Raw genomic sequence first — 54,649 nt, forward strand, 5'->3', positions numbered from 1 at the left:
GATGAGCTTGTCGACCACGCTTGGATCGGCCAAGGTGGAGGTGTCGCCGAGGTTGCTGGTGTCTCCGGTGGCGATCTTGCGCAGAATGCGGCGCATGATTTTGCCCGAGCGGGTTTTCGGTAGCGAATCGGTCCAGTGTAGTACATCTGGGGTGGCAATTGGGCCTATCTCTTTTCTTACCCAATCTTTGACCTCTTTGTGCAGCTCGGCAGAAGGGAACTCGCCGTCGATGAGCGTCACGTAAGCGTAGATGGCTTGGCCTTTAATATCGTGCGGAATGCCAACAATCGCTGCTTCGGCAATTTTCTCGTGCGCAACGAGCGCTGATTCAATTTCAGCGGTACCCATACGGTGACCGGAGACATTGAGCACATCATCGACACGGCCGGTGATCCAGTAGTAGCCATCTTCATCACGACGGGCGCCGTCGCCGGTAAAGTACATGCCTTTGAAGGTGGAGAAATAGGTTTGCTCAAAACGCTCGTGATCGCCATACACGGTGCGCATCTGCCCTGGCCAAGAGTCGAGGATCACCAAGTTACCCTCAGCGGCTTGTTCTTCAATTACGTTGCCCATGTTATCGACCAGCGCAGGTTGAACGCCAAAGAAAGGACGGGTCGCCGAGCCGGGTTTGAGGTCCGTTGCGCCCGGTAGCGGCGTGATCAAAATGCCGCCGGTTTCGGTTTGCCACCAGGTATCGACAATCGGAGATTGCTCATTACCTATGGTTTTGTAGTACCACTCCCACGCTTCTGGGTTGATGGGTTCCCCGACCGAGCCCATGATGCGTAAGCTGTCGCGTGAGGTGCCTTCGATGGCTTCATTGCCTTTCGCCATCAAGGCGCGAATCGCGGTGGGCGCGGTGTAGAGAATGTTGACTTGGTGCTTGTCGACCACTTCACTCATGCGACTGGTGTTGGGATAGTTCGGCACACCCTCAAACAAAATGGTTTTAGCGCCATTGGCGAGCGGGCCATAAATCAGATAGGTGTGACCGGTAATCCACCCCACATCGGCGGTACACCAGAAGGTTTCGCCCGGTTGATAGTCGAACACATATTTGAACGTCATGGTGGCGTAGACTAGGTAGCCACCCGTGGTGTGCAGCACGCCTTTGGGTTTGCCCGTTGAGCCTGAGGTGTAGAGAATAAACAGCGGGTCTTCGGCTTTCATCTCTTCCGGTGGGCAGTGATCAGAGGCTGCGGCGGTGGCTTTGTGCCACCACACATCGCGGTGATCGTGCCAATCAATGTCGCCACCTGTGCGTTTGAGCACCACGACTTTTTCAATCGTTTTCACTTCTGGGTTGGTGAGCGCTTCATCGACGTTTTTCTTCAAAGGCACCGCACGACCGCCGCGCACACCTTCATCGGCGGTGATCACCACTTTGGCGTCGGAGTCAATAATACGGCCAGAGAGCGCTTCCGGTGAAAAGCCACCAAACACGACGGTGTGCACCGCGCCAATGCGGGTACAGGCCAGCATGGCGATCGCCGCTTCCGGTACCATCGGCATGTACAGACAGACCACATCGCCTTTGTGTACGCCTTGCTCTTTCAGTGCGTTAGAGAAACGGCACACCTCTTGGTGCAACTCGTTAAACGTGAGCGTTTTGTCGTCTGCCGGGTCATCCCCTTCCCAGATGATGGCGATGTCATCGCCGCGCTCGGCGAGGTGGCGGTCAATACAGTTGGCGGAGACGTTCAGTGTGCCATCTTCAAACCAGCGAATATCGACGTGGCCGGTATCGAACGAGGTGCTTTTGACTTTAGTGAAGGGTTTGATCCAATCCACCACTTTGCCGTGCTCGCTCCAAAACGCGGTTGGGTCCGTGACTGATTGCTGGTACATGGCAAGGTAGGTGTCATTGTCCGCGTGGGTTGTGGCTTTGATGTTCTCTTTGACTGGATACACGTGGGCTTCACTCATGGCTAATCTCCTTATGCTCTGCTTGGGCTTGCCAAGCAAAGGTGTCCTGTTTGTTGTCGTTTTAAACGGTGAGCGTTTGAATTACTGTTCACTTTCGGCCACCGCCCCCGATTCGACAATTAGACTTTAGGATGAATGGGCGAGATATCGGTCGCTGAGGTCGGCGTAATGGCGAACTTTGCGATCTCGCGCACTCTCCTTGTGTACGTTCGCCTTGCGTACGTTCAGCGTGAGACGTAGGGCAAGTTAAGGCTCGGTAGGTCGCCGTGGGTTAAACGCACAAACACCATCGCCGCCGCGATGGCGTCTTGCAGCGCGTCATGGCGGCTTTGCAGCGGCAGGTCGAGATGTTTGCAGATGGCATCGAGGCTCAAATCGAAATAGGCGTTGGGTAGGTGTTTTTCCAGCTTGTCGTGGTAGATCTGGCTCACTTCGATGAGTGGGTTGGGCAGAGGAAACCCCAATTGCTTACGACACGCTAAGTCGAGGATTTTCTTGTCGTAGCGGATGTGATAGCCGACTAAAGGCCGATTGCCGATAAAATCGAGCAGTTTGATCAGAGCGCGCTTTTCATCGATGCCATCGAGCAAGTCTTGGTGGCGAATGTGGTGAATTTTCACTGAGCCCGAGTCGAGCGATTGCGGCGCGCGCAGGCGCACTTCAAAGGGCGCACTGGTGAGGATGCGATTGTCGATGATTTTGGTCGCTGCAATTGTGACCAGCTCGGCGCGGTTGGGGTCGAGGCTGGTGGTCTCACAATCGAGTGACACGTACTCCCCTTTTTGCAACGCGCCAAATAACGATTGGTAGGGGCTGCCTTTGAGTTTGTAGTACCAGTAACGACGCATCAATAGGTTCATGGATGACCTCAATCTCGGATCTGGTAGTGATAGCTGAGAAACTGCTTAAATTTCTTCACCACGTGCAAACTGTGGCGCAGCAGATCGCGCTCGGTGCGATCGAGCTGTTTGAGCTCAATTCGGTTGTGGGTGTGTTGGTTGCCAAGCTGCTGATGAAGGCGCAGTTTAAAAAACAGTTTCAGCGCTTCACTGAGGTTGTCAGCGGTATCAGGCTCGAGGATTTTTTTGCGCGCAAGACTTTCGATGCGTTCAAAGGTGTTGTGCTCCTCAATGCCGTATTCCAGCGCCAAGGTACGAATACCATGCACGATGGGGAAGATGCCGCCACTTTTCAGATCGACTCCCTTTTTGTCGGTTTTGACGTTGCCAAACAGCGTCAATGGCAAAGAGAATTGCAGCGCCGGACGACAAAAGTCCTGCAGCGCCAACATGTTGTTGAACATCAAGCGATGCAGGTGTTCCATGATGGGGTCGAGGAGCGCGAGATTGCCCGCCACCGCATGCGCATCACTGAAAATTGCCAAGTTCATAATCTGATCGGCGCTGCTCGCTTTGGCCCAGCGGCTCAAGGTGGCGCTCCATTGCGTCTGGCTTTTGACCCACTGCGGATTGTTGACCATCACATTGCCCGGGCAGAGCGGATAACCCAGCTGCTGCAAGGTATGGGTCAGCTGCTGCATGACGGCATCACACTGCGGCCATTCGAGGTCGGGGGCGAGAATCAGCGCGTTGTCTTGGTCGGTTTTTAAGATCTGCTCCCCACGCCCTTCTGAGCCTAAAACGATCAAACAGCAGTGATCGTGAAGGGCGGGAGGAACAATCAGTTCAAAGGCTTTCTCAATAATTTGTTCATTAACGGCAGAAATCAGCTCCATGATAAAGCGGGTGCGAATACCATTGCCAAGCAGGCTCTCGACCAAGTGGCGCTGGCGGTTCGACGCGAGCGCGAGCTCTTCGACACTGCTCGCTCTGGCAATACTCAAACTCAACACGTGTGAGTGAGTGGAAAAGGCGCTGAGGATTTGCGTCATATCCAGCATACCGACCGCTTCTTTGCCATCGGCGACCATCACGCGCTTCATGCGTTGACGCGTCATTTTGATCATCGCATTAAACAGAAACTCGCCATCGTCGACATGGATGACAGGAAAGGTTGCGATCTCGCCCACTGGGGTGTCGAGCGGGTGGTCATCCAACATGACCGCATGGAGCATATTGGTGCGTGTGACAATGCCAAAGGGCAGCTCATGAGGATGGTCGGCAAGCCTTGGATCATCCTCTTCTAATCGTACCAGCGCGGCATCAATAGCGTTCTCTTTGAGTGTGCGAGTCACCTCATTGAGCGGCATATTGGGGGCGATCACCATCGGTGGATGATAGATGGCTTTATCGACTTTGGTCAGAATGAACTCGGCTAGGTTTTGCTGCTGCTGCGCGGCTTCAATCAATTCCTGACGGCGCGCGAGGTTAGTATCAAAATAGGCGGCAAACTGGCCATTCTCGTTGTAGAGCGCCATAAAGGTCGCTTTGGGCAGCAGGTAAGCGAGAGTATCTTCTAGCGCCACGTAATGGTGCTTAGATTGGCCATCAAACAGGCCACGCACATCAAACAAGTCATCATTGGCGTAGTGAGCAAAAATTTCGTTGCCATCCTGCGAGCGCTCTTCCACCGCGCCTTTAATCAAAATATGCAGGTGCTCCACACGCGCGCCGGGCTTAATCAAGCTCTCTTTAGTGCGGAAATAGGCGACATCCAGCGCCGAGCGCAACTCGGTTTGCTGCGCTTCACTCAGCCTATCAAACGGCGGTGACTGCATATTGAATTTATCAGGCATAGCGGCTCTACACTCTCGTTCTACAGGTCGGGGGAGGTGAATAAATAAAGTGTGCGCGATCAGCGTATAAATGCCAGACGACTTTGGTCTTATAGGGGGGGGGAGTGCCTAGTGGCTAGTTCCTAGTTCCTAGTTCCGAGTTCCTAGAGGTCTGATTCTAAGAACTCGGCTCGTGCTTCTAGCAACCCACTTCTAGGAACTAGTCACTCGCCTCTAGGCACTGTCTTCTAGGAACTAGGAACTCCACTCTAGGAACTTCTTCCCTTTTTATTCCATGCAAACGCGGTCATAATGCCGCCGTTGTCTACTCCCTTATCCTGACTGAGGTTTGCATGTTCACTCCTTCTCCCTATGGTTGGATCTCACAATATTTTGCGGGGTTCTTTTTTGCTTATGGCGTCTATTTGCCTTTTTGGGCGCTGTGGTTTGAAAACCAAGGAGTGACGCCGACCGACATTGGTGTCTTGGTCGGGATTGGCTTTGCGACGCGCTGCGTGGCGAACTTGGTGTTAACGCCGCGCATTCATAAGGTGGAGCATTTAATGCCGGCGCTGCGTTGGTTCAGTTTGGCGGGGCTGCTGTTTGTCGGTTTCCACTTTTTTACCGGTGGAAGTTTTTGGTTAATGGCGCTGGTGACGGTGCTGTTTAACCTTTGCTGCGGGCCGATTGTGCCGCTCTCTGATGCGATGGCCAACTACTACGCGCGGCTCAATAAGCTCGATTATGGTCGCACGCGCTTGTGGGGCTCGATTGCCTTTATTGCCGGCTCGACTGTGGTCGGGTTTATGGTTGCCCATTTTGGCAGCGATATGATTGTGTTGACGGCGATGGCGGGCATGCTTGCGGCTTGGCTAATGAGTTTAAGGCGCATCCAGCCTATGCCGGTGACCAGTGATGTCAGCGCAGGCGTGAGACCGAAATTGATGGAGCTGCTGCGTGAAGGGCCAGTGGTGAAGTTTCTCCTGCTGGTGGCACTGATTCAGGGCAGTCATGCGGCTTACTACAGCTTTAGTGCGATTCATTGGAAAGCGGCGGGGTACTCCGAAGACATCATCGGCTATTTGTGGAGCTTAGGGGTGGTGGCGGAAGTGGCGGTGTTTGCCCTGAGCAAGCGACTGTTTTCTGGTTGGTCACTGCGCGCTATGTTTGCGCTCGCCTCAATCGGCGTGATGGTGCGTTGGGGCATGACGGCATCGACGACGCTACTGCTCGCTTTGGTGCTGATTCAACTGCTGCACGGCGTGACCTTTGCGGTGGCGCACATTGCCGCGATTCAGTACATACAACACTCTGAGCAGAGAAAAATGGTGGCGCTGCAAGCCTTGTACAATGCCATTCCGCTTGGCGCTGTGATTGCTTTGATGACGACCTTAAGCGGCTGGGGTTTTGAGCACTGGGGCGCAAACGTCTTCTGGGCGATGGCCTTGATGGGCGCTGTGTCTCTGTTTATTAAAGTGGCGCCACAAGATAATCCCGTGACCTCTGAGCAATTTGTCAATGAAGAGCAAGCCGCCAAAGAAGCAGAGCCGAAAGAGGGAGAAAAAGCCACGGAAAGCGGCGCGTAAAGCACAGAATTTACTCAAGTCGATTGAGTTGCCGCCAGCAAATTCGTTTAATAAGTTAACCCTTATCGCTCACTTCACTGGCGCGGCGATGGGGAGTACCGATAAACGACGATAAGGATATCGAATGCAAGGTTGGTTGGTGATCGCGGTTTCGCTTCTCTATCTTGGGCTGCTTTTTTTGATCGCATGGTATGGCGATAATCGCGTCAAGTGGTTGTCGCGCTGGCGGCCTTGGGTCTACAGCCTTTCGATTGCGGTCTACTGCACCTCATGGACGTTTTATGGCACCGTCGGTCAGGCGAGCAGCAATCCTTGGTCCTTTCTGCCTATCTATGTGGCGCCGATTCTGGTCTTTACCCTCGGTTGGCGCGTCCTCGCTCGCTTGGTGATCACCGCCAAGCGTGAGCATATTACTTCCATCGCCGATTTTATCGCGGCTCGTTATGGCAAATCTCAAGGGCTAGCAGTGGCGATCACCTTTATTGCTGTGATTGGCATTTTGCCCTACATCGCGCTGCAACTGCGTGGCATTACCATGGGGCTAGAGATCATCGCGCCGAGTGTGAGTGAGGATTTCGCCCGCTTTGGTTTTGATGTGTCCTGGTTTGTGGTCGGGGCGCTGGCGGTGTTTACCATGCTGTTTGGTACGCGTCATATTGATAATACCGAGCACCACCGCGGCATGATGATGGCGATTGCGTTTGAGTCGCTGGTCAAGCTGGTGGCGTTTTTGGTGGTCGGCTGTTTTATTCTCTACCTCGCCTTTCGTCGCAGTGACATTCAGTTGATGGCGATTGCCGCCGAGACGTATCAATCCCCCAATATCCCGACCTTGCTGATCCACACCGCCTTGACCATGATGGCGATCGTCTGTTTGCCGCGTCAGTTTCATACCATGGTGGTGGAGAACGAACGCGCGCAAGATTTACATACCGCGCGCTGGCTCTTCCCGCTCTATCTGGTGTTGATGGGGCTGTTTGTGCTGCCGATTGCGTGGGTTGGCCAAGGCATCTTAAGCGGCGAAAGCCCAGATACCTATGTGATCAGCTTGCCGATGGCGGTGGGCGCGCAAGATTTCGCTCTGCTGGCGTTTTTGGGCGGCACCTCGGCGGCCAGTGGCATGGTGATTGTCTCGACCATCGCGCTGGCGATCATGGTGTCGAATGATATGGTGATGCCATTGCTGCTGCGCCGTATGCGCCTCTCGCATCGTAACCATCGTCACTTTTCCGGCTTGCTGTTGATCATTCGTCGCGGCTTGATTTTGCTGCTACTGCTTGGCGCTTGGGGCTTTTATCAGGCGCTGGGCAGCATTCATTCGCTCTCTGCAATTGGCTTTCTCTCGTTTGCGGCGATCACCCAGTTTGCCCCGGCGCTGATTGGCGGCATGTACTGGCGTCAAGGCAATCGCAAAGGCGTGTATGTCGGGCTAGGTTTTGGTTTTACCTTGTGGCTGATCACCTTGATGAGCCAAACCGGCATCTTAGCGGGGGATGCACAAAGCAACTTCCTGTTGTGGATCATCACGCCGCCAGAAGGGTTGGCATCACTGGGCATTGCGCGCTCTGATTGGGGGATGCTGCTGAGCATCAGCGCTAACCTGTTCTTCTATTTGCTGGTGTCGAGCGTGACGCGCTCGAGCCTCAGTGAGCGGTTACAGTCAGCCTCGTTTATCGGTACGCCGCTGCCAGAGAGTGAGAACATGAGCCTCTACCAGAGCCGAGTGACGGTCGGTGAGTTGGAAATGCTCGCGTCGCGCTTTGTCGGCAGGCAGCGGGTGCGCAGCGCGTTTCGTCAATATTGGCAGCAGCAACGTGAGACACTGATGCCTAATCAGCAAGCGCCCTCGACTTTGATTCGCCATACTGAGCGCGTGTTGGCCGGCGTGTTTGGTGCCTCATCGGCGAAGTTGGTGCTCACCTCTGCGCTGCAAGGGCGCAACATGCAGCTTGAAGAGGTGGCGACCATTGTCGATGAGGCATCCGAGCTGTATGACTTTAGTCGCGGCTTGCTGCAAGGGGCGATTGAGCATATTGGCCAAGGCATTGCCGTGGTGGACAAGCAATTGCGTTTGGTGGCGTGGAATCAGCGTTATCTTGAGTTGTTTGAGTTTCCGCCCGGCTTGATTCAAGTGGGTAGGCCAATTGCCGATGTGATTCGCCACAACGCCGAGCAGGGGCTGTGTGGCCCCGGTGACCCAGAAGATCACGTTCGCAGGCGGGTGTATCATTTAGAACAAGGCACGCGCCACACCTCTTCACGTGTCAGGCCCGATGGACGCGTGATTGAGGTGCAAGGCAACCCGATGCCCGGCGGCGGCTTTGTGATGAGTTTTACCGACATTACCGTGTTCCGCGACGCCGAGCAGGCGCTTATTGACGCCAATGAAACCCTAGAAGAGCGCGTTCGAGAGCGCACCTTTGAGCTGGAAAAACTCAACAAAAAATTGGTCAGTGCGACCCAGCGTTCCGAGCGCGAATCGCAGTCCAAATCACGCTTTTTGGCCGCGGTGAGCCACGATTTGATGCAGCCGCTTAATGCCGCGCGCTTGTTTGCCTCCTCCTTATCTGAAGTGACGAAAGCTGACTCGGTCTCTATTTCTTCTTCGACTGCTATGGAGGAGGGGAAAGAGTCCGAAGCGCAGCGCCTTGCTCACCATATCGAAAGTGCCCTTGGCGCGGCAGAAGATTTGATTGGCGATCTGCTCGATATTTCGCGTTTGGAGTCTGGCAAGCTGGAAGTGCACATTCACCCCTTTGCGCTCAATGATGTGCTCTCCAACCTCAACGCCGAGTTTAGCGCTCTAGCGAAAAAGCAAGGCATCGACTTTCGCATGATGCCAAGTGACTTGGTGGTTGAGTCGGACCCTAAACTGCTGCGCCGCGTGGTTCAAAACTTCCTCACCAATGCGTTTCGTTATAATCCACAAGGCAAAGTGGTGCTCGGCGTGCGCCGCATCCAAGGTGAGGCGCGCATTGAGGTGTGGGATAACGGCGTGGGGATTGATGAAGACAAGCAGCAAGAGATCTTTGAGGAGTTTAATCGCGGCAGTCATGCCCAAGATGGCCAAGGGCTACGCGATCAAGGGTTGGGTCTGGGGCTCGCCATTTCCAAAGGCATCGCGCATGTACTCAATCATGAAATAGGGATGCGTTCATGGCCTGGGCGTGGCAGCGTGTTCTCGATTCGTCTGCCGCGCGCGGTGCATGCCAGCCCAGCTCCTGCGCCTGCCGCGGCGCCAAGTGTCGGCGATCTCAGCCACTTGCGCGTGCTGTGTGTCGATAACGAAACGGATATTTTGGTGGGGATGGAGACACTGCTTGGCCGCTGGGGATGTGAGGTGCGCAGCGCCACCGATCTGGTCAGCGCGCTGGCGGCGATGGACGAGCAGTGGCAGCCGGATGTGATTTTGTCCGATTACCGTCTCGATCACGGCCGAACGGGTTTAGAAGTGTTGCAGCAATGTCGCTTGCGACTGGGCGCGCGATTTAAAGGGGTGATCATCAGCGCCGATCGCACCCAAGAGATGATGCAAGGCATCGAGTCGAGCGGATTTGCGTTTATCGCCAAGCCGGTCAAACCGTTGAAATTGAGAGCCATGCTGAATGGGCTTTAGCCTGACGGAAAATTCATCGGTGTAAACGAAAAGGGAAAGCGAACATCGCTTTCCCTTTTCGTTCATGGTTCCTTTGCGGCCCATCATTCATTGCCAGTAAACAAGGTCTCATAGGTCACAAACGCTGTTTGGGTGTCACCGTAGTAGAGGGTGCCATCGGATTGCGCCGCGACGCGCAGCCAACTCTCTTGGGAGGCGGGGCTGGGTAGGGTGATGAACCACTGTTTGCCCTCACTGTCGGCGCGCTGCATGTCGACGGGGGTCGTGGTGGTGTCGATGTCATTCACTAGCGACAGTTTGACCCCTTGCAGTGGGTGCAGTGAGCTCATTGAGAGTTCTAACGTCTCTTCGGTCAACTTTTCAGAGCGAAACTTAATTTTGAACTCACCATTTTCCATGTCACACAGACCACTGGTATAACGGCAGTTGGATTTGCTGACCAACTTATACGCTTGGCCCTCTTTGGCGGCGTGCGGCTTTTCACTCACGGCCAAATCGGTACCGAAATAGGCGATGATGGAAAGAATCGGGGCAATCAATAGAGCAATGATAAAGTGTTTATTTTTGAACATCTTGGCTTCCTTGCAACCGCTCAAAGTTTTTTCGTTACCACTGTTTTTAGTGATAAGCGCTTTTCGTTACAAACGTAAGTTAACCCAATTTGAAGAATAAAAAAGCCCCAAACGGGGCTTTTGTGGTAGAGGTTAAGGATTAATGGTCAACTGCTTCGCCAGCACCTGCTGGAACACGCACGTGCTCGACCAAATCTTTCACTTCTTGTGGTGTTTCAGCGGTCACTTTCGACACCGCGAAGGCGACGATGAAGTTGACGACAGCACCGATGGCACCAAAGGCGTTAGGCTCAATGCCTAGGAACCAGTTGCTGCCCCAGCTTTCTAGGTATTTCCAATCGGCAATGAATAAGATGCCTTTATGTTGGAATACGTAGAACAGCGTGACGGTGATACCAGCGATCATGCCTGCAATCGCGCCCTCTTTGTTGATGTTCTTGCTGAAGATACCCATCATCAATGCTGGGAAGATCGAGGAGGCGGCAAGACCAAAGGCCAAGGCGACCGTACCTGCGGCAAAGCCGGGAGGATTGAGACCAAGATAGCCCGCCACCGCAATGGCGACGGCCATGGATATCCGGCTCGCCATCAGCTCTTTCTTCTCGGAGATGTTCGGGTTGATGACACCTTTGATTAAGTCATGGGAGATGGCAGAGGAGATCGCCAATAGCAAGCCCGCAGCGGTTGACAATGCAGCCGCGAGGCCACCAGCAGCAACTAACGCAATCACCCAGTTAGGCAGTTTCGCAATCTCAGGGTTAGCCAATACCATGATGTCACGGTCTACTTTCAGTTCATTAGTCTCTGCACTCGAGGTGTACTGAATGTAGCCATCATTGTTTTTGTCTTCGAAACCTAGCAGTCCTGTTTTTTCCCAGTTCTTAAACCAGTCTGGGCGCTCATCGTAAGCCAGGTGTTGGCCCGGCGCTGGGTTCACGGTATCCATCAGGTTCAAGCGAGCCATCGCCGATACGGCTGGCGCTGTGGTGTAAAGAATTGCGATGAACACCAATGCCCAACCGGCAGAGGTACGCGCATCACGCACTTTTGGCACCGTGAAGAAACGGATGATAACGTGCGGAAGACCTGCCGTACCAATCATCAGTGACATGGTGTAGACGAACATGTTGAGCGTATCGCCCCGCACTTGGGTGGTGTACTCGGTAAAGCCGAGTTCGGTCACCACTTGATCGAGCCGGTCGAGCAGATAGACATCCGTCCCGGAAAGGGTACTACCTAGGCCAATTTGTGGCAGAGGGTGCCCGGTCAGTTGCAGAGAGATAAAGATTGCAGGAATAGTGTAAGCAAGAATGAGGACGCAATACTGAGCAATCTGCGTGTAGGTGATGCCTTTCATGCCGCCCATAACCGCGTAGACAAACACGATACACATACCGATCAACAGGCCAGTCGAGTAGTCCACTTCCAAGAAGCGACCAAACGCCACGCCCACGCCTTTCATCTGACCGATAACATAGGTCACCGATGCGATGATAAGACAGACAACCGCCACCACGCGCGCGGTGTTGGAGTAGAAACGCTCACCGACAAACTCAGGTACGGTGAACTTACCAAACTTACGTAGATAAGGGGCAAGCAGCAGCGCGAGAAGCACGTAGCCGCCAGTCCAACCCATTAGGAAGACGGAGCCGCCGTAGCCCATAAAGGCAATCAGACCCGCCATCGAGATGAACGACGCCGCTGACATCCAGTCCGCTGCGGTCGCCATACCATTGGCAATCGGGTTAACCCCGCCGCCTGCGACATAAAACTCTTTGGTTGACCCAGCGCGTGCCCAAATCGCAATCCCGATATAGAGAATGAAAGTGGCACCCACAACAAGGTACGTGATTGTTTTCAAATCCATCTGAGTGACTCCTTACTCATCCACGCCGAATTCACGGTCCAGTTGGCGCATCTTCCACGCGTAGTAGAAAATAATGCCAAGAAACGTATAGATGGAGCCTTGCTGGGCAAACCAGAAGCCGAGTTTGTATCCACCGATTTGAATTTCATTCAGTACGTCGACAAATAATATGCCGCAGCCAAAAGATACGACAAACCAGATGACCATTAAGGTGATCATCAGTTTTACGTTTTTATCCCAGTAGGCTTTGGCTCTTTCCTGACTTTCGAATGCCATTGCCGCCTCCTTACGATTTCGCTAGTTAAATGGGGTGTTCGGTTAACCTGCTAGTGAGGTCAGTGCTTGTTAAAAAAATGTTTCACCATGTACATTAGCAAGGCAATGGGCGAAAAACCTTTCAACTTTAGTCGGGGCGATAAGGATAAAAAGGGCCCTAAAATGGGCGCTTAGCGAGGTTTACTGATAAATTTGTGATGTTAATAACTTGTTAAGTTAGCCAAAGGTCTAATGTCTTGAGAAGGGAACCGCTCAATTAGTGTTGATATGTTGACCGACAATTTGCATAGGTTGACCATTTCCCGCTACTGCCAAGAGAAAACTATGGGTAGAATAACTCATTGACTCCAATTGTATTTAAGGGGGTAAAGCTTGACGGTAGATATGATCAATGGACTGTTTCTTACTGGGACGCTTCTTCTTGTTATCAGTGTGTTATTCAGCCAGCTCTCCTCGCGCCTCGGTGTACCTATCCTCGTTTTGTTTCTCTGCGTCGGTATGCTGGCCGGGCAAGACGGCCCGGGAGGCATCAAGTTTGACAGCTATTCCACGACCTATTTGGTCAGTAACTTAGCGCTGGCGATCATCTTGCTCGATGGTGGGCTACGCACTCGTATCAGCAGCTTTCGTTTGGCGTTCTGGCCGGCGTTTTCTTTGGCCACCTTTGGCGTATTTTGCACCACGTTTCTCACCGGTTTGCTCGCCACCTGGCTCTTCAATCTCACTTTGCTACAAGGCTTGCTGCTTGGCGCGATAGTCGGTTCCACTGATGCTGCGGCGGTCTTTTCACTCCTTAAAGGGCGCAGCATCAATGAACGGGTGGGCGCGACGTTGGAGATTGAATCAGGCACCAATGATCCGATGGCAGTGTTTCTCACCATTACTTTGATTGCGGTACTGGCGGATCCAACCGCGGTGCTCAGCGTTGGGTTCGTGTCACTGAGTTTTGTGATGCAGTTTGGCATCGGCATCGCCCTTGGGCTTGGTGGCGGCTGGTTGTCTTTGCAAATCATCAATCGCATCCAATTACCAGAAGGCATGTACCCGATTCTGGTCTCAGGGCTTGGCGTTGGGCTGTTTGCATTGTCGAACACCTTGGGCGGCAGCGGCATTCTCACCATCTATCTGTTTGGTTTGCTGCTGGGTAATTTGCCGACGCGCTCAAAACACTCGATTTTGAATGTCATGGATGGACTGACATGGTTTAGCCAGATCATCATGTTTGTTGTGCTTGGCCTGCTGGTCAATCCGAAAGATTTACTCGATATCGCACTGCCGGCACTGGCGCTCGCGTTCGGCATGATTGTATTTGCTCGCCCTATTGCGGTGTGGCTCAGTTTGCTACCGTTTGGCAAGTTTCGCCCCAGAGAGAAGTGGTTTTTAAGTTGGGTCGGATTGCGCGGCGCTGTGCCGATCATTTTGGCGGTATTCCCTTTGATGGCTGGGCTGCCCAATGCGCAGATGTATTTCAATATCGCCTTTTTCGTCGTTATGGTCTCGCTGATCGTGCAAGGCGTGAGCTTAACTAAGGCGGCCAAGCTCGCCAAAGTCGAGCTGCCACCCCAGCCCGCGCCGGTGGCGCGTGCAGGGATCGAGATTTTCCCAACCAGCAATTGGGAGCTCTATGTCTATCGCTTGGAAGCGGAGAAGTGGTGTATTGGTGAGCCATTGAGTAAGTTGGCGATGCCGGATGGAACGCGGATTGCGGCGCTGTTTCGTCAGCGAACCTTGCTCCACCCATCGGGCAGCACTGTGCTGCAAGCGGGCGACACTTTATGCGTGCTGGGCCGAGAAGAGAACCTTGAGCCGTTAAGCCAACTGTTTAGCACCGCGCCTTTGGCGGAAACTCAAACCCGTTTCTTTGGTGACTTCTTTTTTGCCGCCGAGGTTTCGCTTAGCGATGTGTGTCAGCACTACGGCATTGATGTGCCTGTTGAATACGCGACGTTCACGCTAAAGCAGTTGGTGGCGGAGCAACTGCCCCATCAAGTGGTGCTTGGCGACAGTTTTGATTGGCAGGGGCTGAGGTTTGTCATCTCTAAAGTGGAGAACTACGAAGTGACGCAGTTGGGTCTGTGCCTTCCGGACTCGCAAGAGCCAGAGTAGTGTTGGCCTACTACCAGTAGTGCTAGTCGTTGAGTTCGCTAAGTAGTATTACCGCTTGGGTGCGATTTTTTACGCCCAGTTTGCGGAAAATGGCGGTCATGTGCGCTTTGATGGTCGCTTCTGAGACGTTGAGCTCATAGGCGATCTGCTTGTTGAGCAGTCCGTCGGAGAGCATGCCCAGTACCTTGTATTGCTGCGGGGTGAGGGTCGCCATTTTCTCGGCGAGATCATTGCACGCGGCATTCTCGACAATCGAACCCTCAGGGAAGTAAGGGTCGCCCGCCAGCACTTGATTGAGGGCTTTCACCAGCTCGCGCATGTCACTCGATTTAGGGATAAAACCAAACGCGCCGTGGCTTTTCACTTGCGTGACCACCGAAGGCTCTTCACTGGCTGAGACCACCACAATTGGCAACTCTGGGTACTCGGCGCGCAGTTGAATCAAGCCAGACATGCCATTGGCGCCTGGCATTTTCAGATCGAGCAGCAGCAAGTCGGGCTCATCTTCTTTGGCGAGCAGCGTCATCAAGGCATCGAGGGAATCGGCCTCAAGCAGATTGGCCCCACTGACCGCCATATGTACCGATTGGAACAACGCGTTGCGAAACAGCGGGTGATCGTCTGCGATGATGATGGTGTAGGTCGAGTCCATGACGTTGCACACTTATGATGATTTAGTTAATAGAATTATTGTCAGCTTTGCCGCGCCGGACAATCTTTATCCACTAAAAGTCTGAAGTGTATCGGGTTTTGAACGCAAATCTGAGGCGCCTGTCATGGCTTTGGGTAAGACGCCTCAAGGTGCGCTAAAAACGTCTCGGCTGGCATAAATCCTGTGATGCGAGCATTTGGCATCGGCTGACCATTGGCATCCCAAAAATCAATGGTCGGCAAACCGAGTACGCCGAGTTGTTTGAGTAGCTCGATGTCTTGCACTTGGTTGCGGGTGACGTCGGCTTGCAACAACACAAACTCGCTCAGCTTGGCTTCCACATCGGCTTGGTGGAAGGTGTATTTCTCAAACTCCTTACACGCGACGCACCAGTCGGCATAAAAATCGAGCATCACAGGTTTGCCTTGCTCTCGGGCTTGGCTGAGGGCTAAGTTGAGCTCGGCGACGTTGTTGATGCGGGTAAACTCAATGCTCGGAGAAGCTTGCGAGTGGGCGCTTGGGCCATCAAACCAAAGATTGAGCAGTGGCTGAGCGCTGGCGAACAAACCGAGCACCGCAACAATGCCCACCACACTTTGCTTCCAGCCGCCAAAGGGCAGTGCATTTTTACTGTGATAGAGCCAGCCAAACGCCGCGATACCGAGCCCCGACCACAGCGCACTGCTCCACAGTTCGGGCAGGATACGCTCAAGCAAGAAAATCGGCGCCGCGAGGAGGATAAAACCAAATAGCGTCTTGACGCGATTCATCCACTCTCCCGCTTTTGGCAACAACTGATTGCCAAAGACCGCGACCAAAATCAGAGGAATGCCCATACCGAGCGCCAACGCGTAGAGGGTGATCCCGCCGGTAAACAAGTCGCCGCTTTGCGCCACATACAAAAGCGCCCCCGACAGCGGCGCCGTGGTGCAGGGTGAGCAGACTAAACCAGAAATCGCCCCCATGCTAAACACACCGACCAGATTGCCACCTTGCTGCTGATTGCTCAGTTGATTGAGCCAAGTTTGCAGGCGACTTGGCAGTTGCAGCGTATAGAGCCCAAACATCGACAAGGCCAGCGCGACGAATAATACACTCAGCCCTATTAACACCGCGGGGTGTTGCATCGCCGCTTGGAACTGCAAACCAGCTTGCGCCACCACCAAGCCAAGCAAGGTGTAAGTCAATGCCATGCCTTGCACGTAGACAAACGAAAGACCCAATGCGCGGCGCGTATTGATTTGACCGCTGCCGAGCACAATGCTGGTCAAAATCGGGTACATCGGCAAGACACACGGGGTAAAGGCCAGGCCAATACCCAGCGCGAGAAACAGCAGCGGTGTCCAAACGCTCTCGCTGATGCGATCGGCTAGCTGTGCCTGTTGTGAGCGTGATGAGTCTGTCGCCGTGTCAGTCGTGACAGGCGTCTTTTCTGAATTGGTGGAGGTGGGCGCGATGACGACATTGGGGTCTTGAAAATCAAACGAGGTCAGGTCAATGACCTTAGTTTCGGGCGGATAGCAGAAACCGGCTTTGGCGCAGCCTTGGTATTGAACCATCAAGCGAGCCCCGGCTTGATATTCGGCCAAAGGCACCTCGACAAACAGCGGCGTGGTGTAGATGTTCACGTCACCGAAAAACTCATCATGATAGGGCTCACCTTGGCGCAGTGTGATGTCACCTAACGTGATGTGCTCGCCACTGATGGCAATCTTATCTTGATAAAGATAGTAATCTGGCTTGATTTGCCAATCGAGATGGACCCGCGCGCCTTGCTGCACCGCATTGAAGGCAAACGCCTCATCAACAGTGACAAAACGATTGTCCTCATTGGCAGGACTGAACGTAGATTGCGAATTGCCAAACAGAGCCCACACCGAGCTCGAAAAGAGAGAAAGAATCAGTACAACAAGCGAGAAAGCGAAGCGCATAAGACCGTCACGTTAACTAAGATGGATTCAGTGTAACTCAATCAGACAGGAGATCGGATGGATAAGTTTCAAATAGTGCCTAGTTTCTAGTTCCTAGTGCCTAGAAGATCGCACCCATCACCCATCACCCATCACCCATCACCATCCCTCTAGGAACTAGGCACTCGCCTCTAGGACCTATTCCCTATCAACTCACTCCTAATCTCATCCGCACTATCCGCTCACACGCATCAATCTTTTGTGTGTCTTTTGGGATGATGAGTACGGTGTCGTTACCGCCGACGGTGCCAAGGATTTCGGTGTGTGGGTCGATGTCGACGAGACGGGCAACCAGTTGGGCGCTGCCGGGGTGGGTTTTGACGACCACCATGGATTGGTTGTGGGTGATGAACTCGATTTGTGACGAGATGGAGGACTCGACGCGCACTGGTGCGGTTTCGACCGTGATGCAGTAGACTTTTTTGCCGCAGGCGTTTTGCACCTTGACGACGCCAAGTTGCGACAGCAAGCGAGAGACAGTCGATTGACTGATGCCCTCGAAACCGATGTTCACCAGGGCTTCTCTGAGCTCATTTTGAGTGGAAAAGCTTTGTTGTTGCAGTAGCCGTTTGCACGCTGAAGTGAGGGTTTTGTCATCGGCAAATTGGTCGTCCGCGAGATGAAGAGTGTCACTCATAAGGACCCCTTATTATGATTATCGCCATCCTGATGGGAATGAGTACACAGCTCCATCTATGTACCCTTGTGGGTTGTTCAATGAAAAAGCGCCGTCGCGCACGCTGAGTTTATCACCAATAAAAGTGTGGCTATATGATACTTGTCACCAAATAAAAAACTAATGACAAAGTGTTTTTCTGGTCATTTATTCTAATAAAGCGAGGCTGTTGTCAGCCCCGCGAGTCTCTTAGTTCATCTAAAGCCGGTGGTTACGCACCTAGGGTCGCCACCATCACCGCTTTGATGGTGTGCATGCGGTTTTCCGCCTCGTCGAAGACAATCGAGTAGTCCGACTCGACCACTTCATCCGTCACTTCACAGCCGTCTTTGAGCATGGGATATTCGCTCGCGAGCTGTTTGCCGACCGTGGTGTCTTCGCCGTGGAAGGCGGGTAAGCAGTGCATAAACTTCACGTGCGGGTTACCGGTGGCTTTGATCATCGCCATGTTGACTTGATACGGCAGCATCAAATTGATGCGCTCTGCCCACGCTTCTTTCGCTTCGCCCATGGACACCCAGACATCAGTGTAGAGGAAGTCACAGCCTTGCACGCCCTCTTGCACATCGTCGGTGAGCGTGATTTTAGCGCCTGTGGTCTGGGCGATGTCGCGGCAGGTGGCGACCAAACTCTCTTCTGGCCAGAACTGTTTTGGCGCAACGAGGCGGATGTCCATGCCCATTTTCGCCGCGCCCACCATCAAGGAGTTGCCCATGTTGTTGCGTGCGTCGCCAAGGTAGGCAAAGGAGATGTCGCGCAGCGCTTTTCCGCGGCCATGTTCCATCATGGTCAGGAAGTCGGCGAGGATTTGGGTGGGGTGGAACTCGTCGGTCAAACCATTCCAGACGGGCACACCGGCGTATCGGCCGAGCTCTTCAACGATCTCTTGACCAAAGCCGCGATATTCGATGCCGTCATACATGCGGCCCAGCACTCGTGCGGTGTCTTTCATGGACTCTTTATGGCCGATTTGTGAGCCTGAGGGGCCTAAGTAGGAGACTTGCGCGCCTTGGTCAAACGCCGCCACTTCAAAGGCGCAGCGAGTGCGGGTTGAGGTTTTTTCGAAAATCAGCGCGATGTTTTTGCCTTTGAGGCGCGGCTGCTCGTAACCGTTGTATTTGGCTTTTTTCAGTTCAGCAGAGAGCGCGAGCAGATGGTCAATCTCACGTGGGGTAAAGTCGAGCAGTTTAAGGAAGTTGCGGTTACGTAAATTGAAAGCCATGGTGAATTTCCTTCTAAAAAAGAGATGATGACGTGCAATGTCTGTTGAGGCTCGGCGCGAAGATGGCCCGAGCCTCGTTGTCTGTTGTTAGCCTTTGGTGATATTAGTGCCGGCGGTGCCTTGTAAAATCGCTAGGCCATCTTCGAGGGCGCCGATGCCAACCACCTTGCCTCCTTGGCGAATGAATTCGCACGAGGCATCAATTTTGGGCCCCATTGAGCCTTCATCGAACGTATAGTGCGCCAGTTCGCTAGGGGTGGTGGCACGTAGCGGATGCTGAGTTGGCTTGCCCCAATCGAGGTAGACGGCGTCAGCGTCAGTCAGGATCAATAGCGCGTCGGCATTGAGCTGTTTGGCGAGATAGGCGGCGGACATGTCTTTGTCGATCACCGCTTCAACGCCCATCAATTTACCGCCTTCCCGTTTGACCGGAATGCCGCCGCCACCGGTACAGATCACCAAGTGCCCTTCGGCGATCAACTTGGTAATGGCTTCGTGTTCTATGATGCCTGTCGGTTTAGGGCTCGGTACGACGCGGCGAAAATGCGCGCCATCGGGTTTGACGGTCCAGTGATAACGCTCGGCGAGTTCGCGCGCTTCGGCTTCTTGGTAAATCGGTCCAATCGGTTTGGTTGGATTGGCGAAGGCCGGGTCATTTGGGTCGATGGTCATTTGCGTCAACATGCAAGTGATGTTGGTGCTCGGCATCTGGTTTTTAAACTCTTGCATCAGCATGTAGCCGATCATGCCTTGGGTTTCACTGCCCAGCACATCGAGTGGGTAGGGCGCGACTTTCTTGTATTCAAGACCTTGCAGCGCAAGCAACCCCACTTGCGGGCCATTGCCATGCACCAACACCACGTTGTAGTGCTCGGCGATTTTGGCGATGGTGTTGACCGCGATTTCAATGTTGTGGCGCTGCACCTCAGCTTCGAGCGGCTCACCGCGGCGAAGTAGCGCATTGCCCCCTAGGGCGACAACGACGGTTTGTTTGTTCATAGCTCTGTCTCCACAGAGCAAAAGCGCCCGCTTTTGCTCCTTGTTGATCCGATGATAAGGATGAATGGGTTGATAACGATGGCGTTTGTGATGACCGCGGGCTTAGATGCCATCGCGCTCAATCGGGCAGCTCATGCAGCGAGCGCCGCCGCGGCCTCGTCCCAATTCATCCCCAGGGATAGGCAGTACCTTGATGCCGGCTTTGTCGTATTTTTCATTGGTGTAGGTGTTGCCCTCATAGCCAATCACGACGCCCGGTTTGACGGTCAACACGTTGTTGGCGTCGTTCCACTGCTCACGCTCAGCGTTGAAGTTATCGCCGCCCGTGGTGATGAGGTTGAGTTGGCCAACGCCAAGCGCTCTTTCAATCGCCGAGACAAAGTAGCCTTCCTCTTTGACGCGCACCGCGCCAGACTCGTCACCCGTCAAGCTCCAACATTTGACGTCTTTGCGCACCACTTCTGGGTAGACAGAGAAGGTGTCTTCGCGCATGTGGGTCATCACGGTATCCAAATGCATGCAAGAGCGATGTTTAGGCAGCTCCATCGCAATCACTTGTTTGGCTTGGCCGTGTTTAAATAGGCCGGCAGCGAGGTGCTCCACCCCTTGCGGTGTGGTGCGTTCAGACATACCAATCAAGACGCTGCCACGGCCAATGACCAATACGTCACCGCCCTCAATGGTTGAGTTGTCGTACAGCGCCTCTTCATCACCAAAGTATTTGATGAAGTCTTGCCCTGCGAAGGTTGGGTGCCAGCGGTAAATGGCGCGCACGTGGTTGGTTTCACGTTGGCGGGCCGGCTTCGCCATCGGGTTGATGGAGACGCCACCGTAGACCCAGCAGGAGGTATCACGGGTAAAGAGGTGATTGGGCAGCGGCTCGATAATAAAATCGGTCGGTGCATGCAGCGCTTGCATCATTGAGGAGGAGCGCATAGGCATTTCCGCGTAGGAGAGGCCGCCGGTGAGAATTTTCGCCAATTCAAGATGGGGCAAGTCGCCCAGATAGCAGCGCACGTCGTTGGCAAAGGTTCGGCCTAAGCGGTAGTCAGATACCTGACGATTGAGTAGCCACTCCTTGGCTTCTGGTACTGCCAGCGTCTCTGCCAGCAGGTCGGTCAATAGCAGCACTTCCACCCCTTGATCGCGCAGCGTCTGGGTAAACACATCGTGTTCATCACCGGCACGTTCGACCGCTAACACGTCGTCAAACAGTAGCTCGTGGCAGTTCGAGGGGGTTAAGTGGGTGAGAGCACGACGCGGGCGGTGAACCAACACGCGACGTAATTGACCGATTTCAGAACCTACGTATAACTTACTCATAATCGTATCTCTCTATTTATTTTTTTATTTAATGTATCTGTGACAAATTAAATAAGGGTGTAGGGATTATTTGAGAGTGAATTTAATTATTCACTTTGTTGTTCTGATATTCATATTACGCCCTAGAGAGGAGGATTCTCTGCGCTCAGTCACACTTCATTTTTTCTTGCAGCCCTTGCTACGCCTAGGGTTTTAACAATATCCATGCAGTTGTTACCAAGCTGTGATGATGTTGGTTTTTCGCTCTGTAAGGATTTTTATTCACTGATTGACAGCAAAATAGCGCAGTGAGAGTCAATCACGGTAAAGAGAGGGAATTGTATTCATGTCGATATTTATAATGGATAGAATGAGCGTGCGGTTTTATGCGCTGTTTTTATTTATATAGTGACTTCGTTTATCTTTTGACTGTGTTTGTTAATAAATGAATGTGTTAATTTGTCTAGGTGATCACGCTTGTTTTTGTTTTTATTCATCAATGCATGGGTTTTATTTCTGGATAAGAAAAAGTAACCCAGTCTATAAAACAGGATTATCCAAATGGAATAAAAAATCGAAACGTAAGGATAAAGAAAGTGCAGATAAAGAAAAAGCCACACACGTGGCTTTTCTTGATTGAGTCTTGCAAGAAGGGAGAAAGCAGGACAACCGTTTCGTCATCCTGCTTAATGGCTTTGCGTGAGCGGTTACAGTAGCGCACCTAGGCTTAACGCCAACACACAGAACAGAGTCAAGATAGCGAGCAGCGGCGCGACCCATTTCACCCAGCGAACGTAAGGCACGCGGGCGATCGCAAGGCCACCCATCACCACGGCTGAGGTTGGCGTGATGAGGTTCACCAGCCCTGATGCTGATTGGTACGCGGTGATCACCAAATCACGACCGACGCCGGCAAAGTCGGCCAATGGCGCCATAATCGGCATGGTGAGTACGGCAAGACCAGAGGTGGACGGCACCAAGAACGAGAGCAAAATCTCTAGGAAGAACATCACGTTAATAAAGACGACCGAGGAGAGCCCAGTCACCATCTGCTCCGCTGAGTACAAGATGGTGTCGGTGATCATACCGCGATCCATCACCACCACAATACCGCGCGCAATACCGATGATGAGAGCAACGCCAAGTAGGTCGCGGGCGCCATCAATAAAGCTGGTGGTGAACTCCTCTTCGCTCATACGTGCCACGATACCGACAATGATGGTAGCGGCCAGGAACATGGCTGAAATTTCCGCCATCCACCAACCGGCAATGGAGACACCGTAAATCATGACCGCGAACGAGAGGCCAAAGATGGTCAGAATCGCTTTGCGTGTGGTGGTGAACTCAAGGCCTTGCTCGGATTGATTACCCAAGAAGTGCGCTTTGTTCTCTTCATACTTATCAAACACAATCGATTTGGATTGGTCTTGGCGCACCATGCGTGCATAGCGCATCACATAGGCGACACAGATTGCCCAGCCAATCACCAACATGATGGCGCGCAGCATGATGCCATCGGTGAAGGGAATGCCCGAGGCGTTGGCGGCAATCACAGTGGCGAACGGGTTGATGGTTGAACCCAAACAGCCAATCCCGGCGCCAAGCAACACGGTCGCGGCGGCGACCACAGGGTCAAAACGTGCGGCCATCATCACGGGCACAAGTAAGGTATAGAAAGGCAAGGACTCTTCCGCCATCCCATACACGGTGCCGCCTGCGGCAAACAGTGCCATCAAGATGGGGATCATCATCTCTTCCCGTCCTTCAAGGCGGTGAGTGACGCGCTCTATCCCAGCATCAATCGCGCCGGTTTTGGTCACTAGGCCCAAGAAACCGCCGATGACGAGGATAAACAGCGACACATCAATCGCGGCCGCTTCGTAGCTGTTGTGGTCATAAAAGCCATCTATCGGCGCAAGCAAGACATCAATCACCCCTTGTGGATTGCCTTCCACAGGCTGATAAGTGCCCGTCACGGGCACTTCACGGCCAAGGTCTTCATTCATGGCGCGGTCATATTGGCCAGCGGGGATTATCCACGTCAACATGGCCACAAGGGCTATTAAGACAAATAAGATGGTGTAGGCGGAAGGGAATTTAAAGTTGGCAAAAAAGCCGCGTTTTTTCTCTTCGCTGTTTTTATGTTCTCTAGGGACAATTTGAGTGGTCATGATGATCTCCTTACTTGTATTGCAAAGGGTGAATACAAGTGAATCTGTGACAATAGATAGCGTTATTATTGATAGGCATGATCGAATTTAGAACTAGTGTAAATTTCGTCTCAAAGATTAACCTTGGAGCGGGTCACAAATTACTGTCCTATATTTTTGGCCAAAATTTTCATGGAAAAATCGCTAGGGTATTCAAGTGAAATAGTTGGATTTCTATGCTGGTTTTTGGATTTTTTTAGAAAGAGTGAATGGATTTAATAGCGGCGTAAATAAACGCTGGGAATTTTATTCAATCGCTTTGGTTAACGAGAAGGTTTTATTAATTAACGCTACTTTGATGTCAATCAAAAACCGTCTGTGATCTGTGATTTTTTATTCAGTGCAAAATAAAAGGGAACGCTCGGCTCCCTTTGTATCGAATTATTTTTATGGCGTCTTATTGAGACTAGATCAGTAGACCGCCAAAGGTAAAGCCGAGTGCCACCGCCGAGGCAATGGTCACCACACCAGGAATAAAGAACGGGTGGTTAAACACGTATTGGCCGATGCGCGTTGAGCCAGTGTCATCCATCTCAACCGCGGCCAACAGCGTTGGGTAGGTCGGCAGTACGAACAGGGCACTGACGGCGGCAAAGGACGCAACGGCAGTCAGCGGCGCGACACCAATCGCTAGCGCGGCAGGCATTAGCGCCACTGTGGTCGCGCCCTGTGAGTAAAGGAGCATAGAGGCAAAGAACAGCACCATCGCCAGCATCCAAGGGTGATCAGACAAGAGATCGCCCGCCAGCTCTTTGATTTCTGCCACGTGCGCATTGACGAACGTTGAACCAAGCCATGCAACACCCAGTACGCAGACACACGCCGTCATACCTGAGCGGAAGGTTGCGGCTGATGGGATTTTCGCAGCATCGATTTTGGTCACCAGCACAATGGCGGCGGCCGCAGCCAGCATCACAGTCATGATGGCTTCGTTACGGCCAAGCGCAGGGTCTTTAATTAGGCCGACTGAGCCTGAAATCGCCGCTGCGTAGCAGACAACAAAGCCAATCGCGGCCAAGAAAATGTAGGTCGCGGTTTTTGCTGTTGGCAGGATCTCGCGTTGCGTGTCGCTGCTCAGTTTGATCAACCCTTTTTCCAAACGCTCTTGGTAGATAGGATCGTCTTTAAGCTCTTTACCCATGAAGTTGGCGACAAACGCACCAATCATACAAGCAATAAAGGTGGTCGGAATGCAGACCGCCAGTAGCGTGAGGTAGTCCACGCCCATTGGCGCCAACATCGCCGCGAAAGCCACGACCGCCGCTGAGATTGGCGATGCGGTAATCGCAATTTGCGAGGCTACGACGGCAATCGACAGCGGACGAGAAGGACGCACGCCTTGGCCTTTTGCCACTTCAGCAATCACAGGCAAGGTTGAGAACGCCGTATGGCCAGTACCCGCCATCAAGGTCATTAAGAAGGTGACGATCGGTGCGTAAAAAGTGATACGTTCAGGGTGTTTGCGCAAAAAGTTTTCCGCTACTTGAACCAGCCAGTCCATACCACCGGCCACTTGCATGGCGGCAATCGCGGTAATCACTGACATAATGATTAAGATAACGTCAACTGGAATGAACGCCTGACTGGTGGGCACGCCCAACACCAAAGACAGGGCAATCACACCCGCACCACCGGCAAGGCCGATGCCAATCCCGCCGATTCTTGCTCCCAAGTAAATGAAGAGCAGAACAACAATGAGCTCCACTGCGACCATAGCTATATCCTCGTTTAATGTTTAACGTTTGATTTTGATTATCTAATGCTTCGCGCTGCTGAGAGTCGGCCAGCGGCATGAAGGTTTAGATAATCACTGCGTTTTGTTTACGTTGTGTGAGAGTAATCCATAGGAAAAGTGTGGTTACCGGATGCGTGCCTAAAAAAGGGCCCGCAGGCCCTATTTTTGCGCTTACTCGTAGCGCTTGGCTTTATACGTTGGACGCATGAAGTTTTCAACCGAAAGAATGTCATCCAGCTCTTCTGGCGTCAGCAATCCACGCTCTAGCACCACCTCACGCACGCTCTTACCGGTTTCAGCACAAATCTTACCGACGATGTCGCCTTCGTGGTGGCCGATGTATGGGTTGAGGTAAGTGACGATACCAATCGAGTTGTAGACGTAGTTTTCGCACACTTCTTTATTGACGGTAATGCCGTCGATGCATTTGTCGCGCAAGTTCACGCACGCGTTAGACAGAATCGAAATCGACTCAAACATGCTTTGGGCAATCACTGGCTCCATCACGTTAAGCTGCAATTGACCGCCTTCTGCCGCGAAAGAGATGGTGTTGTCGTTACCCAGCACTTTAAAGCAGACTTGGTTGACCACTTCAGGCACCACAGGGTTGACCTTAGCAGGCATGATGGAAGAGCCCGCTTGCAGCTGTGGCAAGTTCAACTCGTTTAGACCTGCGCGAGGACCAGAAGAGAGCAAGCGCAAGTCGTTACAGATTTTAGATAGCTTCACCGCTAGGCGTTTGAGCGCGCCGTGCGTCATCACGTAGGCGCCGCAGTCTGAGGTGGCTTCAATCAAATCTTCCGCAGGGACCACATCAAGACCGGTCACTTGTGCTAAGTGTTTGACTGCCGCTGCTTGATAGCCCGGCGCCGCGTTGAGGCCAGTACCGATGGCTGTTGCGCCTAGGTTCACTTCGAGCAGCAGCTTTGAGGTGTACTCAAGCGCGCGGATCTCTTCGTTGAGCGTCACCGCCCAAGCGTGGAACTCTTGACCGACCGTCATTGGCACCGCGTCTTGCAGCTGAGTGCGGCCCATCTTGAGGATATCTTTGAACTCTTGGCTCTTAAGCTCGAACGCACCTTTGAGGTATTCAATCGATTCAATCAGTTTGTGCACGCTGTTGTACACCGCAATGCGAAAACCGGTTGGGTAGGCACAGTTGGTCGACTGGCTCTTGTTGACGTGGTCATTTGGGTTGATGAAGTCGTACTCGCCTTTTTCCTTGCCCATTAATTCGAGGGCGATATTGGCGATCACTTCGTTGGTGTTCATGTTGACCGACGTGCCCGCGCCACCTTGGTAGACGTCTGATGGGAATTGGTCCATGCACTTGCCGGTTTCTAGAATCAAATCACACGCTTGGATAATGTAATTCGCCACATCCTTTGGAATTACACCCAGCTCTTTGTTGGCCAGCGCCGCGGCTTTTTTGGTCATCACCATACCGCGGACGAAATCCGGCACGTCGGAGATGGTCATGTTGGAGATGTTGAAGTTTTCAATCGCACGTAGGGTGTGGATGCCGTAGTAAGCGTCGGCAGGGACGTGACGCTCACCCAATAAATCTTCTTCAAGACGTGTTGCAGGGGAAAGTGCCTTAGTGGCATCGGTTAGGGTAGCCATACAGGATCCTTAGAGTATTATTCTGATAATAAAGTTAAATGCTAGCCATTCTGTAGTCTAAGAATCCATTCATCAGAATTTTGGGCTATAAATCCGTCCTGACTTATGTGGCACATCATACTGCACCTAGCGCATAAAAATAGTAACTTGATCACCTTTTTTATATTTATTTACTGAAAGTTTCATCGTGAGAGGTAAACACTTTTTTACCGCTTAGATTTGTGCCAGTGCAGGCTTTGCGCGTACACTGAGGGCAACAAAGGAGGGCGTGTGTTTCCTATCTTACTCTTACTATTTATCATCGTACCTATTATTGAAATCGGCCTGTTTATCCAAGTGGGTGGGTTTCTTGGTTTATGGCCGACCATCGGTCTGGTGCTGGTCACCGCGTTTGTCGGCGCCTCTTTAGTGCGCAGCCAAGGCGTTGCGACGTTACTGTCGGTGCAGCAGCGCCTCGCACAAGGCGAGCTTCCCGCGCAGCAGATCATGGAAGGCGTGATGCTGGCGGTGGCGGGTGTCTTACTGCTCACTCCCGGTTTTTTGACCGACGCATTAGGCATGTTGGTATTACTGCCGGCGCCCCGTGCCATGATCGCCAAAACGCTGATGAGCAAAATGGTGATTCGCTCAGTAGGTGGTCAAAGTGGTTTTGGTCATGACCCATTCTCTCACGATCCCTTTTCTCATCAAGACCCTTTCCATCGTGACGGAGCTTCGCCGTTTGAGTCTGACTCGACACAGGGGAAGACGTTTGAAGGTGAGTACGAACGCAAAGACGATGAGAACGACAAGCCAAAATTAAAATAGGGTCTTGGCTCTGATGATGAGCGCCTGCGGGCGCTTTTGTTGTTTTTATGGGCCGCTTGCGTGTTTGTTTAGGGGCTGCTTGCGTGCGTAGACGGGCGTTGATTGGTGGGGCTGTCAACGAATTGTTCCTAGAATCATCCGCTTAATCGCATCTTTGCAACAGCATGCTTTCCTGTTTTGTTGAAAAGTTGACCACACTTCCGTTATTCATCGTCTCAATGAGATCTGCTTCTCGTTGTAATGATTCCTATATTTTTGTTTCATAAAAAACATCAACACTTGTCGTGCTTTATAGGTCTTTTCTCATACGAAAAGTGATATGGAACGCGCTTTCTCGCATCGAACAGAAAGCATGCAAGGGAAACACGATGAGACACACATTCACACCCAGTTTACTGGCCGCCGTGGTGGCCAGTGCCTTATCTGCGCCGGTAGCCGCAGATATTTTGCTCTCGCAATATGTCGAGGGAAGCTCAAATAACAAAGCCATCGAGATCGCCAATACTGGCGAGGAAGCCGTCACGCTGACCGGTTTCCAACTTGCCAAATCCACCAACGGCAATGGTGAGTGGGGCGCCACACTCGATTTGGACTCCGTCACCCTCGCGGCGAAAAGCGTGTGGGTGGTGGCGAACTCACAAGCCTATGCCGAAACACGAGCCGTGGCGAACGAAATCCACGGTATTGCCAGCTTTAATGGTGATGATCCTATCGCACTGCTCTATGAGGGGAATGTACATGACATCATCGGTGTGATGGGCGATGTGAGCTTTGGTGAAAACGTCACCCTAGTGCGCGCTAGTGAAGCCATGACGCCCTCAAGCAGTTATAACGCCAGCGACTGGGTGGCGCTCGGAACGGATGACATCACAGGTCTTGGTGTATTGGATGGCGCACAGCTGCCGGAGCCTTTTGCCTGTACTCAAGATGGCGCAGAGCCAAGCTTTACTGACATTCAAACCATCCAAGGGGAAGGCAGTACGTCGCCCTTTATTGATGGTTACCCATACATCACCGCTGAGAGCTATTTTGTTCAAGGGGTGGTCAGCGCTGTCACCACTGGGCTCACAAAAGGTTTCTACCTGCAAGCACTGAGCGATGATGGCAATCCGCTCACTTCCGAAGGTCTGTTTGTGTACACCAATCAGTCCAGCTCCGATCTCAATGCGGGCGATGTGGTGTGTGTCCAAGGTCAGGTGCAAGAGTATTACAATCTCACTCAGCTTAAAGCGAGCGACTGGGTGAAAACGGGCGAGCAAGCCGCGCCTGTGGCGGTCGATATCACGCCTATTGAGAGCGATCAGAGTTTTGCCCAAACGCTAGAGCGTTACGAAGGCATGCTGGTGCGCACCTCGGCTGAACTGGATATGCGTGTGACGCGCACTTTTGGTTATGATTACGCGGCGCGTCGCAACAATATGGTCTTGGCGCACGAGCGCATCAATATGCAGCCTAACCAAGTCTTTGCGGCTGGTTCGCCAGAGGCGTTAGAGCAAAGTGCAAGTAACGCGGCTCGCCGACTGTTTGTCGAATCGGATCAAAAAGCCGCGGATGGGCAGATCCCGTATTACGTCGATTTTGGCCGCACTGACGTCGATCAAGATGGCTCCACCGAGGACTACATTCGTATCGATGACACCGTCATCGGTCTAGAGGGCGTGCTGAGCTACAGCTACAACGAGTATCGCTTAATCGCGACCAACTCGCTCAGTGCGGAGAATTTTGTCCATAACGATCCACGCACCGATACACCCGAGCTGAAGCAAGGCGACTTGCGTATCGCGACGTTCAACGTACTCAATTACTTTAACTCCCCATTCGGTGGTGATAGCAACCCATTTGGCGACAATCGCGGCGCCAATAGCGATGAGGAGTTTGAGGTGCAGGAGGCGAAAATCCTCAATGCCATTTTGCGTTTAGATGCCGACATCATCGGTTTGATGGAGATCGAAAACAACGGCTTTGGTGAGGGCGGGGCGATTCACCGCTTAGTGCAGGAGATCAATGCGCGCATCGAGAGCAGGCGCGACCAATACCGCTATGTCGCGATTGACAGCAATGGTGACGGCAATGAGGACGGGCAAGACTTTGTGGGCACCGATGCGATTACCACGGGTGTGCTCTATCGGCCGAAAGTGGTCAAGCTCAAACAAGCCCGTGTGATTGCCATGCCTTCTCAGCAGGCACCAGAAGTGCTGGATGACAAGGGTAAAGTGATTGAAGATGGCAAGAATTACCAACGTGACTCTCTCGCGCCAACGTTCAAAGTACGCGGCACCAAAGAGACCATCACGGTGGCCGTCAACCACTTCAAATCGAAAGGCTCTAAATGCTGGGAAGACGCAGCGCCGATTGAGCAAGGCGGTCAGGGTGGCCAAGATTCCGATTGGCAAGGGTCGTGTGAGCAGTTCCGCGTCGCGGCGGCCGTCGCGCTCGGTGATGCGCTGCAGGCCATCAAAGGACACAAAGTCATTTTGGGCGACCTCAACGCCTACGGGATGGAAGATCCACTCTTGGTGCTGACCGATTACACCCCAGAGAAGTACGCGAAAACCATCACCGCGGCACGCAATACCGTGATCAATGGTGAGGAGCAGTTTGGCGATCAAGGTGCGGTGATCACCCACAACTACGGGTACATCAATGCGGTCGCGAAAGCGCATCCAGAGAGCTGGAGCTACTCGTACAATGATGAAGTGGGCGCGTTGGACCACCTGCTGATAAGTCCAAGCCTCAACAAACACTTTGTCGATGCGACCGATTGGCACATCAACGGTGGCGAGTCGACGCTGTTTGATTACAACCAAGAGTACAAAGGGGATCTGCCGACCTATCGCGATCACTACCGCTCGTCGGATCATGATCCTGCGGTGCTAGAGCTCAATATGGCAGGCTCGTTTGGCCTTGGCGCGTTGGCAGGCTTGTTTGGTTTGGCGTTATGGCGCAGAAGAACCCACTAAGGGTTCGCAACACATCAACTTCTGGCCAGCGTTTGCTGGCCTTATTTTTGCGCTTTTCCCTTGCCTTTCTGGCATGGTGTTGCACAATACCGCCCCAGTGAAAACCAACCTATGTGTCATCGTCACTCATGCTACTGATCATCGACAATTACGACTCGTTTACCTACAACCTCTACCAATACTTTTGTGAGTTGGGCTGTGAGGTGTTGGTGCGCCGTAATGATGAGATCACGCTTGAGGAGATTGAGGCGCTGTCGCCAAGCCATTTGGTGATTTCTCCCGGGCCATGTACGCCCAATGAAGCGGGGATTTCCCTAGCGGCCATTCGCCACTTTGCTGGTAAGTTGCCGATTCTCGGTGTCTGTTTGGGGCATCAAGCGATTGCCCAAGCCTTTGGCGCCAAGGTTGTGCGGGCGCGTCAAGTGATGCACGGCAAAACCTCTCCCATTATCCATACGGGTAAGAGCGTCTTTAAAGGGCTCAATAACCCCCTGACGGTGACGCGCTATCATTCGCTGGTGGTCGAGGCAAACAGCCTGCCGAGTGAGTTTGAGCTCACGGCTTGGACGACACTCGCCGATGGCAGCATGGATGAGATCATGGGCTATCAACACCGCACTCTGCCGATTGACGCGGTGCAGTTTCACCCGGAATCGATCAAAACCGAGCAAGGGCATCAGCTGCTGGCGAATTTCCTGACGCGCATGGTTTAACGCGCATGATTGAATGCGCATAGTTTAAAACTGTCTTCAAATCGGTCAGCAAGCCGCGTGCAACACTCGTCTCTTGTCCCCTGTGCTGAAAACCGCACTCAGATCACTTTTCTTAACATTTCTTTCATAACTTGCCGTTTGCATAGCGAGTGAAAAACTATTCGCTAGCCAAGTGGTGCTCTGGGCTCGCGCCTTGTTGCGTCTAGGTTAAACCCCTGCTTATCTTTGTTATAAGAATAAATTGCTTCATAAAAGGGGTGGCATCGTGCATAAATACTCAAGCTCAATAGGGTTTTGCCTCCTATGGCGCGTCTAAAAAGAATAAATCACTATTGAAATGGTTAATTAATTGTAAATACAATGCTGTGATGGCTGATATGCAAAACATTCTTTTTCTGTCTCGATTGGTAACGTGATAAGCGAAAGTCGTGAGCGACACCAATGAACGAAACGAAGAGATATCGAGCAACAGCGATCCAGTGAGCAGTATCGAGAGGGAAAGACGATGACAACTGAAGTGAACGTAGAACGCGGTCTGTTTGATGAGGTGATGGTGCCTTGTTACAACCCAATGGAGATGATCCCAGTGAAAGGCGAGGGTGCTCGCGTGTGGGATCAGCAAGGTAATGAGTATATCGACTTTGCAGGGGGGATTGCTGTGAGCTGCTTGGGGCATTGTCACCCTGCGATGGTGAAGGCGTTGACCGAGCAAGGTCAAAAACTGTGGCATCTGAGCAACGTGATGACCAATGAGCCGGCGCTGCGTTTGGCGAAAAAGCTGACCCAAGTGAGCTTTGCCGAGAAAGTCTTCTTTGCTAACTCAGGCGCAGAAGCCAATGAAGCGGCGCTCAAACTGGCGCGCCGCGTGGCAGCCGATAAGTTTGGCCCTGAAAAATCGGAAATTATTGCTTTTAAACAAGGCTTCCACGGCCGAACGTTCTTTACGGTAACGGTTGGCGGTCAAGCGGCTTACTCTGATGGTTTTGGTCCGAAACCGGGCGATGTCACGCACTTACCTTACAACGATGTTGAAGCCCTGAAAGCGCACATCTCAGATCGCACCTGCGCCATCATGATGGAGCCACTGCAAGGCGAAGGCGGGATTATCTCGCCAACGGACGAGTTTGTTGCGACGGTGCGCGAGCTGTGTGACAAGCACAATGCGCTGCTGATTTTCGATGAAGTACAAACCGGCAACGGCCGTACTGGCAACTTCTACGCCTACCAAGGTTTGGGCGTGACGCCGGATATTTTGAGCACAGCCAAATCACTTGGTGGCGGTTTCCCGATTGGGGCAATGCTGACCACTAATGCGCTCGCGGAGCACATGAAAGTGGGCACGCATGGTTCGACGTACGGCGGTAACCCGCTGGCGTGTGCGGTCGCTGAGGCCGTGGTTGATATCGTTAGCCAACCAGACACATTGGCGGGCGTTGCAGAGCGTGAAGCCCTGTTCCGTGATGGTCTGAACAAAATCAATGCCAAGTACCACCTGTTCGACGAAATTCGCGGTAAAGGCCTACTGCTTGGCGCTGCACTGAATGAGCAGTGGCAAGGCCGCGCTCGTGATGTTCTGGTCGCCGCAGGTAAAGAAGGCCTGATGGTACTGGTCGCCGGCGCTAACGTCGTGCGCTTCACGCCATCACTGGTGATCACCAAAGAAGAGATCGAACAAGGTCTCGCACGTTTAGATAAAGCCATCGCAAGTTTGGTTTAGGTTTTGTGAGTGCCTAGTTTCTAGTTCCTAGTTCCTAGAGTGAGGGCTGAGTTGAGCTCTTTTTCTCTAGGAACTCGCCTCTAGGAACTAGGCACTTATATCGCATCAGGAGGGAGTATCGATGCTGGTTGTTCGCCCTATTTCTATTTCGGACTATGACGCGTTGCACACATGCGCGGTGGAGTCTGGTCACGGATTTACTTCTCTACCCGTCAACGAAGAGCTGTTGACGAACCGCATTACCCATTCCGAATACAGCTTCGGCAAAGCCAATGTGACCGAGCCCGGTGACGAAGGCTATTTGATGGTTGGGTTTGACAGCGAGACGGGGGAAGTGGCCGGGTGTACCGGAATCGAAGCCTCGATTGGCTGGGATGTCCCGTTTTACTCGTACCACATTAGCACCATTGTTCACTCATCCCCCAAACTGGGCGTGAATAACGTGGTGAAACTGCTCACGTTTGGCAACAACTACACCGGATGCAGTGAGATTTGTACGCTATTCCTCAGACCCAGTTTCCGTGGCGGGCTCAATGGTCGTTTGATGTCGAAGTGTCGTTTTTTGATGATGGCCGAGCATCCGCATCGCTTCTCGACAACCGTGTTTGCCGAGATGCGCGGTGTCTCTGATGAGAACGGCAACTCGCCATTTTGGCAATGGCTACAAGAGCACTTCTTCTCGATTGATTTCACCATGGCGGATTATCTTACCGGGATCGGTAAAAAAGGTTTCATTGCCGATTTGATGCCTAAGCTGCCGATTTATATCAACTTGCTCAGCAAAGAGGCGCAAGCGGTGATTGGCCAAGTGCACGAGAACACCAAGCCGGCGCTGCGCCTTCTAGAGAAAGAGGGTTTCACCTGTCGTAACTATGTCGACATTTTTGACGGCGGCCCAACGGTTGAGTGTGAGGTGCGCAATATCGAGTCGGTGCGAGAATCGTTTCGAGCCAAAGTGAGCATCTCTGAACACGCCAGTTCTCAGGATTACCTGATTGCTAACACCTCATTTGAGAACTTCAGAGCCACCGCCGCCAAAGCGGCGTACGACAAAGAGTCGGGTTCGGTCATCCTAGCGCCAGAGGTGGCGAACGCGCTGCAAGTCGGCGATGGTGACTACGTGCGCATGCTGGCTCAGTAATAGCCAGCCCAGCGATAGTCAGCCCAGTAATGGCAGTAGAATTGGACAAGGAAAACAACATGACTCATTGGATTGCAGGAGAGTGGCTGGCCGGACAAGGCGAGCCGATGAATTCAACCAGCCCGTATAATGACGAGGTCATTTGGCAGGGTGACAGCGCGTCCAGCGCGCAAGTCGAAGCGGCGGTCAGCGCGGCGAGAAACGCCTTTCAGACATGGAAAAAACTCAGCTTTGCGCAGCGCGAAGCCATCGTGCTGGCGTTTGCTGAAAAAGTGAAAGAGAGCAGCGAGCAGATAGCCGAAGTGATTGCTAAAGAGACCGGCAAGCCGTTGTGGGAAACGCGCACAGAAGCCGCGGCCATGGCGGGCAAGATTGCCATCTCTATTCGCGCTTATCATGATCGCACAGGCGAAAGTACCCGCGAAGCGGCGGGTAACCAAATTGTGCTGCGCCATCGCCCGCTGGGTGTGATGGCGGTGTTTGGCCCGTATAACTTCCCGTGTCATTTGCCCAATGGCCACATTGTTCCAGCGCTGCTGGCGGGCAATACCGTGGTGTTCAAACCGTCAGAGCAAACGCCGCTGACCGGTGAGCTAGCGATGAAGCTGTGGCAACAAGCTGGATTGCCTGCGGGCGTGATCAACTTAGTCCAAGGGGGCAAAGAGACGGGCATTGCGCTAGCAGAGTCGAAAGGCATTGATGGCCTGCTGTTTACTGGTAGCGCCAATACAGGTCACCTGCTGCATCGCCAATTTGCCGGTCAGCCAGACAAGATGCTGGCACTGGAGATGGGCGGCAACAACCCTATGGTCATCAGTGAGCACTATGGTGAGCTGGACGCGACGGTCTACACCATTTTGCAATCGGCCTTTATCAGTGCCGGGCAGCGTTGTACCTGCGCGCGTCGTCTCTATGTGCCTGTGGGCGACAAAGGCGATGCCTTGGTCAATCGCTTGGTTGAGGCCACACGCAAGCTGCGTGTCGATCAGCCGTTTGCAGAGCCAGCGCCTTTTATGGGCCCACAAATTTCGAAAGCTGCGGCACACTTTATCCTTAACGCACAGGCGAACTTGCAGAGCCTTGGTGGTGTGAGCTTGGTGGAAGCGAAAGCGGGCGAGGCGGCGTTTGTCACTCCGGGGATTATTGATGTCACGGCCATCGAAGCGCTGCCAGATGAAGAATACTTTGGCCCGCTGCTGCAAGTGGTGCGTTATCAAGGTCTTGAGCGCGCGGTTGAGCTGGCCAATGACACCCGCTTTGGTCTCTCTGCTGGGCTGGTGTCCACCGATGATGATGAGTGGGCCTACTTTGTTGACCACATTCGTGCAGGGATCGTCAATCGCAACCGCCAATTAACTGGGGCGAGTGGCGATGCGCCGTTTGGCGGACCGGGCGCCTCGGGCAACCTTCGCCCAAGTGCTTACTACGCTGCGGATTATTGCGCTTACCCTATGGCGTCGATGGAAGGCGAGCACACCTTGCTGCCTGAGACGTTAAGCCCGGGTGTAGAACTGTAAGACGCACCTTGGGCTCGCTTGGAGCCCAAGGTGTTCGACTCATTGCTAGGTTTGTGATTAAGCCATTCTTTTAAAGAACTAGCTTCACGATTCAGCTTCACGATTAACATGGAGACGTTATGACGCCTGCTCAACTGTTCGATTTACTGTGGCAAGACTATATTTCCCGTCTATGTCCTCAAGCGGCCAAGGTTCATCAGCTTTTAGAAGAAGATGAGCCGCTGATCAATGACCATATTGCGCTGCGTACCTTTAACATTGCGCCGCTCGGTATCGAGACATTGGCTGCGCCATTTATTGCGCTGGGTTACCAAGCGTGCGGTGACTACCTGTTTGAGAGCAAACACTTGGTCGCCAAGCACTACGAGCACGCCGATCCGACGTTGCCAAAAGTGTTCATCAGTGAGCTGAAAGTCGAAGAGTGCTCAGCGCCGCTGCAAAGCATTGTCAGCAAGCTGGTGGCACAAGTGGAGGTATCCGCACTGCAAAGCCATGAGTTTTTGTATGCGGGCCGTTTGTGGGATCTCAGCTATGAAGATTTTCAAACCCTCGCCCAAGAGAGTGAGTACGCAGCATGGCTTGCGGCGCACGGCTATGGGGCCAACCATTTCACCGTAAGCGTTAATCAGCTCAAGGCATTTGACGAGGTCGCGGCGGTGAATGAGCACCTGCGCCAAGCGGGCTTTGTCATCAATGAGTCGGGTGGCGAAGTGAAAGGCTCACCAGAGGTACTGCTTGAGCAATCGTCCACCATGGCAGACAGAGTCGAGGTGAGCTTTAGTGACGGTACGCAAGTGATCCCAGGTGGCTTCTACGAATTCGCCAAACGCTATCCGATGAGTAATGGTGAGCTCTACCCAGGGTTTGTCGCAGCGTCAGCGGATAAGATATTTGAGAGTACGAATGGGTAGGGAGTGCCTAGTTGATGGGAGTGCCTAGTTCCTAGTTACTAGTTCCTAGAGGGGGCTGGTGAAATGGGTGATGGGTAATAGGTAGTGGGTGATGGGAACTGGGTACTGGTAAATAAAAAGCCACCGCTGGTAGACAGGGTGGCTTTCTTAATCTTTAAAGGTTTTCTCTAGGAACTCGTCACTAGGAACTCGCCTCTAATACCCTATCGCGTGCCGTAGACGACGATGGTTTTACCGTGGGCGGAGATCAGGTTTTGCTCTTCAAGCATCTTCAAGATACGGCCAACGGTCTCGCGTGAACAGCCGACAATCTGACCGATCTCTTGACGAGTGATCTTGATTTGCATGCCGTCTGGGTGCGTCATGGCATCTGGCTGCTTCGCTAGGTTAAGTAGCGTTTGCGCGATGCGGCCTGTCACGTCTAGGAAGGCGAGGTCACCGACTTTTTGGCTCGTCACTTGTAGGCGGCTTGCCATTTGCGCAGATAGACGCATTAGGATGTCAGGGTTGACTTGGATAAGCTGACGGAACTTCTTGAATGAGATCTCTGCAACTTCACAAGGTGATTTAGCGCGAACCCAAGCGGTACGCTCTTGATCTTCTTCAAATAGACCAAGTTCACCGATAAAGTCACCTTGGTTTAGGTAAGAAAGGATCATTTCCTTACCTTCTTCGTCTTTAATCAGTACCGCCACAGAGCCTTTGACGATGTAGTAAAGCGTCTCTGCTTTCTCACCGGCGTGGATCAATGTGCTTTTTGATGGGTACTTATGAATATGACAATGTGACAGGAACCACTCTAATGTTGGATCGGTTTGAGGTTTACCTAGAACCATAATATCTCACTTCCTCTGCAGGGTACGCTTGCCGCTTTCCATTTTTGTCGCGCCAGTAAAAGGCGCGAAGCCTTGAACAAGGCTTTTTAGGATAAGAGCACTTATTCAATGCTGCAAGCCATCTTTGTTTCGGTTACAAATAGTAGCCTTTTTCAAAAGGGATTTCTTGATTTTAATCGTGTCAAGTTGGTGATTGTTTACGCAAAAATGTGCACATGATCACGGTATGACAAGTAAACGGGTCTTAGGACTGATCGCTAGCCAATTTTACCCGTCTCGATAAGCTGCTGTAGGATAGGTCTGACGATGAGCTCCATCGCAAAACTCATCTTACCCCCCGGCACGACAATGGTGTTGTGGCGCGACATGAAAGAGCCATCAATCATAGCGAGCAGATATGGGAAGTCGACCTGTTTGATGCCGCGCAGGCGGATCACCACAAAGCTTTCATCTAAACTTGGGATGCCTTTAGCGTTAAGTGGGTTGGACGTATCGACGGTCGGCACGCGTTGGAAGTTGATGTGGGTACGCGAAAATTGCGGGGTAATGTAGTTGAGGTAGTCGTCCATCGAGCGGACAATCGAGTCCATTACCGCTTCGCGTGAGTGACCGCGATCGCGCGTGTCACGGACGAATTTTTGAATCCACTCCAAGTTCACAATCGGCACCATGCCAATCAAAAAGTCGACGTGTTGGGCGACGTTGACCTCACCATCCACCACGCCGCCATGCAGTCCTTCGTAGAACAGCACGTCAGAATTTTCCGGCAAATCTTGCCACGGCGTGAAGGTGCCCGGCATTTGATTGTAGGGCACGGCTTCATCGAAGGTGTGCAAGTAGCGACGAATTTGCCCTGTGCCTTCATTGCCATACTGCTTAAAAAACTCAGACAGGGCAGGGAAGTCGTTCGCCTGCGGGCCAAAGTAGCTGATGTGGCGTCCTTGCTCGCGCGCTTTGCGGATCTCGACATCCATTTCTGGGCGCGTAAAGCGGTGGAAACTGTCCCCTTCCACCCAAGCCGGTTTCACGCGCATCATGTTAAACATTTTGCGAAACGCTTCAGAGGTCGTGGTTGTGCCCGCACCGGAAGAACCCGTTACGGCAATAATGGGGTGTTTTGCTGACATGACAAACCTTGTCTTATTCCTTGTCAAATGATGACCAATATAGCATGTTCTATTGATTGATCACGGTATGGTGTTTTTTAACGCACTGGAAATATTAAAACTTTGATTTGAGTTGAATATCCACGCTCTCATGCAGCTCTGAATAGACCACCACCGCTTCACCACTCACCAAGCTCTGACGGATCTGGGCGATTTTCTCGTCAAGAGAGATTTCCTGCTCGCCATAGTCCGTCCCTTCACGCAGTACAAATTCACGGATCAGGTTGTCTAGGGTGTCAGGGGCGATCTGTTGCCAAGGGATGATCATAAATACCTCATTCATTTATGATGAAAGTTGAAGGCGGCTATTATGCCGAAATGGCTAACGATTCGAAACGCTTAGGGATTCATAGTACGCCGGCAACGCCTCTTCTAACCAAAAGCGCGGCTTGATGGCGCTGCCAGTGAGAAAACCAACGTGGCCGCCTTGATCGAACAGGCGGTAGTCGATGTTGTCGGGCAGGACAAATTTCGGGATGACGTCGGGCGTCATAAACGGGTCGTCTTTGGCGTGGATGATTTGTGTCGGCAGGCGGATCTCTTTCAGGCGGTGAATCCCAGAGCAGCGCTGGTAGTAGTCTTGCGCGTCTTTAAAACCGTGGAGGGGAGCTGTGATGAGGTCATCAAACTCCATCAGTTTAGTGACCCGTTTGATGCTTTGATAAGAGAGATCGAGCTCGCCTTTTAACAGATGATGTTTACGCAGCGCGTTTTTCTTAAGTGAGGAGAGCAGGTAGGTTTTGTAGACCTTGGAGAAACCCTGCTCGATTCGCTTGGCGCAGGCCGACAAATCCAAAGGCGCGGAGACGATGGTTGCCGCGTCAAGCAGTGGCTCATCGCGGTAGTCGGCTAAGTAGTTCGCCAACATGTTTCCGCCTAGAGAGATGCCGACCGCGACTTTGGTTTGATCGGGAAACAGGTGGTTGAGGTGGCGTAAAAAGTGGCGAGCATCCTCGGTTTCGCCTGAGTGATAGGCGCGCGCGGTGTGGTTAGGTTTCCCGCTGCAACCGCGAAAATGCATCATCACGGCGAGCCAGCCCTGAGAAGAAAACGCGTGCATCAATCCGTTGGCGTAGGGGCTGTAAAAACAACCTTCTAAGCCATGAAATAGCACAAAAATGGGTTTGCGCACGGCGCTCTCTTGTTGCCAATCTTCGCTCCAAGCGAGATCGAGAAAGTCGCCATCGGGCGTATCAAGCGTTTGCCAGATAGGCTCAAACAAGGCTTTTTTGCGAATCAGGCGCGGAGCCAAGGTTTGCAGGTGCGGATTGGTGAGTCCTTTCGCGGCGGTAAAATGTGTCATAAGCCTATCCCTTGCTCGCTTCTGTATTTGGCGGGTTGCCGACAGTCGGATACCAATCGGTATGCAGCGCGGCGTAGAGGGGCTCAGCATCCTGCTGCCGACAATAGTGCAAGGTGAGTGGTTCGCCTTGATTCTCTTGCAGTGTGAGCGTGTTGACGCCAGTGAGCAAATCGATCTGCTGCTGTTTTTCTAGCTCTAGCTCGAATTGCAGTGCCTCGCGGTAGAGCGTATCGGGCGCGCCAAGTTTTAACTTGCGGCGCAGCTCTCGATAGCTTTGCAGCAGAGGTTCACATCGCGCCAGGCTAGCGTGCAGCGTTGCCCAGCCCTGCTCGTCAAAGGTGAGCCTCTGCTCATCTAACCAGCGTACCAGCAGCAGTAAATTGACATTGCCACCATAGCGGTTTTGCATACTAAGACAGGCGTCTTTCACTTCACGCACGCTGTAGTATTGCAAGCAGAATGCCCACAGCTCGTCGTGTGACAGGCGCGCGGCTTGCGCGCTGTCTTGCGATGCTTGTGCTTCGGTGGTCTCTACTGGCTCGCGTCCGTGAACGCCGCTTCCATCTGTTCGAGTTGTTCTTGCCCTGCCATCCATTCCATTTCTACCTCCTCAAGCTCAGCTTTGCAGCTTGCTTGAGTCGCCAATACTTGATTAAGTTTAGCCTTATTTTCTGCTTCATACAGGCTGTTGTCAGACAGCTGTACTTCAGCGTCATTGAGCGCTTTACCCAACTTATCCATTTTTTCTTCGAGTTTTGTCAGAGTTTTGCGAAGAGGGGCGGTCTGCTTACGAAATTCTGCTTCACGACGCTTTTGCTCCTTTTTGGCGGCTGCGCTGTTGGTGGTGCTTTTTTCAGGTTGAGCGTCTTGCGCGTCACGCCTCTCTTGTTTTTGCTGTTCCGTCAGCCATTTATAGTAGTCATTGAGATCGCCATCGAAGGGCGCGACTTGTCGGTCGTGCACCAAATAGAGGTCGTCGGTGGTGGCGCGCAACAAGTAACGGTCGTGAGAGACGATGACCATCGCACCCTCGAAGGTTTGCAACGCGAGGGTCAGCGCTTCACGCATATCGAGATCGAGGTGGTTGGTCGGTTCATCGAGCAGCAGCAAGTTCGGTTTTTGCCACACAATCAGTGCCAGCACCAAGCGTGCTTTTTCGCCGCCGGAGAAGGGGGCGACTTTTTCCAGTGCCTTATCGCCTTGAAAGCCAAAGCTGCCAAGATAGTTACGCAGCTCTAGCTCGTTTTTATCGGGGGCGATTTGCATCATGTGCTGCAATGGCGTCTCTTCGGGATGCAAGGTTTCAAGCTGATGTTGGGCAAAGTAGCCAATTTTGACCCCTTGTGAGTAGGTCAAATCGCCACCTTGAGGCTTGAGCTCACGCGAGAGCAGTTTGATCAGCGTTGACTTACCGGCGCCGTTGCGCCCGAGTAGACCAATCCGGCTGCCAGGAACCAGGTTGAGACGAATTTTGTCGAGGATTAAGGCATCGCCATAACCGGCACTGACCTCATCCATCATGATGATTGGGTTAGGCAGCGCCAACGGCTCACGGAACTCAAAGCTAAACGGGTTATCAAATTGTGCCGGCAGGACTTTCTCCATGCGCTCCAACGCCTTAATGCGGCTTTGTGCTTGACGCGCTTTGGAGGCTTTGTAGCGGAAGCGGTCGATGTAGCTTTGCATGTGTGCCATCTGTTTCTGCTGCTTCTGAAATTGCGCTTGTTGCAGGATCAGTTTTTGCGCGCGCTGCTCTTCAAATGACGAATAGTTACCGGTGTACTCATTCATCGTCTGATTCTCGATATGAATGATGCGACCGACAATCGGATCGAGAAAGTCTCGGTCGTGAGAAATCAAGATTAAAGTACCCGGGTAATTTTGCAGCCAGCGCTCAAGCCACATCACGGCATCCAGATCCAAATGGTTGGTCGGTTCGTCGAGCAGCAGCAAGTCAGAGCGACACAGCAGCGCCTGCGCTAAGTTAAGGCGCATCCGCCAACCACCGGAAAACTGAGTTAAATTCCAGCTCATCTGCGCTTGGCTAAAGCCTAAGCCATCGAGCAGCTCCGCGGCGCGCGCTTTAATGCTATAGCCGCCAATGGTTTCGATTTTGCCGTGGATCTCAGCGACGAGCGTGCCGTTGTCTTTCTGCACCGCTTCGGCCAATTGCGCTTCCAGTGCACGATACTCGCGGTCACCATCAATCACATACTCAAGGGCGCAGCGCTCTAGCGCGGGCGTTTCCTGAGCGACCCAAGAGAGTTCCCAGTGGGCGGGTTTAGTGAAGTTTCCGCCATCGATGGAGAGTTCGTCTTTGATCAGCGCAAACAGTGTGGATTTACCACAACCGTTTTTGCCGACTAGGCCGACTTTGTCCCCCGGATGAATCGTCGCCGTAGCGTGTTCAAGCAGGGGTTTGCCGCCGCGCAGCAATTCGATGTCAGAAAAGGTGATCATAATGTTACCCGTTGGGTTCTCGCGATGTGGACTGGTCTTGCGTCGCATAGTAGGGGGATTGGCGTAAAAAGTCGATCATTGCGTCGGTGTTGCTGGCGTATGTGTTGTTTCGGGTTGCGCTTTTCTTGGGCCTATTGGTGGTGTGAATTGATTGATTAGCATTGAGAAATAGCAGCGAACCACGTATTGTCAAAGGCAACAGAGAAGAATGGATGGTGATTCACGGATGGAACTGTCATCGACCCCCACGTCTAAGCAGACACTTAAGCATAAACCTAAAGTGCTGGTGCTGTACGCGCACCCAGAGTCGCAAGGTTCAGTGGCCAATACGATCATGCTTAAGAAAATAGCCTCACTTGAGCACGTTACTGTGCGCGATTTGTACGCGCACTATCCTGAATTCTTTATTGATGTCGCTGCTGAGCACCAATTACTGCTCGAGCACGATGTGATTGTCTTTCATCACCCTCTTTATATGTACTCTTGCCCGGCGCTGCTCAAAGAGTGGATCGATCGTGTGTTAAGCAAAGGGTTTGCCTTTGGCAAAGGCGAAGCGCTCAAGGGCAAGGTGTGGCGCAGCGTGATCACCACCGGTGGTCATTTTGATGCGTACGCCAAGTCGGGCTACAACCGCTATCCACTGTCGGAGATTTTGCAGCCGTTTGAGTTGACGGCCGCCTTGTGTCAAATGGAGTGGATTGAACCGCTGGTGCTTTATTGGGCGCGCAATGTGACTGACTTGGAGCGTTATCAACATGCCGAAGAGTACCGTCAATGGCTCAACGATCCGCTTGCTCCGATGACTACGGGGCCCGAGCTGAGCGAAGCGAAAGCGCGCGCACAAGGGGGGCAAGATGGCTCTGGAAAGTGATTTTCTGCAAAGTAGCGTGATTTTCCTGACCGCTGCGGTGGTGGCGGTGCCACTGGCTCAGCGTTTAGGCCTGGGCTCTGTGCTCGGTTATCTGTTGGCGGGCGTGGCGATTGGTCCTTGGGGACTGGGGCTGATTAGTGATGTGGAAGCGATTCTCCATTTTGCCGAATTTGGTGTGGTGCTGCTGCTGTTTTTGATAGGCCTTGAGCTCAATCCCAAAAAACTGCTGAAAATGAAAGGGCCGATTTTAGGCTTGGGCGGCGCTCAGGTGGTCTTGACTACGCTCGTGTTGGCGAGTATCGCCAATCTCTTTGGCGTGAGTTGGCAAACCAGCGTGGTGATCGGTATGGGGCTGGCGCTTTCGTCTACTGCCATCGCCTTGAAAGTGATTGAAGAGCAAGGGCTAGGCGGCAGTGAAGCCGGGCAGTCAGGGTTTGCGGTGCTGCTGTTTCAAGATATTGCGGTGATCCCTATGCTGGCGGTGTTGCCGCTTCTGGCTGGGCACACCAGTGGTGATTGGCTCAGCGCCGTGTGGATGGTCGGCGGTGTGATAGGTTTGCTGGTCGGTGGTCACTATTTATTGCGCCCTTTGTTTCGCTACATCGTATTAAGTGGTGTTCGAGAGTTGTTTACCGCGTGTGCCTTGCTGCTGGTGATCGGCATTGCTTTGTTGATGCAGTCTTTGGGGCTATCAATGGCGCTCGGGACCTTTCTTGCGGGCGTGCTGCTGGCAGAAAGTGAATACCGCCATGAGCTTGAGATAGCGATTGAGCCGTTTAAAGGCTTGCTGCTTGGGCTGTTTTTTATCGCCGTTGGCATGGCGGTCAACCTTGGTTTGTTGGCGCTAGAGCCGTTGGCGGTGCTGATATCGGTGATTGGCCTGGTATCGATCAAAGGGCTGGTTTTGTACTTGCTGGCTAAGGCGTCGGGCAGCCGACCCAAAGCGCGCAGTAAAATGGCGGCGATTTTGAGTCAAGGTGGTGAGTTTGCGTTTGTGATTTTTACCGCTGCGAGCAGCCAAGGGTTGTTGAGTAAAGATCAAACCGCCTTTTTATTGGTGGTGGTCAGCCTCTCTATGGTCACCACGCCTTTGCTGTTGATGGCGCAGAACAAGTGGTATGCACGCGGGCTCAATACCTCAGGTCAGTCGGCGCAAAGCGACATCATCAACAAACGTCCGCGGGTGATCATTGCCGGTTTTGGGCGCTTCGGGCAGATTGTGGGCAGGCTGATGTACGCCAACAAAATCAAAGTGACCGTATTGGAAAGTGACGCCAGCCAAATTAAGCTACTGCGTAAATATGGCTACAAGGTGTTTTATGGCGACGCGACGCAACTGGATTTACTGCGAGCCGCCGGCGCCGACAAGGCGGAAGCGATGATCATCTGTACCGACTCACCGGATGAGATCATGAAGATCGTTGAGCTTTGTCAGCGCTATTTTCCGCACCTAAAGCTGCTTGCTCGTGCACGCAGCCGAGTGGAGGCGTATCAGCTTCTCAGTCACGGTGTAGACAACTATTCGCGCGAAACCTTTTTGGGCGCGTTAGACTTGGGGCGTCAAGCTTTGGTTGAGATGGGCATGCACCCCTATCAGGCCAAACGTGCTGAGGCGCACTTTAGAAAGTTAGACAATGCGATGCTCAAAGAGCTTCTGCCGCAGCACAATGAAGATAAGCAGCTGGCGCTCAGAGCCAAAGAGGCGCGTAAAGAGCTGGAAGAGATTTTTGGTCGTGAGATGGAAAGCGATCAGCAATCGAAAAACTACTGGGATTGAGCCCATCAAGCTCTACACTCCCCATAACCCATAACCCATAACCCATAACCCATAACCCATAACCCATAACCTATAACCCTACAAACCCAATAACAAGAGCACCATGAAAAAACGATTTATCGCTGGGGCGAGTTGCCCACATTGCCAAGCTCAAGATACCCTGCGCTGGTGGATAGAGAACAATATTGAGTGGGTCGAGTGCGTGGAATGCCAGCACACCGATCAACGAAAACCGCAAGAGGTGGAGAAAACGCCCCATGCTGGTCAAGATATGATCGGTATTTTTAAGCCAGATTGATTGAGTTTATAAAAATCATCCCCATAATGTCCGCTTAGACGACACTATTTTACGGAGCGTTTGTGTTGCTCCGTTATTCACTCTCCTTGGAGTCATTATGAAAATCGAAAAGAACGTAGTTGTAAGCCTTGCTTACCAAGTGAAAATGGAAGACGGCGTTGTCGTTGACCAATCAACTGCCGATGCGCCACTAGATTACCTACACGGTAACAACAACCTGATCACGGGTTTGGAAACTGCGCTTGAAGGCAAAGAAGCAGGTGCGAAGTTCTCTGTGACGGTTTCACCAGAAGAAGCGTACGGCGAGCATAATGACGCATTGGTTCAGCGCGTTCCTGCTGACGTATTCCAAGGTGTGGATCAAATTGAAGTGGGCATGCGCTTTCTAGCAGACACTGACCAAGGTCCTATTCCTGTCGAAGTGACAGAAGTAGACGGTGATGAAGTGGTGGTTGATGGTAACCATATGCTTGCGGGTCAAACACTGACGTTTGATGTGGAAGTGGTTGCGCTACGCGAAGCGACAGCGGAAGAGATCGAGCACGGTCACGTACATCAAGCAGGTGGCTGTGGTCATGATCACGACCACGATCACGAAGGCGGCTGTTGTGGCGGTGAAGGCCATGACCATGGCGAGAAAAAAGACGGCTGCTGCGGTGGCGGTGGTTGCGGCTCGCATTGATCGCAAGTGCCTAGTTTCTAGTTCCTAGTTTCTAGAGGTGGGCAGAGAGGCTAAAAAAAGCTAACAGGAGCGTGAGTTGAGTGATCAACTTGCGCTTTTTTTGTTGTTTGGGGATAGGGTGACTGAGCAACATCAAGGAGAAAAGAGTGAATTCACCGATTTCAATCGCCATACATGGCGGGGCTGGGACCATACTGCGAGAGCAAATGAGCGACTCACTAAAAGCGGCCATATTGTCTGATTTGGAGAGCGCGGTGCGCGCTGGGCACCGCTTGTTAGCGGCCGGTGGCGATGCGCTTGATGCGGCGGTCGCGGCGGTGAAAGTGCTGGAAGATTCTCCGCACTTCAATGCTGGGAAAGGCTCGGTGCTGACCCACAAAGAGTTTGTCGAGATGGATGCCTCAGTGATGCATGGCGGCCAGTGTGATGCTGGCGCGGTGGCGGGGGTGCGCCATATTAAAAACCCGGTAGAGCTTGCACGCTCGGTGATGCAGCAGAGCGACCATGTGCTTTTGATTGGAGAGGGCGCGGAAGCGTTCGCCTTTGAGCACGGCTATGCCTATACCGAGCAAGATTACTTTTTTACCGAGCGCCGCTATGAGCAGCTTCAGTCGATGAAAGAGAAAGGGATGTTTGCCCTGTCGGAGTCGCGCTATCCGGATGACAACAAGTACGGCACGGTCGGAGCGGTGGCGCTCGATGCCAACGGTAATTTGGCAGCGGCAACCAGCACCGGCGGTATCACCAACAAGAAGTATGGCCGAGTCGGTGATTCTGCGCTGATTGGCGCGGGCACGTACGCGGAAAATGGCGTCGTGGCGGTCTCCACCACGGGAATGGGCGAGTACTTCATTCGCAAAACCGTGGCCGTTGATGTCGCGGCGCGTATGCGCTATCTCAAAGAGAGTGTCCAGCAAGCCAGCGACAGCATCATTCAAGGGGAGCTCAAATCGTTAGGTGGAGAAGGTGGCCTGATTGCTCTCGATGCGCACGGGCAAGTGCACTTTGCCATGAACAGCTCAGGCATGTATCGCGCTAGTATTGATGCCGCGGGTAATTTATGTGTGAAAATTTACGCCGATGAATGAAAGCCGCCACTGACTGTGAGTCAAAATGGATAATAGGATCTGAAAATCTCGTTGCGTACCAGAGCACTAGCGGGGTTTCCTTTGGGATGATTAAAAAATGACTGCACGAAGTGTGATTCGGTGCTAGAATCCTTTTTTAACTAGCAATCAGACTTGGAAAGATGGGAAATAACGTAGTCGTTCTGGGCACCCAATGGGGTGACGAAGGTAAAGGTAAAATCGTAGACCTTTTAACTGAAGATGCAAAATATGTGGTTCGCTACCAAGGCGGTCACAACGCAGGTCACACTCTAGTCATTGACGGTGAAAAAACCGTTCTCCACTTAATTCCATCAGGTATTCTTCGCGATAACGTTAAATGTGTTATCGGTAATGGCGTTGTTCTTTCGCCAGAAGCGTTACTGAAAGAAATGAAACCTCTTGAAGAGCGCGGCATTCCAGTGCGCGAGCGTCTTTTCATTTCTGAAGCCTGTCCTCTTATTCTTCCATACCACATCGCTATGGACCAAGCGCGTGAAGTTGCGCGTGGTAAAAAAGCGATCGGTACAACAGGCCGTGGTATCGGTCCTGCGTATGAAGATAAAGTGGCGCGCCGTGGTCTTCGTGTTGGCGATCTGTTCGACATGGACGCGTTTGCTGAGAAACTGAAAGAAGTGATGGAATACCACAACTTCCAGCTTGTGAATTTCTACAAAGCGGAAGCGGTGAGCTATGACGAAGTGCTTGAGCAAGCGAAAGGCTACGCAGACCTTCTCACTTCTATGGTGATTGATGTCACTGACGAACTGGATGCGGCTCGTAAGCGCGGCGACAAGATCATGTTCGAAGGTGCACAAGGCACTCTGCTTGATATCGACCACGGTACTTACCCATACGTGACCTCATCGAACACTACAGCAGGTGGTGTTGCGGCAGGTTCTGGTTTTGGTCCTCGTCACATTGGCTACATTCTTGGTATCGCGAAAGCGTACTGCACACGTGTTGGTGCAGGCCCATTCCCAACGGAACTGTACGATGGTCAAGACAAGCAAGATCCTATCGGCAAACACCTAGGTACGGTTGGCCACGAATTTGGTGCAACGACAGGTCGTCTACGTCGTACCGGTTGGTTTGACGCTGTGGCAATGCGCCGCGCGATCCAAATCAACTCAGTGTCTGGTTTCTGTTTGACGAAACTGGACGTACTGGATGGCTTGAAAGAGCTGAAAATCTGTACGGGTTACAAGATGGATGATGGCGCTATCCTTGAAGTGTCACCAATGGCGGCAGAAGCGTTCGAGAAGGCAACCCCTATCTACGAAACCATGCCGGGTTGGTCTGAGAACACCTTTGGTGCCAAGTCTATCGATGATTTGCCTCAAGCTGCGCTGAACTACATCAAGCGTATTGAAGAGCTCACCGGCGTACCTGTTGACATCATCTCAACCGGTCCTGACCGTAACGAAACCATCATCAAAGTTCACCCGTTTAACGCCTAATCTAGGCTGGCATTCCTAATAGCCAATAGCTAATAGCTGCCACAACAGTGAATCTGATAAACCAGCGCCCTCGCGCTGGTTTTTTTATGCCTTCATCGCTTGAATTCTCTCCCTTTCGCGGCAACAATTTGCCTTGTAGCGGCAATTTTGATTAAAGAGTTATCAATCTTGGTCGATATAAGGTTCAAGCTTGCCACCTCTTTCGCCGGTTTGTTGGCGTCGGCTCCAACAGTCGAGTCATTCGGTGGTGGTCGCTCGCAATTGAGGTGTGGTGTTGAGTCGCGCATCCCAGTTAACAATGGACAAACAATCGAAGTAAAGAGTGCAGATAATGACGCTAAAAACGTTAGCGGCTTCGATGGTATTGATGTGGGGCGCTCAAACGGTCACCGCGAATGAGCTAGCGGAGATTGGTGAACCGGTCCCGATTTATACCGAAGCTGAACTGATCAAACTGATTAACGACAACAAGCACCTTGAGCAAGTCAAAGCCGACAAATGTCAGCTGGTGGAAGACATTGTCGCGCGTGCAACGCGCATTAGCCTACCGTCTTACGAGTTTTTGTATGGCGATATGTTGGCGTGGGGTGTGTGTGTGGAGCAGGATGTGGAACTCGGTCTCTACTATATGGAGAACGCTGCCCATCAAGGTTTACCTGCCGCGCTGGAGCAGCTCGGGCGTTACTACTCTCGAGGCACCTTGGTGCAAGAAGACAAAGAGCGCGCGATTCCTTATCTGCGTGAAGCCGCTGCGATGGGCAACCTGAACGCGCGTATTCATCTGGCAGAATTGCTGTTGCGTGATTATGGCAGCCCGCTCGATTATGAAGATGCCTACCGCTGGCTCTACAACTCCGTCACCGCGGATCAGCGCACCCACAAACGTATCTCTATTTTGCGTCAGGGGCTGGAGCGCCGTATGCCGCAAAACATCATCGCGCGCGCCAAAAAACGCGACACGTTCTGGTAACGCACTCGTTCTGCTCAGGGACGGAACTCGCGCTAACAGGCGACGGACTTAGAATTCGAAACAGACACCACGCGGCTTATCCAACCTGCACTCTGGATTGGCCTTTGTGGCCAGTGACGGTGATGCCCAGCTTGGCTGGGTATTTTGCTTTTATCTCCTCACCTTTTATCCGCTAACCCTTCTACTTGCAAAACTCTGCCTAAAAAGACCACCTTTCACTTTAAAAACGCTAGCTTAGTATTAAAAGCTCACTTGAGCCGATATACTGTTATTAACTCCTCTGGAAAAAATAGGCGTGCCTATGTCTGACACAATGCCCAACGATCCGTTTGCCGATCGTGAATCTGAAAATTACGAAAACCCCATCCCAAGTCGTGAGTACATTCTTGAGTATCTCACTAACGCGGGAGTGCCGATGAACCGCAACGATCTGTTTGAGGCGCTCAAACTCGAAGGCGAAGAGCAATACGAAGGTTTGCGCCGCCGTTTGCGCGCGATGGAGCGTGACGGGCAGTTGGTGTTTACGCGCCGTCAATGTTACGCCTTGCCAGAAAAACTCGAGATGGTGAAAGGCTATGTGATTGGCCATAAAGACGGTCATGGTTGGGTCAGACCGGAAGGCAGTGTCGGCAAAGATAACGACATAGTGTTGCCGCACCATCAGATGAAAAACATCATTCATGGTGACTACGTTTTAGTACAGCCGACTGACAACTCGAAGCGTGGCCGCAAAGAAGGGCGCTTGGTGCGCGTGTTGGAAGAGCGTCAGACGCAGATCGTCGGCCGCTTTTTCATGGAGTATGGCTACTCCTATGTGGTGCCGGATGACTCTCGAATTAGCCAAGATATTTTGATTCCTAATGACCAGCGAGCAGGGGCTCGTATGGGCAACGTGGTGGTGATTGAATTGACCGACCGTGGCTCACGCTCACGTGGAATGATGGGCAAAGTGGTTGAAGTCTTGGGTGAGAATATGGCGCCGGGTATGGAGACGCAAATTGCCATTCGTACCCACCAAATTCCTCATGAATGGCCCGAAGCGGTTGAAAAGCAGATTGAAGGCCTAGGTGAAGAGGTCCCTGAAGAGGCGAAAGTCGGTCGTGTTGACTTGCGCGACTTACCATTGGTCACCATTGATGGCGAAGACGCGCGCGATTTCGATGACGCGGTCTACTGTGAAGCGAAGAAAGGGGGCGGCTGGCGTCTCTGGGTGGCGATTGCGGATGTCAGCTATTACGTTCGTACCGATAGCGCGTTAGATAAAGAGGCCATCAACCGTGGTAACTCGGTCTACTTCCCATCACAAGTGGTGCCAATGTTGCCTGAGGTGCTCTCCAACGGGCTCTGTTCACTCAACCCACAAGTGGATCGCTTGTGTATGGTGTGCGAGATGACCATCTCAGAAACCGGCAAGCTGTCAGGCTACAAGCATTACGAAGCGGTGATGAATTCTCACGCGCGTCTGACCTACAACAAAGTGCATGACATCCTCGAAGGGGATGAAGAGCTGCGTGAGCGCTACCAAGCTTTGGTTCCGCATCTTGAGCAGCTGCACGCGATGTACAAAGTGCTAAAAGAAGCGCGCGATCAGCGTGGGGCGATCGAGTTTGAAAGTGTCGAAACCAAATTCATCTTCAATGCGCAGCGTAAAATCGAAAGTATTGAACCTGTGGTGCGTAACGATGCGCACAAGATCATTGAAGAGTGTATGATTCTGGCCAACATCGCCTCGGCTTCCTTGGTGGAAAAAGCCAAAGAGCCAGCGCTATATCGTATTCACGAAACGCCGGGCGAGGAGCGCTTAACGGGCTTTAGAGATTTCTTGGCTGAGCTTGGCTTGGATTTGAAAGGCGGTTTGGAGCCTTCTCCTACGGATTATGCGGATTTGATGAAGCAGATCGGTGAGCGCCCTGATAAAGAGCTGATTCAAACCATGCTACTACGCTCGATGAAGCAAGCAGTGTACAATGCCGACAACTGTGGTCACTTTGGCTTGGCGTTGAAGCGTTACGCGCACTTTACGTCGCCGATTCGTCGTTACCCAGACTTGCTGCTCCATCGCGCGATTAAGTATTTGATTGCCAAACAAGCGGGCACTAATCACGATCGTTGGACCCCAACAGGCGGCTACCACTATTCATTTGATGACATGGACTTCTACGGTGAGCAGTGTTCGATGACCGAACGCCGCGCTGATGACGCGACGCGTGAGGTGTCGGATTGGCTCAAATGTGAGTACATGCAAGATCATGTCGGTGAAGAGCTAGACGGCGTGATTGCCAACGTCACGGGCTTTGGCTTCTTTGTCCGTTTGAGTGAGTTGCACATCGATGGCTTAGTGCACATCTCTAACTTGGCGAACGACTACTATCAGTTTGATCCGATCGGCCAGCGTTTGATTGGCGAGAGCTTTGGCGCCATTTATCGTCTTGGCGATAGCGTCAAAGTGAAGGTGCTGTCGGTGAACTTGGACGACAGACAGATCGATTTCGAGTTGGTGGAAAGTAGCCGAGTGCCACGCGGTAAAGGCAAGACATCGAAAAAACGCGCGGCAGAAGCGCAGCGTAAAGCAAAAGAGAAGAAACGTAACGCCAGCGGAAAAGGCGAGCGCCGCGCCATCCCTGCAGTGGAGCCGACTAAGCGTCCTGACACTGAGCGCGGTAAAGCGGGCGCGAAAGGTGAGTCTCGTGGCGACGCGAGCGCTGAAGGGACGAAAAAGCCAAAAGTCAAAAAGGCCAACAAGAAAAAGCCCGGTCGTAAGCCGAAAAAAGCCAAACGATAATCTATCGAAGAGAGGGGCGCATCACGCCTCTCTCTTGAATCAAAACAGGTTAACTAATGAGTAACGAATTTATTTATGGCATCCACGCCGTCAAAGCGGTGCTGGCCAAAGAGCCTGAACGTTTTGTTGAAGCGTATGTTCTTAAAGGGCGTCAAGACGACCGCCTGCTACCAATCCTCAATGAGTTACAAGCGGTGGGCGTTTCCATCCAGCAGATGACGCGCAAAACCCTCGACGACAAAGCGCATGGCGCCAATCACCAAGGCGTGATTGCTCGTGTTAAGCCCGCCAAGCCGCTCAACGAGCATGATTTGGATGACATTATCGCCAAGCACGACAATCCACTGCTGCTGGTACTGGATGGGGTGACCGATCCCCATAACCTAGGCGCTTGCCTACGTAATGCCGATGCGGCGGGTGTTTGCGCGGTCATCGTGCCGAAAGATAAGTCGGCGCCAATGACAGCAACGGTCAGCAAAGTGGCGTGTGGCGCAGCAGAAACGGTACCCCTAGTGCGCGTCACCAATCTGGCGCGCACGATGCGCAGTTTGCAAGAGCAGGGCATCTGGTTTGTCGGCACAGCAGGCGAGGCGACGCACGATATCTATCAAGCCAAACTGACCGGCCCACTGGCCATCGTCATGGGCGCCGAAGGAGACGGCATGCGCCGCCTAACACGCGAGACCTGTGATGACCTAATCAAAATCCCAATGGCCGGCTCAGTCTCGAGCTTAAACGTCTCAGTCGCTTCAGGCATCTGCCTCTTCGAAGCCGTCCGTCAGAGGTTGGCGTAAGGTCCTAGTGGCGAGTGCCTAGTTCCTAGAGGTCAATTTCTAGGTACTAGGCGCTGGTATTCTCAGATTCTTACTTAAATACTTTTTCCTCTATCCATATCATCGCTACACACCTCCGACTCTCTAGACACTCCATCTAGGAACTAGAAACTAGGCACTTCTTTTTCTCCCCCCTCTTTTTTCTGCGACTATTTTTCAAACAACCCTTGCATGTGAAACTGTGATCTGTATAATCCCCCGCACTGGTTAAGCCAGTTGTGAACCAATGAGCAGCGAGGAGCTGATTTACCGCTTGGTAAATTAGGTAATGTAAACTCAGCTTATGTTCGCGGTTAATACAATTAGTTCACCTCTTGAAAACAAACAGCAATGTTTCTCTTCTCGAGAGCTAATCGAAAATTAGCTGACAATGCGTCCTAATCTTGGATGCTACGGTTTCACATAAATCAATCGTACATTCTCTCGCCTTAGCGAGTCTGAGTGGCGATATTGTTTGTGTAATAAATAACTATTGGAGCTCTGTCTCATGCAGAACCAACGTATTCGTATCCGCCTAAAAGCTTTCGATTACAAACTAATCGACGCTTCTACAGCGGAGATCGTTGAAACAGCTAAGCGCACTGGCGCACAGGTTCGTGGTCCAATCCCACTGCCAACTCGTAAAGAGCGTTTCACAGTTCTTATCTCTCCACACGTTAACAAAGATGCTCGTGATCAGTACGAAATCCGTACTCACAAACGTCTAATCGACATCGTTGAGCCAACAGACAAAACTGTTGATGCTCTGATGCGTCTAGACCTTGCTGCGGGCGTTGACGTACAAATTAGCCTAGGTTAAGGGAGATTAGAAGAATGATTGGTCTAATCGGTCGTAAAGTGGGTATGACCCGCGTATTTACTGAAGATGGCGTTTCTATCCCAGTAACAGTTGTTGAAGTTGAAGCGAACCGCGTTTCTCAAGTGAAAACTCTTGAAACAGACGGCTACGCAGCAATTCAGGTAACTGCTGGTGCTAAGAAAGCCAACCGCGTAAACAAAGCTGAAGCAGGTCACTTTGCTAAAGCTGGTGTTGAAGCTGGTCGTGGTCTTTGGGAATTCCGTTTGGAAAACGGCGAAGAGTTTGAAGTTGGCGCTGAGCTAACAGTTGAACTGTTCAACGAAACTAAGAAAGTAGACGTTACTGGTACATCGAAAGGTAAAGGTTTCCAAGGCGCTGTTAAGCGTTGGAACTTCCGTACTCAAGATATGACTCACGGTAACTCATTGTCTCACCGTGCTCCTGGTTCTATCGGTCAATGTCAGACTCCAGGTCGCGTATTTAAAGGCAAGAAAATGGCAGGTCACATGGGTGCTGAGCGTGTAA

General features: G+C 52.3%; 42 protein-coding genes. 21 read left to right on the top strand and 21 right to left on the bottom strand.

Annotated elements, in window-relative coordinates:
• From acs to AC6R0L_RS16620, 3 genes are all read right to left on the bottom strand, one after another.
• A partial coding sequence (acs, locus tag AC6R0L_RS16610) for an acetate--CoA ligase (RefSeq protein ID WP_500629836.1) occupies positions 1 to 1,929 on the bottom strand: 1,929 nt, incomplete at its 3' end.
• A 224-nt stretch (positions 1,930 to 2,153) separates the two neighbouring features.
• Positions 2,154 to 2,789, bottom strand: a complete 636-nt coding sequence (locus AC6R0L_RS16615; protein WP_334554707.1) for a 3'-5' exonuclease — start codon at positions 2,787 to 2,789, stop codon at positions 2,154 to 2,156.
• Positions 2,790 to 2,797: 8 nt separating this feature from the next.
• Positions 2,798 to 4,624, bottom strand: coding sequence for a DUF294 nucleotidyltransferase-like domain-containing protein (locus AC6R0L_RS16620; protein ID WP_500629837.1), 1,827 nt, complete (start codon positions 4,622 to 4,624; stop codon positions 2,798 to 2,800).
• A 332-nt stretch (positions 4,625 to 4,956) separates the two neighbouring features.
• Between AC6R0L_RS16620 and AC6R0L_RS16625 the strand changes: the two genes are divergently transcribed.
• Positions 4,957 to 6,189, top strand: coding sequence for a 3-phenylpropionate MFS transporter (locus tag AC6R0L_RS16625; RefSeq protein WP_500629838.1), 1,233 nt, complete (start codon positions 4,957 to 4,959; stop codon positions 6,187 to 6,189).
• A gap of 124 nt (positions 6,190 to 6,313) precedes the next feature.
• On the top strand, positions 6,314 to 9,805 hold the full coding sequence (locus AC6R0L_RS16630; RefSeq protein WP_500629839.1) for a hybrid sensor histidine kinase/response regulator: 3,492 nt from the start codon (positions 6,314 to 6,316) through the stop codon (positions 9,803 to 9,805).
• A gap of 83 nt (positions 9,806 to 9,888) precedes the next feature.
• Here the strand turns inward: AC6R0L_RS16630 and AC6R0L_RS16635 are convergent, their stop codons facing one another.
• The 3 genes from AC6R0L_RS16635 to AC6R0L_RS16645 form a co-directional block, all read right to left on the bottom strand.
• The gene (locus AC6R0L_RS16635; RefSeq protein ID WP_500629840.1) at positions 9,889 to 10,377 is read right to left on the bottom strand and encodes a hypothetical protein; all 489 of its coding nucleotides are present in this window, start codon (positions 10,375 to 10,377) and stop codon (positions 9,889 to 9,891) included.
• A 139-nt stretch (positions 10,378 to 10,516) separates the two neighbouring features.
• Entirely contained in the window at positions 10,517 to 12,244 is a 1,728-nt protein-coding gene (locus AC6R0L_RS16640; protein WP_500629841.1) for a sodium:solute symporter family protein, read from the bottom strand.
• A 12-nt stretch (positions 12,245 to 12,256) separates the two neighbouring features.
• On the bottom strand, positions 12,257 to 12,520 hold the full coding sequence (locus AC6R0L_RS16645) for a DUF4212 domain-containing protein (protein WP_500627486.1): 264 nt from the start codon (positions 12,518 to 12,520) through the stop codon (positions 12,257 to 12,259).
• A 384-nt stretch (positions 12,521 to 12,904) separates the two neighbouring features.
• Between AC6R0L_RS16645 and AC6R0L_RS16650 the strand changes: the two genes are divergently transcribed.
• Entirely contained in the window at positions 12,905 to 14,626 is a 1,722-nt protein-coding gene (locus AC6R0L_RS16650; RefSeq protein WP_500629863.1) for a potassium/proton antiporter, read from the top strand.
• 22 nt (positions 14,627 to 14,648) lie between these two features.
• Here the strand turns inward: AC6R0L_RS16650 and AC6R0L_RS16655 are convergent, their stop codons facing one another.
• The 9 genes from AC6R0L_RS16655 to aspA all read right to left on the bottom strand — a co-directional run bounded on the left by AC6R0L_RS16655 (position 14,649) and on the right by aspA (position 27,015).
• Positions 14,649 to 15,278 (bottom strand): response regulator transcription factor, encoded by a 630-nt coding sequence (locus tag AC6R0L_RS16655; RefSeq protein ID WP_334554691.1) that lies wholly within the window; start codon positions 15,276 to 15,278, stop codon positions 14,649 to 14,651.
• A 122-nt stretch (positions 15,279 to 15,400) separates the two neighbouring features.
• Entirely contained in the window at positions 15,401 to 17,209 is a 1,809-nt protein-coding gene (locus AC6R0L_RS16660) for a protein-disulfide reductase DsbD (protein ID WP_500629842.1), read from the bottom strand.
• A gap of 187 nt (positions 17,210 to 17,396) precedes the next feature.
• The gene (locus AC6R0L_RS16665; RefSeq protein WP_500629843.1) at positions 17,397 to 17,885 is read right to left on the bottom strand and encodes an arginine repressor; all 489 of its coding nucleotides are present in this window, start codon (positions 17,883 to 17,885) and stop codon (positions 17,397 to 17,399) included.
• 250 nt (positions 17,886 to 18,135) lie between these two features.
• The gene (locus AC6R0L_RS16670) at positions 18,136 to 19,146 is read right to left on the bottom strand and encodes an ornithine carbamoyltransferase (protein ID WP_334554681.1); all 1,011 of its coding nucleotides are present in this window, start codon (positions 19,144 to 19,146) and stop codon (positions 18,136 to 18,138) included.
• 87 nt (positions 19,147 to 19,233) lie between these two features.
• Complete coding sequence (gene arcC / locus AC6R0L_RS16675; RefSeq protein ID WP_500629844.1) at positions 19,234 to 20,145, bottom strand: carbamate kinase; 912 nt, start codon at positions 20,143 to 20,145, stop codon at positions 19,234 to 19,236.
• 102 nt (positions 20,146 to 20,247) lie between these two features.
• Positions 20,248 to 21,468, bottom strand: a complete 1,221-nt coding sequence (gene arcA / locus AC6R0L_RS16680) for an arginine deiminase (protein WP_500629845.1) — start codon at positions 21,466 to 21,468, stop codon at positions 20,248 to 20,250.
• A gap of 686 nt (positions 21,469 to 22,154) precedes the next feature.
• Positions 22,155 to 23,618, bottom strand: a complete 1,464-nt coding sequence (locus AC6R0L_RS16685) for a YfcC family protein (protein ID WP_500629846.1) — start codon at positions 23,616 to 23,618, stop codon at positions 22,155 to 22,157.
• Between the two features lie 445 nt (positions 23,619 to 24,063).
• Entirely contained in the window at positions 24,064 to 25,371 is a 1,308-nt protein-coding gene (locus AC6R0L_RS16690; RefSeq protein ID WP_500629847.1) for an anaerobic C4-dicarboxylate transporter, read from the bottom strand.
• Between the two features lie 192 nt (positions 25,372 to 25,563).
• On the bottom strand, positions 25,564 to 27,015 hold the full coding sequence (gene aspA, locus AC6R0L_RS16695; protein ID WP_500629848.1) for an aspartate ammonia-lyase: 1,452 nt from the start codon (positions 27,013 to 27,015) through the stop codon (positions 25,564 to 25,566).
• Between the two features lie 270 nt (positions 27,016 to 27,285).
• Between aspA and AC6R0L_RS16700 the strand changes: the two genes are divergently transcribed.
• The 7 genes from AC6R0L_RS16700 to AC6R0L_RS16730 all read left to right on the top strand — a co-directional run bounded on the left by AC6R0L_RS16700 (position 27,286) and on the right by AC6R0L_RS16730 (position 36,781).
• Positions 27,286 to 27,822 carry an FxsA family protein gene (locus tag AC6R0L_RS16700; RefSeq protein WP_500629849.1) on the top strand — a complete coding sequence of 179 codons (537 nt, stop codon included), beginning with the start codon at positions 27,286 to 27,288 and terminating at the stop codon, positions 27,820 to 27,822.
• Positions 27,823 to 28,190: 368 nt separating this feature from the next.
• Positions 28,191 to 30,782, top strand: a complete 2,592-nt coding sequence (locus AC6R0L_RS16705) for an ExeM/NucH family extracellular endonuclease (protein ID WP_500629850.1) — start codon at positions 28,191 to 28,193, stop codon at positions 30,780 to 30,782.
• Between the two features lie 128 nt (positions 30,783 to 30,910).
• Positions 30,911 to 31,495, top strand: a complete 585-nt coding sequence (locus tag AC6R0L_RS16710) for an aminodeoxychorismate/anthranilate synthase component II (protein WP_500629864.1) — start codon at positions 30,911 to 30,913, stop codon at positions 31,493 to 31,495.
• Positions 31,496 to 32,000: 505 nt separating this feature from the next.
• Positions 32,001 to 33,212 carry an aspartate aminotransferase family protein gene (locus tag AC6R0L_RS16715; protein ID WP_500629851.1) on the top strand — a complete coding sequence of 404 codons (1,212 nt, stop codon included), beginning with the start codon at positions 32,001 to 32,003 and terminating at the stop codon, positions 33,210 to 33,212.
• Positions 33,213 to 33,333: 121 nt separating this feature from the next.
• A complete protein-coding gene (gene astA, locus AC6R0L_RS16720; RefSeq protein ID WP_487903350.1) occupies positions 33,334 to 34,353 on the top strand; it encodes an arginine N-succinyltransferase in 1,020 nt (339 codons plus the stop codon).
• A 59-nt stretch (positions 34,354 to 34,412) separates the two neighbouring features.
• Positions 34,413 to 35,870 carry a succinylglutamate-semialdehyde dehydrogenase gene (gene astD, locus AC6R0L_RS16725; RefSeq protein WP_500629852.1) on the top strand — a complete coding sequence of 486 codons (1,458 nt, stop codon included), beginning with the start codon at positions 34,413 to 34,415 and terminating at the stop codon, positions 35,868 to 35,870.
• 119 nt (positions 35,871 to 35,989) lie between these two features.
• Positions 35,990 to 36,781, top strand: coding sequence for a DUF1338 domain-containing protein (locus tag AC6R0L_RS16730; protein ID WP_500629853.1), 792 nt, complete (start codon positions 35,990 to 35,992; stop codon positions 36,779 to 36,781).
• Between the two features lie 203 nt (positions 36,782 to 36,984).
• On the opposite strand, the gene crp is transcribed toward AC6R0L_RS16730, so the two are convergent.
• From crp to AC6R0L_RS16760, 6 genes are all read right to left on the bottom strand, one after another.
• Positions 36,985 to 37,617, bottom strand: coding sequence for a cAMP-activated global transcriptional regulator CRP (crp, locus tag AC6R0L_RS16735; protein WP_004410522.1), 633 nt, complete (start codon positions 37,615 to 37,617; stop codon positions 36,985 to 36,987).
• 257 nt (positions 37,618 to 37,874) lie between these two features.
• Positions 37,875 to 38,744, bottom strand: a complete 870-nt coding sequence (locus tag AC6R0L_RS16740) for a phosphoribulokinase (protein WP_334554657.1) — start codon at positions 38,742 to 38,744, stop codon at positions 37,875 to 37,877.
• A 94-nt stretch (positions 38,745 to 38,838) separates the two neighbouring features.
• The gene (locus tag AC6R0L_RS16745) at positions 38,839 to 39,051 is read right to left on the bottom strand and encodes a YheU family protein (protein ID WP_500629854.1); all 213 of its coding nucleotides are present in this window, start codon (positions 39,049 to 39,051) and stop codon (positions 38,839 to 38,841) included.
• 54 nt (positions 39,052 to 39,105) lie between these two features.
• Positions 39,106 to 40,086, bottom strand: coding sequence for a hydrolase (locus tag AC6R0L_RS16750; RefSeq protein ID WP_500629855.1), 981 nt, complete (start codon positions 40,084 to 40,086; stop codon positions 39,106 to 39,108).
• A gap of 4 nt (positions 40,087 to 40,090) precedes the next feature.
• Complete coding sequence (locus tag AC6R0L_RS16755; RefSeq protein WP_500629856.1) at positions 40,091 to 40,681, bottom strand: TIGR02444 family protein; 591 nt, start codon at positions 40,679 to 40,681, stop codon at positions 40,091 to 40,093.
• On the bottom strand, positions 40,618 to 42,546 hold the full coding sequence (locus tag AC6R0L_RS16760; protein WP_500629857.1) for an ABC transporter ATP-binding protein: 1,929 nt from the start codon (positions 42,544 to 42,546) through the stop codon (positions 40,618 to 40,620). Before AC6R0L_RS16760 ends, AC6R0L_RS16755 begins: the two co-directional genes overlap by 64 nt.
• A 226-nt stretch (positions 42,547 to 42,772) precedes the next feature.
• On the opposite strand from AC6R0L_RS16760, the gene kefG reads away from it, so the two are divergent.
• From kefG to rplC, 11 genes are all read left to right on the top strand, one after another.
• Positions 42,773 to 43,417, top strand: coding sequence for a glutathione-regulated potassium-efflux system ancillary protein KefG (gene kefG, locus AC6R0L_RS16765; RefSeq protein ID WP_500627546.1), 645 nt, complete (start codon positions 42,773 to 42,775; stop codon positions 43,415 to 43,417).
• A complete protein-coding gene (gene kefB, locus AC6R0L_RS16770) occupies positions 43,401 to 45,194 on the top strand; it encodes a glutathione-regulated potassium-efflux system protein KefB (RefSeq protein WP_500629858.1) in 1,794 nt (597 codons plus the stop codon). Before kefG ends, kefB begins: the two co-directional genes overlap by 17 nt.
• A gap of 103 nt (positions 45,195 to 45,297) precedes the next feature.
• A complete protein-coding gene (locus tag AC6R0L_RS16775) occupies positions 45,298 to 45,492 on the top strand; it encodes a YheV family putative zinc ribbon protein (RefSeq protein ID WP_334554646.1) in 195 nt (64 codons plus the stop codon).
• A 97-nt stretch (positions 45,493 to 45,589) separates the two neighbouring features.
• Entirely contained in the window at positions 45,590 to 46,174 is a 585-nt protein-coding gene (slyD, locus tag AC6R0L_RS16780) for a peptidylprolyl isomerase (RefSeq protein ID WP_487903342.1), read from the top strand.
• A gap of 146 nt (positions 46,175 to 46,320) precedes the next feature.
• Positions 46,321 to 47,262, top strand: coding sequence for an isoaspartyl peptidase/L-asparaginase family protein (locus tag AC6R0L_RS16785; RefSeq protein WP_500629859.1), 942 nt, complete (start codon positions 46,321 to 46,323; stop codon positions 47,260 to 47,262).
• A gap of 161 nt (positions 47,263 to 47,423) precedes the next feature.
• Positions 47,424 to 48,740, top strand: coding sequence for an adenylosuccinate synthase (locus AC6R0L_RS16790; RefSeq protein WP_334554640.1), 1,317 nt, complete (start codon positions 47,424 to 47,426; stop codon positions 48,738 to 48,740).
• A gap of 331 nt (positions 48,741 to 49,071) precedes the next feature.
• Positions 49,072 to 49,710 carry a flagellar protein MotX gene (motX, locus tag AC6R0L_RS16795; protein WP_500629860.1) on the top strand — a complete coding sequence of 213 codons (639 nt, stop codon included), beginning with the start codon at positions 49,072 to 49,074 and terminating at the stop codon, positions 49,708 to 49,710.
• Between the two features lie 301 nt (positions 49,711 to 50,011).
• On the top strand, positions 50,012 to 52,492 hold the full coding sequence (gene rnr / locus AC6R0L_RS16800; RefSeq protein WP_500629861.1) for a ribonuclease R: 2,481 nt from the start codon (positions 50,012 to 50,014) through the stop codon (positions 52,490 to 52,492).
• A gap of 56 nt (positions 52,493 to 52,548) precedes the next feature.
• Positions 52,549 to 53,286: a 23S rRNA (guanosine(2251)-2'-O)-methyltransferase RlmB gene (gene rlmB / locus AC6R0L_RS16805; RefSeq protein WP_500627518.1), complete on the top strand. Its 738-nt coding sequence runs from the start codon at positions 52,549 to 52,551 to the stop codon at positions 53,284 to 53,286.
• A 526-nt stretch (positions 53,287 to 53,812) separates the two neighbouring features.
• Positions 53,813 to 54,124 carry a 30S ribosomal protein S10 gene (gene rpsJ, locus AC6R0L_RS16810; protein WP_001181007.1) on the top strand — a complete coding sequence of 104 codons (312 nt, stop codon included), beginning with the start codon at positions 53,813 to 53,815 and terminating at the stop codon, positions 54,122 to 54,124.
• Positions 54,125 to 54,138: 14 nt separating this feature from the next.
• Positions 54,139 to 54,649, top strand: a 511-nt coding sequence (gene rplC / locus AC6R0L_RS16815; protein WP_500629862.1) for a 50S ribosomal protein L3, incomplete at its 3' end; no start/stop codon positions are given.

Source organism: Vibrio sp. R15-SG3-ISO1A, from assembly GCF_059833955.1.

What these genes read in the sequence shown, in the direction of transcription:
- AC6R0L_RS16615 (WP_334554707.1), bottom strand. Translation starts at nt 2,789, where the DNA reads ATGAACCTATTGATGCGTCGTTACTGGTACTACAAACTCAAAGGCAGC.
- AC6R0L_RS16620 (WP_500629837.1), bottom strand. Translation starts at nt 4,624, where the DNA reads ATGCCTGATAAATTCAATATGCAGTCACCGCCGTTTGATAGGCTGAGT.
- AC6R0L_RS16625 (WP_500629838.1), top strand. Translation starts at nt 4,957, where the DNA reads ATGTTCACTCCTTCTCCCTATGGTTGGATCTCACAATATTTTGCGGGG.
- AC6R0L_RS16630 (WP_500629839.1), top strand. Translation starts at nt 6,314, where the DNA reads ATGCAAGGTTGGTTGGTGATCGCGGTTTCGCTTCTCTATCTTGGGCTG.
- AC6R0L_RS16635 (WP_500629840.1), bottom strand. Translation starts at nt 10,377, where the DNA reads ATGTTCAAAAATAAACACTTTATCATTGCTCTATTGATTGCCCCGATT.
- AC6R0L_RS16640 (WP_500629841.1), bottom strand. Translation starts at nt 12,244, where the DNA reads ATGGATTTGAAAACAATCACGTACCTTGTTGTGGGTGCCACTTTCATT.
- AC6R0L_RS16645 (WP_500627486.1), bottom strand. Translation starts at nt 12,520, where the DNA reads ATGGCATTCGAAAGTCAGGAAAGAGCCAAAGCCTACTGGGATAAAAAC.
- AC6R0L_RS16650 (WP_500629863.1), top strand. Translation starts at nt 12,905, where the DNA reads ATGATCAATGGACTGTTTCTTACTGGGACGCTTCTTCTTGTTATCAGT.
- AC6R0L_RS16655 (WP_334554691.1), bottom strand. Translation starts at nt 15,278, where the DNA reads ATGGACTCGACCTACACCATCATCATCGCAGACGATCACCCGCTGTTT.
- AC6R0L_RS16660 (WP_500629842.1), bottom strand. Translation starts at nt 17,209, where the DNA reads ATGCGCTTCGCTTTCTCGCTTGTTGTACTGATTCTTTCTCTCTTTTCG.
- AC6R0L_RS16665 (WP_500629843.1), bottom strand. Translation starts at nt 17,885, where the DNA reads ATGAGTGACACTCTTCATCTCGCGGACGACCAATTTGCCGATGACAAA.
- AC6R0L_RS16670 (WP_334554681.1), bottom strand. Translation starts at nt 19,146, where the DNA reads ATGGCTTTCAATTTACGTAACCGCAACTTCCTTAAACTGCTCGACTTT.
- arcC (WP_500629844.1), bottom strand. Translation starts at nt 20,145, where the DNA reads ATGAACAAACAAACCGTCGTTGTCGCCCTAGGGGGCAATGCGCTACTT.
- arcA (WP_500629845.1), bottom strand. Translation starts at nt 21,468, where the DNA reads ATGAGTAAGTTATACGTAGGTTCTGAAATCGGTCAATTACGTCGCGTG.
- AC6R0L_RS16685 (WP_500629846.1), bottom strand. Translation starts at nt 23,618, where the DNA reads ATGACCACTCAAATTGTCCCTAGAGAACATAAAAACAGCGAAGAGAAA.
- AC6R0L_RS16690 (WP_500629847.1), bottom strand. Translation starts at nt 25,371, where the DNA reads ATGGTCGCAGTGGAGCTCATTGTTGTTCTGCTCTTCATTTACTTGGGA.
- aspA (WP_500629848.1), bottom strand. Translation starts at nt 27,015, where the DNA reads ATGGCTACCCTAACCGATGCCACTAAGGCACTTTCCCCTGCAACACGT.
- AC6R0L_RS16705 (WP_500629850.1), top strand. Translation starts at nt 28,191, where the DNA reads ATGAGACACACATTCACACCCAGTTTACTGGCCGCCGTGGTGGCCAGT.
- AC6R0L_RS16710 (WP_500629864.1), top strand. Translation starts at nt 30,911, where the DNA reads ATGCTACTGATCATCGACAATTACGACTCGTTTACCTACAACCTCTAC.
- AC6R0L_RS16715 (WP_500629851.1), top strand. Translation starts at nt 32,001, where the DNA reads ATGACAACTGAAGTGAACGTAGAACGCGGTCTGTTTGATGAGGTGATG.
- astA (WP_487903350.1), top strand. Translation starts at nt 33,334, where the DNA reads ATGCTGGTTGTTCGCCCTATTTCTATTTCGGACTATGACGCGTTGCAC.
- astD (WP_500629852.1), top strand. Translation starts at nt 34,413, where the DNA reads ATGACTCATTGGATTGCAGGAGAGTGGCTGGCCGGACAAGGCGAGCCG.
- AC6R0L_RS16730 (WP_500629853.1), top strand. Translation starts at nt 35,990, where the DNA reads ATGACGCCTGCTCAACTGTTCGATTTACTGTGGCAAGACTATATTTCC.
- crp (WP_004410522.1), bottom strand. Translation starts at nt 37,617, where the DNA reads ATGGTTCTAGGTAAACCTCAAACCGATCCAACATTAGAGTGGTTCCTG.
- AC6R0L_RS16740 (WP_334554657.1), bottom strand. Translation starts at nt 38,744, where the DNA reads ATGTCAGCAAAACACCCCATTATTGCCGTAACGGGTTCTTCCGGTGCG.
- AC6R0L_RS16745 (WP_500629854.1), bottom strand. Translation starts at nt 39,051, where the DNA reads ATGATCATCCCTTGGCAACAGATCGCCCCTGACACCCTAGACAACCTG.
- AC6R0L_RS16750 (WP_500629855.1), bottom strand. Translation starts at nt 40,086, where the DNA reads ATGACACATTTTACCGCCGCGAAAGGACTCACCAATCCGCACCTGCAA.
- AC6R0L_RS16755 (WP_500629856.1), bottom strand. Translation starts at nt 40,681, where the DNA reads ATGGATGGCAGGGCAAGAACAACTCGAACAGATGGAAGCGGCGTTCAC.
- AC6R0L_RS16760 (WP_500629857.1), bottom strand. Translation starts at nt 42,546, where the DNA reads ATGATCACCTTTTCTGACATCGAATTGCTGCGCGGCGGCAAACCCCTG.
- kefG (WP_500627546.1), top strand. Translation starts at nt 42,773, where the DNA reads ATGGAACTGTCATCGACCCCCACGTCTAAGCAGACACTTAAGCATAAA.
- kefB (WP_500629858.1), top strand. Translation starts at nt 43,401, where the DNA reads ATGGCTCTGGAAAGTGATTTTCTGCAAAGTAGCGTGATTTTCCTGACC.
- AC6R0L_RS16775 (WP_334554646.1), top strand. Translation starts at nt 45,298, where the DNA reads ATGAAAAAACGATTTATCGCTGGGGCGAGTTGCCCACATTGCCAAGCT.
- slyD (WP_487903342.1), top strand. Translation starts at nt 45,590, where the DNA reads ATGAAAATCGAAAAGAACGTAGTTGTAAGCCTTGCTTACCAAGTGAAA.
- AC6R0L_RS16790 (WP_334554640.1), top strand. Translation starts at nt 47,424, where the DNA reads ATGGGAAATAACGTAGTCGTTCTGGGCACCCAATGGGGTGACGAAGGT.
- motX (WP_500629860.1), top strand. Translation starts at nt 49,072, where the DNA reads ATGACGCTAAAAACGTTAGCGGCTTCGATGGTATTGATGTGGGGCGCT.
- rnr (WP_500629861.1), top strand. Translation starts at nt 50,012, where the DNA reads ATGTCTGACACAATGCCCAACGATCCGTTTGCCGATCGTGAATCTGAA.
- rlmB (WP_500627518.1), top strand. Translation starts at nt 52,549, where the DNA reads ATGAGTAACGAATTTATTTATGGCATCCACGCCGTCAAAGCGGTGCTG.
- rpsJ (WP_001181007.1), top strand. Translation starts at nt 53,813, where the DNA reads ATGCAGAACCAACGTATTCGTATCCGCCTAAAAGCTTTCGATTACAAA.